Origin of the sequence: Sphingomonas ginsenosidivorax (assembly GCF_007995065.1) — a bacterium.
GTDB classification, from domain to species: Bacteria; Pseudomonadota; Alphaproteobacteria; order Sphingomonadales; family Sphingomonadaceae; genus Sphingomonas; species Sphingomonas ginsenosidivorax.
Genome location: NZ_VOQR01000001.1, coordinates 694,413 through 751,813, shown reverse-complemented (window position 1 = coordinate 751,813; position 57,401 = coordinate 694,413). Strand labels below are relative to the sequence as shown.

The window sequence follows — 57,401 nt, the reverse complement described above, 5'->3', positions numbered from 1 at the left end:
TTCGTCAGGATGACGGGCCCTCCAGACATGATCGCGTCCTCGAAAACCAGGACGGTGCGTGAACGCGCGCGGCGCCGCCTGCACCCGCCACGGATGCCGATCGCCCGGCGATAAGACCGTCGTTACCCGTCCGGTGCCGAGCGTGACCGCCACGCCCCCCGTCCGCTGCAACGTCCACCGGTCGAGCCGCAGCCACCGCGGCATGCAGCCCCGCGGCAACCCGCGCTCGCTGACGACGATATCGGCAGACCGGCACGCCGCGATTAGCGCGGCCGTCGGCACCGGATACAGGCTCCGCGTCGCCACGATCCGCCACGTGCGCGCGCCCGCGGTGATATCGGTCATGCACAGATCGCGACTGCACCGTGCATCGGGCTGGTCGGACAGCCATGACGGTTCGCCGATCAGCCCACCATTCTCGGCCAGCGTATCGCGGACATAGTCTCCCGCCCGATCCCGCAACAGCGCCAGCCCTGCCGCGGTCCGCACCGCGACATGCCGCCCGTCCCCGGTCACCAGCAGGTCCGGCGCCGGCGTCGCCAGCGCCCAGCTCGCCCCGAACAGCAGTGGCACCAGCCCCAGGCGTCGCCACCGCGTCCGCCACAGCGCGATCCATAGCCCCCCGCCGACCATCGCGGCATAGGCACCGTCAGGCATCGCCGGCAGCGATCGGACAGCGCCCGGCACCGCCGCCACGAGATGCGCAAGCCAGAGGAGAAGGTCGAGCGCCTGCTGGACCAGCCACCACAGGGGCGCACCCAGCTCGACCGCGTCGAGCAGCAACGCCGCCGCCTCCAACGGCATGACGACGAAGGTCGTCAGCGGGATCGCGACGATATTCGCGACCGCGCCGTACAGTCCGGCGCGGTGGAAATGATAGACCGCGATCGGCATCAGCGCCGCCTCGACGACGATCCCCGTCAGCAGCAGCGAACCGAGCGCGCGCGCCAGCCGCCGTGCCGCGCCCTCCTCGTGCGGTCCGAACAGCGCGGTGATCCGCGGATGTTCGTGCAAGGCGACGATGGCGGCGATCGCGGCGAACGACAGCTGGAAGCTCGGGCCCGCCAGCGCCTCCGGCAGCGCGAGCAGGACGATGACTGCGCCCATCGCCAGCGCGCGGAGCGTCACTGCCTGCCGGCCTATCGCCAGCGCCGCCAGAACCAGGAGCGCCGCTACGCAGCTCCGGATCGTCGGCACCTGGGCGCCGGTCAGCAGCGTATAGCCGATCGCCGCACCCGCCCCGGCCACCGCCGCGACCAAGGGCAATCGGACGCGCAGCGCCAGCCACGGGCTGAGCGCCAGCAACCGCATGACGATCAGCATCGTCGCGGTCACCGCGGCGGTGATATGCAGCCCGCTGACCGACAGCAGGTGTGCGAGACCCGCGCGGCGCATCGCCTCCGAATCGTCCTCCCCGATCGCGCCGATATCGCCGGTCGCCAGCGCCGCCGCGATCCCGCCGGCGCTGCCGTCCAGGCTGTGGGTGATATGCGCGGACAGCCGCCCGCGCAGTCCCGATCCACCATCGGCGGGTGTCGTCACCACGACCGGCCCGAAGCCCCTGCCCGTCGCGCCGAGCCCGGCGAACCACGCGACGCGCGCGAAGTCATAGGCACCGGGCACGGCCGGCAAGGGCGGCGGCATCAGCCGTGCACGCAGGCGGATCATGGCGCCCTCGCCCAGCCCCTTCGGCGCATCCGCTTCGGCGAGATTGACCCGGACGCGGGGCGGCAGGTCGAGCGCTTCACCGCGCGCATCGGTCACGGACCCGACCGGGAGCAGCGTGACCCGTACCAGCGCCCGGGCCGCGAGCGGCTCGACCCGCTCGACCTGCGCCGCGAACGTCGCCACGGTCGGCCGCTGGAGCACGGGTGCCGCCACCCGGTCCGCACGCGCCCAGACCAGCGCCAGTCCAGCGGCGGCCGCCAGCGCACCGATCGCGATCACGCGGGCCGCCCGTCCGCCGCGCCCGGTCGCCAGCGCCGCGCAGCCGATCGCACTCAGCAGCAGGATCGCCGTCCGCCACGCGGTCGCATCCGGCAACGCGAACCACAGCGCGATCCCCGCGCCCAGCGCGACCGGCAGCCACAATATCAGCTGATCGCGCTCCGCCTCCAGCCAGCGCTCGATCGCGCGGCCGGTCCCCGCCACGATCGGCGGCACGCCCATTTGTCGCCGCGCGGGGGCCATGCTAGGGGCGGCGACGGCTGAACTGGCCATCGTTCTTACAGTCTGGGAGCACCCGCGGTTGGGCGCAACATCTGAAACGCATGCGGCATCGCCTGCATCCGTGGTTACCCGTTTCGCTCCGTCACCGACGGGGTATCTGCATCTGGGCGGCGCGCGCACCGCGCTGTTCAACTGGCTGTACGCCAAGGCGAACGGCGGCACCTTCCTGCTGCGCATCGAGGACACCGACCGGGTGCGCTCGACGCAGCCTGCGATCGACGCGATCCTCGACGGCATGCGCTGGCTCGGGCTCGACTGGGATGGCGATGCGGTCATGCAGTTCGCGCGCGCCGACCGGCACGCGCAGGTCGCGCACGAGATGGTCGCCGGCGGGCACGCCTATCGCTGCTACATGACCAATGACGAGATCGCCGAGATGCGCGCGGCGGCACAGGCGGCGAAGAAGCCGCTCAGGATCCGCAGCCCGTGGCGCGACCGCCCGGCAAGCGAGGCGCCCGATCGCCCGCACGTCGTGCGGCTCAAGGCGCCGCTCGAGGGCGCAGTGACGATCCAGGACCAGGTCCAGGGGGCGGTCACGGTGCAGAATGCCGAGATCGACGACATGATTTTGCTCCGCTCGGACGGCACGCCGACCTATATGCTGGCCGTCGTCGTCGACGACCACGACATGGGCGTGACGCATGTCATCCGCGGTGACGATCATCTCAACAACGCGTTCCGGCAGCTGCCGATCTACCGCGCCATGCAATGGCCCGAGCCGACCTACGCGCACATCCCGCTGATCCACGGCCCGGACGGCGCGAAGCTGTCGAAGCGCCACGGCGCGGTCGGTATCGAGGCGTATCGCGACGAGATGGGCATCCTGCCCGAAGCGTTCGACAATTACCTGCTCCGGCTCGGCTGGGGACACGGCGACGACGAGATCATCAGCCGTGAGCAGGCGGTCGAATGGTTCGACCTCGCGCATGTCGGCAAGAGCCCGTCGCGGTTCGACCTCAAGAAGCTCGAGAACCTCAACGGCCATTACATCCGCGAGGCCGACGACGCCCGCCTTGCCGGCCTCGTCGCCGATCGACTCGGCCATGCGCTGCCGGATGGCGGGCTCGACCTGCTGACGCGCGCGATGCCGTCTTTGAAACCGCGTGCCGCAAACCTCAACGAACTGGCCGATGGTGCGGGCTTCCTGTTCAGCCTGCGGCCGATCGCGATGGACGACGGTGCGAAGGGGCTTTTGAGCGACGAAGCGAAAGCGTTGCTGTCCAATCTCCATGCTGCCCTTGACGCGGTGCACAACTGGGATACGGAGACGCTCGAAGACGCGGTACGGCGTGTGGCAGAGGAGCGGGGCGTCAAGCTCGGCCAGGTCGCACAGCCGCTTCGCGCCGCGCTGACGGGACGCAAGACGTCGCCGGGCATCTTCGATGTGCTCGACCTGCTCGGGCGCGAAGAGAGCCTCGCACGGATCGCCGACCAAAGCGCGTCGGCCTGAGAATTCCAAGGAAGGATAACAGCATGAGCGAGACCGCAACCCTGGCCGTGAACGGCAAGGACAACGACTATCCGGTCATGTCCGGCACGGTCGGCCCGGACGTCATCGACATCCGCAAGCTCTATGCGCAGACCGGCGCGTTCACCTACGATCCCGGCTTCACCTCGACCGCGAGCTGCAAGTCCGACATCACCTATATCGACGGCGACGAAGGCGTGCTGCTGCACCGCGGCTACACGATCGGCGAGCTGGCCGAGCAGTCCAACTTCATGGAGGTCTGCTACCTGCTGCTGAACGGCGAACTGCCGACCGCGGACGAGCTCGACACCTTCACGCACACAATCACGCGCCACACCATGGTGCACGAGCAGCTCGCGACCTTCTTCCGCGGCTTCCGTCGCGACGCGCATCCGATGGCGATCATGTGCGGCGTCGTCGGCGCGCTGTCGGCCTTCTATCACGACTCGACCGACATCCACGATCCGGCGCAGCGCGTCATCGCGTCGCACCGCCTGATCGCGAAGATGCCGACGATCGCCGCGATGGCGTACAAGTACAGCGTCGGCCAGCCCTTCCTGTATCCGGACAATTCGCTCAGCTACACGGGCAATTTCCTGCGCATGACGTTCGGCGTTCCGGCCGAGCCCTATGTCGTGAACCCGGTCGTCGAGAAGGCGATGGACCGCATCTTCATCCTCCACGCCGATCACGAGCAGAACGCGTCGACCTCGACCGTCCGCCTTGCCGGTTCGTCGGGCGCCAACCCGTTCGCGTGCATCGCGGCCGGCATCGCCTGCCTGTGGGGTCCCGCGCATGGCGGCGCGAACGAAGCCGCGCTCAACATGCTGCGCGAGATTGGCACCGTCGACCGGATCCCCGAGTTCATCGCGCGCGCGAAGGACAAGAACGATCCGTTCCGCCTGATGGGCTTCGGCCACCGCGTGTACAAGAACTACGATCCGCGCGCGACGGTCATGCAGACGACCGTCAAGGAAGTGCTCGGCGAGCTCGGCGTCACCGACCCCGTGTTCGACGTCGCGATCGAACTCGAGCGCCTGGCGCTCAGCGATCCGTACTTCATCGAGAAGAAGCTGTTCCCGAACGTCGACTTCTATTCGGGCGTCATCCTGTCGGCGATCGGCTTCCCGACCTCGATGTTCACCGTGCTGTTCGCACTCGCCCGCACCGTCGGCTGGGTCGCGCAGTGGAACGAGATGATCACCGATCCCGACCAGAAGATCGGTCGTCCGCGCCAGCTGTACAGCGGCGCCGCACAGCGCGACTACGCGCCGATCGGCACGCGCTGATGACCAGGCTCCGGCCGGTCCTGATCGTCATCGGCGTGCTTGCCGCGCTGATGGGGATGCTGTGGATCGGCCAGGGCCTGGGCTACGTCCATTGGCCGCAGTCGAGCTTCATGCTCGACCAGCGGCCATGGGCAGACCGCGGTGCGGTCCTCGCCGTGCTCGGTCTAGCGCTGATCCTCGCCGCGCGGCGTATCCGCCGGTAGCGTCAGTACGAACCGCGCGCCCTGCCCGGGTGCGCTCTCGACCGTCAGATCCCCCTGCATCGCCCGCGCCAGGCGCCGTGCGATGTACAAGCCGAGGCCATTGCCGCCGGCTTCGGTCGGATCGACCCGCTCGAACTTCTCGAAGATCCGCGCCTGGTCCTCGGTCGCGATGCCCTTGCCCTGGTCGGCGACGGTCACGCTGACCTGCTCGCCTGCCGAGTCGACGACCACCGCGACGCGCGATCCCGGCGGCGAATAGCGTACCGCGTTGCCGATCAGGTTGACGAGGATCTGCAGCACGCGGCGGAAATCCCCCAGCGCCCAGGCGAGTTCGCCCAGGGCAGGCCGCGAAATCGTGACGTCCGCATTCCCCGCACGCACGCTGAGCAGCCCCGCCGCGCGGCGGGCGACGTCGGCCATGTCGATCCGCTCGACCGCGAGCGTGAAGTCGGGCCGCTCGACCGCCTGCAGGTCGACGAGGTCGTCGACCAGTTCGAGCAGATGCCGCCCCGCACTGGCGATGTCCGCGGCATAGTCGGCATAGTCCGCCTGCACCGGCCCTTCGGCCTGCGCGTTGATGCTGTCGGCGTTGGCGACGATCCGCGCAAGCGGCGCGCGCAGCGCCCGGTCAAGCCCGCCGGTGAAGGTCGCGGACAACGGCGCCTCGGCGGGCGGCGGGGGCGCGTCCGCCACGACCATCCGCGCGGCGCCGATGAACCCCGCGAACGCGCCCGCCCGATCGTGGCGGACCTCCGCGCTGAGCATCACCGGCCGGTCCGATCCCCGCAGCCGGGCGGGTTGCGCGGTCATCGCGCGACGCCGCACCAGCGCGTCGAGGATCGGCAACGCGCCGTCGCTCGCGCTGTCGAGCGCGAACATCGCGGTCAGCGGTTGGCCGAGCAGCGCGAACGCGTCGAAGCCATGCCGCGGCCCGGCCTCGAGCGACACGAAGGTCAGGCACAGCGACGCGTCGGTTTCCCAGCGCCAGTCCGAATCGCCCTGCAGGAACGCGGCGCGCGTCTCGCTGGCACGGCCGATCGGGCGCCAAGGCTGGACCTCGCGCCAGCCGCTGACCGCGAGCCGGACGGTGTCGCCCTCGGGCTGCGCGCGGACCCACAGGTCGATATCGGCCTCGTCGTCGGCGACCACCACGCCCCGCGAGACGATGATCCCCAGGCGTCGTGCAAGTCGTGCGATCGTCGCGATCGCCGGCACCGCGAGCGGCCGGCCCAGTTCGCCCCCTGCGCGGTGGTTCAGCGTCATCAGCGCAGGATCGGCGGAGCGCAGCACGCCGTCGCCGTCGACCACGGCATGCGCAACGGGACTCTCTGCAGACGGATCGAGGACGTTCATCGCCGGTCCGAACGTCCGAGCGCGCGGATCGCCGCGCGGAAGTCGCGGTGCAGCGACAAGGGGCCGAGCGCGGCTTGCGCATCCGCGACCGGGACCGCCGCGATCGCATCGAGCGCATCGGCGAACGCCTCGACGTCCCGCCGCGGGTCGGCATCGGACAGCGCCAAGCCGATCCGCGCGATCGTCGGGCGATCCACGTCGGCGGCGCGCAGCGCCAGCCACAACCGATCGCCCTCGGGCTCCAGCGTGATCGCGCGGGCCTGGTCGAATTCGACCCCGACCGAATGCGCCAGCACCGCGACGAACAGCGACAGCCGCCGGTCGCCGATCGCCTCGACCAGCAACGCGGCCAGTTCCTCGGGCCGGGCGTCGATCGCGCCGGCGAGGCGCATCGCGACGGCCTCGGGCCGGTCACCCTCGTCATGCGCGCTGAGGCTGCGCAACGCCGCGTCGGCGATCGCCCGGTCGCTGGCGGCGCTGCCGTCGGGCACGCCTTCGCGTATCGCCGCCGCGATCCACCAGACGAGGCGGTGGTGCAGTTCGGCGGGCAGCTCGCTGCGCGCGATCGCGTCGGTCTCGTTGGCGGTGCGGCGCCGGCTTTCCGCCGCCAGCAGCGCGTTCGCCGCGGACGCGACCACGGTATCGGGAACGCTCGCCAGCCGCACCAGCAGGCTCGATTCGTCAGGGCCGGTGATCGCGACCGGCAGGGCATCGGCGATCAGGTCGTGGCGGACGCGCGCGATCAGTTCGTCCATCAGGTCGCCGTCGTGCAGCAATTCCGCGCGGGTCAGCCGGGCCACCACGCTGGCGCCGGCCTTCAGGATCGCCTCGCCGCGAGCCGGATCGCCGGCATTGGCGAGCAGTCGCGCGGCATGACGGCGGATATCGGCCTCGATCGCGCCGACGATGCCGTCGAGGACATGCGCCAGCCGCAACCGGGTCCGCTCGTCGAGCCGCGCGTCCGCATCGAGGAAGAAGTCGGCGATCGTGGCGGTCAGCCGTGCCTCGGCCCGGACACGCGCGAGTTCAGCGCGCGAAACGGCATCGATACGCAGTGGAGCGGGAGCGCTCGCGAGGTCTGGACCGACCGACATGCTGTGGTGCTTACCTCCCTGTCGTTAAGGGCAAGCTAAGGCTGGCGAAGTCCTTCCACCACTGCTGCCAGCGTCACCGTCGCATAAATCGCCGCGATCGCGAGTCCCGCGACCGGCAATCCGAGCAGGGCGAACAGTGCGACGACCGCCAGATAGGCCGACGGACTGCCCCACCAGAGCTTGCGCGCGCGCTCGACGATAGCGCGTTCGCCGAGCGATCCGGCCACCACGCCCGCGACGCCGATGGCGAGTGCGGTGTTGTCGCCGGCATAGCCGCTGACCAGGAACGCGAAGACCAACACGGCCAGGCCGGCGACGCCGCCGATCGCGAGCGTCTGTGCCCGCGCGACCGGGGCCTCGTCGCGCAATCCGCTCAGCACCGAGCCGAGCGCCAGCGCGATGCAGCCGAGCAGCGCGGTGACCAGCCCGGTCGCGAGCAGGCCGAAGCCTTCGCTGACGATACCGACCAGGCCCAGCGCGCCACCGATCGCGCCGAGCGTGCTGCCCGCGACGTTGCGATCGACCAGCGCCGGCAGTCCGGCGCGCGCGATTGGCGCGAGCACGAATCGGTCGAACCACCCGCGCCGCCCCGACACGATCGTCACCAGCACCGCACGACCCCGCTCCTCGAGCGTCCGGGCCTGCCGTTCGATACCGTGCCCGCCCCCGCGCATCGTGTCGGTCGGCAACAGGATATGCACCGCGCGCTCCTGCACCGCGAGCCGCAACAGGCTCGACTGCAGGTCGTAATCGTTCGGCAACGCCGCCACCTCGGCGATCCGCCGCGGATCGATCCGCGCGACGCCGGCCCAGGCCATCTGCCCGCCGACGCGCTCGAACCCGGGACCGGCATCGCCCTCGGGGACGACCAGCAGCGCCTCGCCTTCCTCCGCCGCCATCGCGCTGACGACCGCCTCGGTGGTGACGAGGCCGTCGCCGAGCATCAGGATGCGCGCCAGCGGATGCAGTCGCTCGATCGCTTCCGCTGCCGACCGAACGGTATCGACCGACACGCCGCGCCGCCCGATTCGCGCGATCGCGCCGAGCAGCTCGGGCGTCAGCCGCGCGACCACGACGATCACCTGGCTGACGCCGGCCGCGACGAGCAACCGCGCCTGATATTCGATGAGGGTGACACCGCTGAACGGCAGCGTGGCGGCAAGACGATCGGGACGATCGTCGGCGTCGTGAATTGCAAATAGGAGGCCGGCTAACATCGGTCGGCTGTTAGGCCGTCGCAGCGATGGATGCAAAGCCGCCGTTTTCCACGGGATACCGGCGGGACCGATGCCGCGGTGCTAGAGCCGCGAAACCGCGCGCCGCAATTTACGCAGGGCATCCTGGTCGCGCGGATCGCCCTCGGCGGTTTCGGTCGCCAAGGCCATCAGGCGCACCGCACCGAAGCTCGCGGCCAGCCCCTTGAGCCGCCAAGCCGCCGCGCGCCACTCGTCGTGATCGGTCGCAAGCGTCATCGCGGTGAGCGCCCGTTCGGCGCTTTCGCTGAACGCCAGGCGCAGTTCGGCGATCAGCGCGGGCTCGTCGCCTACGGCAGCGGCCAGCGTCGCGTCGATTGCTCCCGGGTCATAGGCCATGACCAACGGCCTACCGCAAAGAAGCTTAAGACAAGGTTATTCGCTTTGTGACACGCGGTTCTATGGTAAACCCGGGGCATGAACGGGGGTTCGTCGATCATGGGATATCGTGCGGAGGCGGAAACGGCCGCGCCGATCGGCGTGTACAGGTTGACGCAAGACATGGAACACGACGCCCTGCCGCCGTCCGATATGCGGTTCGACCCGTCCGAACCGGATGCCTATGACCGCGAAGAGGCGGAGACGTCGTCCCTTCGCCTGCCGCTTGCGATTGCGTCCATCGCGGTCGTGCTGCTGTGGCTCGGCACGATGCTGTGGCTGGCGCGAAGCACGCTCGGCACGCTCGATGCGGTTGCCTTGACGCAGTTCCTGGCCGCGCTGTGCGTCGTCCCTGCGCTGATCGGAATACTGTGGATGCTCGGCATGCGGACGAGCCGCGCCGAGGCGCAGCGGTTCGGCGCCAGCGCGCGCGCGATGCGTGCCGAAGCGGCGAGCCTGGAGCGGACCGTCGCGCTGCTCTCGACCACGCTCGACGCGAACCGCGCCCAGCTTGCCGACCAGGTCGAACAGTTGACGGTCATGGGCGACGGGGCGACCGAACAGCTGCGCACGATCAGCCGCGGCATGGCGGCCGAGATCGACCAGGCCGACGCGCATGCGCGTGACCTGGCCGACGCCGCCACCGCCGCACAGTCCAGCCTGGGCGTCCTGATCGCCAGCCTGCCGCGCGCGCAGGCCGATACCGATGCGGTTGCCGACCGGCTCGAACGCACCGGGCTTGCCGCGAGCGAACATGCCGCCGCGCTCGACGCGCAGATCGTCGCGCTCGCCGATCGCGGCCGTGAGGCCGATGCGATGGCGAGCGGCGCGGCGCAGCGGCTCGCCGCGCATATCGTCCGGATGGAGGCGACCAGCGAAACCGCCGGTGCGCGGCTCGAACAGGTCACCGATGGCATGAGCCAGGCGGTCGACCATCTGCTCGAGCGCACCGCCGGCGCCGTCGACGAAGCGCGCAAGGGCATCGCCGCGCAGGGCGACGCTATGCTCGCGATGGTCGGCGCCAACCAGGCCGCCCTCGACAGCGCGGCGCGCGACAGCGCCGATGCACTGGCGCAGCGGATCGCCACGGTCGAGGACGCGATCGAGCGGGTCGCGATCCGGCTCGACCTCCAGCGCAGCGCCGGCGAGCGGATCGTCGACGAGCTGAACGCCGGGCTGGGCGATGTCGAGGTGCGCGTGGAGGCGATGCATCGCCAGGGCGTCGACAAGGCGCAGATGCTCGCCGCGTCGATCAGCGCGCTGGGCGGGTCGGCCGATGCGATGACCGAGGCATTGCGGGCCGGCGACGCGATGGCCAACCGCACGATCGGCACCACCGAAACGCTGCTGATCGCACTCGATTCCGCCGCACGCGAGATCGACGAGACCCTGCCCGAGGCGCTCCAACGCCTCGACACGCGCGTGCTGGCCAGCAAGAGCATCGTCGTCGGTGCCAAGCCCGAACTGCTCGCGCTCGTCACCGCGGCAGAAAGCACGCACGACGCGATCGAGGCGATCGCCGGCGTCGTCGCCGAACAGCGCCGCGTGCTCGATCATCTGTCCGGCACGTTGCTCGAGACGTTGTCCACCGGACGCGCCAAGGTGGATGCGCTGGGCCAAATTGTCGACGAGACGATCGACCGCACCAACCGCTTTTCCGAAGAAGCCGCGCCGCGGCTGGTCGAGGCGCTGCTCCGCGTACGCGAGACCGCCACGGTCGCCGCCGACAGCGCGCGCGAGACCCTGTCGCAGGTCATCCCGCAGGCTGCGGACGCACTGGGCAAGGCGAGCGCGGACGCGATGCGCCGTGCGACCAACGACACGGTTGACCGCCAGGTCCGCGCGCTCGCCGAATCGAGCGACGCCGCGGTCGACGCCGCATCGCGCGCGTCCGAACGACTGGCGGAACAGGTCCAGGCGATCATCGACCAAACCGCGGTCGTCGAAGGCCGGATCGACCAGGCGCGCGGCGAGCGCGAGGATGCCGACCGGGATTCCTTCGCACGGCGCGTGTCGCTGCTGATCGAATCGCTCAACTCGGCATCGATCGACATCACCAAGGCGTTCGCGCCCGAAATCTCCGACAGCGCCTGGGCGGCTTATCTGAAGGGCGACCGCGGCGTCTTCACGCGCCGCGCGGTCCGCATCCTCGACGCCGCCGGCGCGCGCGACATCGCGGACTATTACGACGAGAACGAAGCGTTCCGCGAGATGGTCAACCGCTACATCCACGACTTCGAGTCGATGCTGCGATCGATCCTGGCCCAGCGCGACGGATCACCGCTGGGCGTGACCTTGCTGTCGTCGGACATGGGCAAGCTGTATGTGGCGATGGCGCAGGCGATCGAGCGGCTGCGCTAGGCCGGGGCAGCACCCTGCCTAACGAACGTCATCAGGCCGAAGCTTGGGCGGCTCTTGGCACCACCACCGTCATCCCAGCGAAGGCTGGCATCTCCCGTTGCAGACCACGCGCTCACCGCATGAGATCCCAGCCTTCGCTGGGATGACGGGCGGACGGCCCGCCAGCCCGCCCCTCAAGCCAGCGCCCGCTCCAGATCTGCAATCCACCGCTGCGTGAACGCCTGCGATGCGCGGGCCATCGGCGCGATGCCATCGAACGCATGGAAGGCCGCGGGGACGACCGCGAGGTCCACCGGCACGCCAGCGGCACGGAGCGCGCCCGCATAGGCGAGGTCTTCGTCCAGGAAAAGGTCGAGCGTCCCGACACCGATAAAGGCAGGCGGCAGTCCCGACAGGTCTCGGCGTCGCGCCGGAACGATGCCGGCGGGAACGCGTGCGCTACCCGCAGGCACCCCGAGCAGCGACGTCCAGCCGAATCGATTCGCGTCCGCGGTCCAGATGAACGCGCCGGTACCTGCGCGCGCCGGACGAGTGCTGCCCGTGCGATCGTCGAGCATCGGGTAGATGAGTACCTGATAGGCGAGCTTCACCTCGCCCCGGTCGCGCGCGGCGAGCGCCAGCATCGACGCGTGCCCGCCACCCGCGCTCGCACCGCCGACCGCGATCCGCGAGGGATCGACGCCCAGGCTTGCGGCATTGGCATGCACCCATCGCAGCGCCGCGTAAGTGTCGGCGAGCGATCCGGCATAGGTCGTCTCGGGCGCCAGCCGGTAGTCGACGGAGACGACCAGCCAGCCGTTGCGCTGTGCCGCGACGCGCAGGTCGGTCGGAATGCCGGCCGCGCCTGCGACATAGCCGCCGCCATGCATCCAGACGACGGCCCCCCTGCCCTTCCGGCCGGGCGCGCCGTCGAACTGCACGGTGCGCACTGCGGGCTGGCCGGGAAGCCCGGGAACCATGACCACCGGCAGCTTGGCCGTAGCGATCGGCGGCTGCGGCGCGGGGTGGGCGTGGCGCGTCGCCGGGCGGTGGCGGAAGGCGTCGAGGTTGGCCGCCGAGACGACCATGTCCTGGATCAGCCGCAGATCGTCGACCATCTCCGGATCGACGTCCGCGAACCGGTCCGCGCCGCCAAGCGCCAGCGCGGGTCGGGCACCCGCCAGCAGCAGCGCGGCCCCCGCACCCTTCAGAATATCGCGTCTGTCGATCATCATGTCCTCCGCCGCGGCCAGCGTACCGGCCGCAGCGGAGCGTAGCCAGGCCTTACCAGTTCAAACCGACGCGCGCGTACAGATAGCGGCCGTTGAACCCGAACGGCGAATAGGACGGATAGCCCAGCACGCCGGTGCTGTTGTTCGCCGCGATCGTCGCATCCGGGTAGACATCGAACAGGTTACTGACGCCAAGCCCGATCTGCGCACCCTTGGGCGCGGAGTAGCGCAGCTCGAAATCGGTGATGGCGTGGCGGCCGGTATGCACGTCCGCGGCGACGAGCGTGCCGGGCTGGTTGACGTCGCCATAATAGGTGACGCGGGCGAGCGCACCGATCCGGTCCAGCGACCAGTCGATCGAGCCCGTGACCTTCTCGCCCGGGGTCCCGTCCTCGAGCGTCAGGATGCGGCTGCGCGCGAACAGGGTCGGTGCGGGGTTCAGCGTGGAGGTCGTGAGCGGTACGCGCGTCACGTTCACGTCGTTGATGTTGCCCGCGACGGTGAAGTCGAACGTCCCTGCGCTGTCGGACGCCAGCCGGTAATGCGCGACCGCGTCGATACCCTTGGTGGTCGAGGCGAGGCCGTTGAGGAAGAACCGCGCCGCCGAGACGTTGAACGGTGCCAGCAGCGCCGCGACGGTCGGGCTGAAGCTCGCGTTGATATTCTCCGACAGCCCGATCTGGTCGCGGATGTGGATGCGGTAGGCGTCGATCGTGAAGTCGAACCCGCCCGCGCGGATCACCGTGCCGACCGACAGGTTGGTCGACTTTTCGGGCTCGAGGGGAAGGCCGCCGAGCGCGGTCGCGACCGTGCTGACCGACGGGAAGGTCCCCGTCAGGATCGGCACGCCGTTCGTCACGACCGAGGCGGTCTGCGTGAAATATTGCTGCTGCAGCGACGGCGCGCGGAACCCCGTCGAGGCGGTGGCGCGCAGCGCGAACCAGTTCGCGAAATCATAGCGCAACGATGCCTTGCCGGTCGCGGTGGTGCCGAAGTCCGAATAATCCTCGGCGCGGCCGGCGAGCCCGATGAGCAGCTTGTCGGTGACCTGCGCCTCGAGGTCGAGATAGATGCTCGCGTTGCGGCGGCTCCGCTCGGTCGCGTTGCCCGGCGCGAAGCCGCCAAACCCTTGTGCGCCGGGGGCCGCGGTCGTGCCGGCGGGGATGCCGGTCACGGTGCCGGCGGCCGGATAGCCGTAGGAGGCGAGTTCGCCTGCCACGATCTTGTAGCCCTCACGGCGGCCTTCGATACCGAACGCGACGTTCAGCGACTGAAAGAGGTCGAACTTCCGCGTGACGTCGAGCCCGGCGACATACTGGTCGTAGATCGTCGCGCCATCGTCGAAATTGCGCGGGCTGGCGGTGCCGAACGCGTAGTTGGCCGAGTTCAGCGTGCGATAGTCGATGCGGTTGCGCCCATAGCTGAGCGACAGGTCGACGTTGAACCCGCTCACGTCGCCGCGCAGGCCGACCGCCGAGTTGATGTCCTTCGACTTGGTGTTGATGATCGGCAGGAAGCCGCTCGGATAGCCGGCGCGGGTCAGCAGCGCGAGGGCCGCCGCGCTCGCACCGGTGGCGGCGATGCGCGGAAATGCCGCGCTGCGGCTGTCGCGATCCTGATAGCCGCCGAACGCATACAGGCTGATGCTGTCGGTCAGCGAGGTGCCGGCGTTGACGAACCCGGTATATTGCTCGACCGCCGGATCGCCGTAGCGGCCGGTGACGCGGTTGGGCGTCACGCGCGTGTCGATGTCGGCACGGTTCGTCGGCTGGCGCCTGGTATATTCGCCCGACACCGTCACGAAGCCGTCGGTGCCGAACCCGATGCCCTGCCACGCCGAGGCGGTGACGGCGTTCTCGCCCTTGACGTTGCGGCTGTTGTTCGCGGTGTCGACGTCGGTGTCGTAGAAGCCGTAGGTGACCTGCGCGCCACCACCCGATCGCGCTTCGCGAAGCCGCAGGTTGACCACGCCGGCGATCGCGTCGGAGCCATATTGCGCCGATGCACCATCGCGCAGCACCTCTATCCGGTCGAGCGCGACGGTCGGCACGGTATTGAGATCGACCGCGGCCGAACCGCGCCCGACGCTGCCGTTGGTGTTGAGCAGCGACGAGGTGTGGCCGCGGACGCCGTTGATCAGCACCAGCGTCTGGTCGGGCGACAGGCCGCGCAGCGTCGCGGGACGGATCGCGTCGGTGCCGTCGGTCGCCGAGGGTCGCGGGAAGTCGATCGACGGCGCGATCGCGGACAGCGCGGTGGCGAGCTCGGTGGTCCCCTGCCGCTGGAGGCTGGCGCCGCTCAGCACGTCGACCGGCGAGGCGCTGTCGAGCCGCGAGCGGCCCGGGGTGCGCGTGCCGGTGACGATGATATCGTCCTGCGGTGCATCGTCGGCAACGGCCGCGGTAGCGGGATCGGCGACGGGCGCGGCCGGCGCCTGCTGCGCCCAGGCAGCGTGCGCCTGAAGCGCGAATGTCGAAACGGCGAGCGCCAACGCGGTACGGTAAGCCATCATGATACTGGTCCCTGGTTCGTTATCGCTCTGCGGCGATCATGTGTTTGCGTTCGACCCGAGCGAGCGTCCGATCAACGAGAAAAAACTACGGCTGGGTGCGCTGTCGGCGACATCCCATTCGGGATGCCACTGCACGGCGAGCACGTCGCCGCCGCAGGGCCGCGCCGAAAACGCCTCGATCAGGCCGTCCGACGCCGACAGCGCCTCGACCGACAGACCGTCGCCGAGCCGGTCGATGCCTTGCCGGTGCACCGACGTCACTGAGACTCGAGGCTCGGCGATCGCGGCCGCCAACAGCCCACCGGGATTGAGCGTCACGTCGTGGACATGATCGAACAGCGATTCATACGCGGTCTCGTCCGCCGTCGGACGATGATGGCCGTCGGCGAGCGTCGCGGTCAGCGTACCGCCGAACAGCACGTTCAGTTCCTGCAGCCCTCGGCAGATCCCGAACACAGACTTGCCGGCGTCGATCATCCGGCCGCCCAGTTCCAAGGCGACCGCGTCGCGGTCGAGGTCGAGCGCATCGTCGGTGGCATCGACCCCGCCGTAGCGCGCGCCGGCGACGTTGGACCGCGATCCGGTCAGCAGCAGGCCGTCCAGCCGACCGGCAAGCGACCGCACGTCGATCGCGTCGGCGACCGCGGGGACGAGCAGCACGGTGGCACCGGCATAGCGGACCAGGGGGGCTACGAACCGGGTCGCGACTGCCTGGATCGGCCGGTCGGCGACCTCGTTGCAGCACAGCACGCCGATCACCGGCTTCACCGGGCCATCGGCCTCGCGGCAGCAGGCGAAGCGCCTCACGGCCGCCCTCGCAGCGTCTCGTGCAGGTCGATCGCGGCGTCGCCGGCCAGGATCGCCGCGGTCGGTTGCGCGACGACGCTGCCCGCGGGCACGTCTTCGAGCAGCCAGACATTCCCGCCGATCGTCGCGCCGCGCCCGATCGTGACCCGCCCCAGGATGGTCGCGCCGGCATAGATCACGACGTCGTCCTCCACGATCGGATGCCGCGCGAGCCGCTCGCGCGGGCTCATGCCGGTGACGCCGAGCGGACTGCGCGCGCCGAGCGTGACGTGCTGATACAGCTGGACCCGGTCGCCGATGATTGCGGTCTCGCCGATCACCACGCCGGTGCCATGGTCGATGAACACGCTGCGCCCGATCGTCGCGCCCGGATGGATGTCGATCCCGGTCCGGCTGTTGGCGAGTTCCGAGATGATCCGCGCGACGATCGGCGCGCCCAGCCCGTACAGCGCGTGCGCGATCCGGTGGTGCAGGATCGCGACGATGCCGGGATAGCAGATCAGGATCTCGTCCTCGCTGCGCGCTGCCGGATCGCCGAGGAAAGCCGCGCGGACATCGGCGTCGACGCTGTCGCGGATCGGCGCCAGTTCGGCACAGAACAGCCGCACGATCATCGCCGCCTGGCTGACGTCGAACGCGAGGATCGCATCCTCCTGCCAATAGGCGAACTCGCTCTCGATCTGGCGCTGCAGCCCGTCCAGCGCGGTGCGCAGTCGCGTCTCGACAAACGCGTCCTCGCGCTCGGCCGGACCAATGAAGGCACCGAGCCGCCCCGGGAACAATGCGGCGACGAGATCCTCGACGGCGCGGGCGACCCCGTCGCGCGACGGAAACCGCCCGACGCTGTAGCGGCTGCCGGCCTCGTCCCGCCAGGCAAGGCGCGCGGCGCGCAGTTCGTCGATCGTCGCGGCGAGATCGATCGGCTCGGTCGGTTGGGGCACGGTCGAAATCCTCACGCTAGTACAGGGTAGCCGGCGGCAGTCGCGGTTGCCTCGATCGCGGCGATCGGCGCCAGCGCCGCCGCGCTTGCTGGCTCATGGCCCGCGAGGAACAGCGCAGCGCGGGCGTCGGCCAGGCCGGGATCGGCCATGACGAGGTCGAGCGCGATGCGCAGCGCGGCCACGGTCTCGATGCTGGTCGCCGCCGCGGTGACGAAGGGCAGCGTCGGAGACTCCGGGCTTCGCGCGACGATCTTCAGCTTGGCGGTCAGCGCGGGCTCGAACCGGTCGAGCGCGGCATAGGTCACGCCGTCGATCGCGGCGAGGTCGGCCGCGCCCGCGCCGACCGCGACGACGCTTGCGCGGTGCGCGCCGGTCTGGATGACGTCCGCAAAGAACGTGCCCTCCCCTACGATCGGCGCCAGCGTGGCCCGGAACAGGTTCATGCCTGTGTTCGACAGCCTGTCGTTGATCGCCGCGCGCGTGCCCCGATAGGCCGCGAGCGAGTCCCGCCCGTCGTCGGCCCGCGCAACCAGCAGGCTGGCATGCGTCGCACGGCCACACGCCGGTGCGTCATAGACCGGCAGCGCGAGCACGCGCAGCGAAAGCGCGCGGTCGGCAAGCAGCGGATAGCCGCAGGCCTGGCCGAACAGCAACGCCGGATCGCGCCAGATCGCGTGGACGTCGCGCGTCCGATCCAGGCGGTCGGGCACGTCCGCGACACCCCGCGCCCGCAGGATCCGCGCGATCTCGCCCCACAGCCGGTCGTTCGCGGCGTGCTGCGCGGGGTGGTCGTACATGCCGAGCGTCGCGACGCGCTTCACATCGGGACCCCGCGAAAGCCGGGGTGCACGATGGCGTCGTGGGGGCGGAACGCGAAGCGACGGACGATGTCGCCATAGCCGCGGTAGATCGGCGATCCGCTGCCCGCGAACCGCGCGCGGTGTCGGCGGTGATAGGCCGGCAACGCGTACCAGGCGAGCCGCGGCCGTTCGTGATGCGCAGCGTGGAGATTGTTGTTGAGGAACAGCAGCGCGAACATCCCGCCGCGCTCGACCGACGCCGCGCGCGCGGGGCTGACCAGATCGGCACGGTGTTCGGCATAGGATCGCAGCATCGTCAGCGCCATGCCGGGATAGACGAAGCAGGCGCAGTACGTGCCGATCCCGAGCCCGACATGATGCAGCCAGCCGAACAGGATCGCCACGCCGGCCAGATGCGGCGTCCAGTCGCGCAGCACGCGCCGCGGTTCACGGACCAGCCGCGCGCCCTCGCCGATCGCGAACCGCGCGACCGCGATCGGCGGTCCGAACAGCATCTGGCCGAGCAACGTCGCCTGCAGCCGCGCGGGGATCGCGGCGAGCCGTCCGAGCGGCACCCGGTACCGCGATTCGGGGTCGTGCCGCGGGTCGGTGATGACCGCCGCACCATGATGCGCGAGATGGCTGCGGCGGTAAAGCCGGTAGGGCAGCCACAGCGCCAGCGGCACGAAGCCGATCGCGTCGTCGATGGGGCGGATACCGGTCGGGTGACCGTGGATCGTTTCATGCTGCAGCGACCCCTGCCAGGCCAGCAGCCAACCGCCGGCCAGCACGAGCAACGGGGTCGGGATCGCCGTATGCCACGCCGTGACCGCCAGCCACCCGCCATAGATCAGCGCCGCGAGCGCGATCGTCGGCCATTCCATCGTCCCGGTCGCTGTTCGACGCATCGCCTCCTCCTGACGGACCGAATGTCCACCAGCTTGATAGGGATTGCGAAGCCTTTGGTCTTTTGCCGCGTCAACTTTTGGTTGCAGCGCCGGACGGGTTACCGTTCGCGGCGCAGGATGATGTAGAGCGCGCCCTGCCCGCCGTGCCGCGGATGCGCGCCGCGGACCGCGGCGATCGCATCGGCATGACGCGACCCGGCCAGCCAGTCCGCCACCGCTGCACGGATCGCGCCGCGCGCGTGCGGGCGTTCGCTTTCGGGTCGTGGCGGCTTGCCCGTGACCAGCAGCAGCACGCGGTCTCCGCGCGCGATCGCCCTGCCTAAACCAGCGTCGAGCATGGCGTGCGCGGACGCGAGCGTATGGCCGTGGAGATCGATCGAGCTGTCCGGATAGACCGCGCCGCGGACGAGCTTCTTGTCCCAGCTGCCGTCGAGCGTGGTTTCGGTGATCGGCCGGGGCAACGCGCGCGGCATGGGCTTCGCTGCCATCCGCACCGGCGTCCGCACGATCGGCTTGACGCCGTGCAGCGGCGCGGGCGGCGGCGGGACGGCCTTCCCCACCGGGACCGGCTTCTCGGGGATATGCGCGCCGACGCTCACCGCGCGCATCGGTCGCACGGTGGCCATCACCCGAGCCCAGAGCTGGGCCTCGTCAGGGTTGAGGGGTCGGACCGCCATATCGCGCTCCATTCAGCCGCGCGACGGTGCCGACCGGCAGCAGCAAGAACGCGGTACCGCGCCCGGCCATGCCGCCCGCGGTCGCTTCCGCCGCGGCGCCCGCACCCCAGAAGGTGTCGAAGCGGTTGCTCCCCTTGATCGCGCCGCCGGTGTCCTGCGCCACCCACAGCCCGCTCGCATCCTGCCGGTCGAGCGACAGGAAAACGGGCGTGCCGAGCGGCACGAACTTCACGTCGGCGGCGGCGCTGACCTGGCCGATGACCGGCAGGCCGAGTGCGCCCAGCGGTGCGCCGTCGAGTTCGCGGAAGAACACGAAGCTCTTGTTCTCGCGCATGATCGCCTGGCCTTCGACCGGGTGGTCGTGGAGCCACGCGACGATGCCCTGCATCGACGTCTGCCCCGGCTGGAGCAGCCCGCGCGCCTTCATCAGTGCGCCGATGCCGGTATAGTCGCGACCGTTCTGCGTCGCATAGCCGATCCGCAGGATCTCGCCGTCGGGCAGCCGCAGCCGCCCGGACCCCTGGATCTGGAGGAAGAAGAGTTCGACCGGATCGCGCGCCCAGGCAAGGATCGGCGCCTTGTTCGCAAGCGCCCCCTGCTCGATCGCAGTGCGGTCGTAATAGGGCACGAAATTGCTGCCCTGCACGCGCCCACGGATTTTCTTGCCCTTGAGGCTGGTCGAGAATGCGCCGAGATCGACGTCGATCAGATCGTCCGGCCGGCCATAGACCGGCGCTTCGTAACCCGAGCGGCGCGTCAGCGAGCCGGCGATCTCGGGTTCGTAATAGCCGGTCGCGAACGCCCTGCCGTCGCCGACCTGGACCGTCTCCAGCCACTGCGCGAAGAACGCGCGCGCCCCGCCACGCGGCACCGACGCGGCAGCGGCGCAGGCCGGCTGCCAGTCGGCGCCGCGCGTCAGCCCCGACTGGTCGACACGGCGCTGCAGCGCCGGGCAACTCGTCACGAACGCGGCCAATGCCGCCTCGGCTTGGATGTCGGTAATCGGGAGACTGCCGATCGCGGGGCCCGGCAGGACACCGGCCGCTACCGCATTCGCGGGCTCGACCGCGGGCGTCACCGGTGCCGCGAGCATCGGCACGGCCCCGACGATCCGCGCCGGCGACTGGATACCGCGAATATTGGGTGAGGCCCCCGTATCGCGCGTCGGATGGACACGGACCGGATCGGGTGGCCGGCCGACCGGTGCGACGCCGGTACGCGGCGGCTCGACGCCACCGACGCACGCGCTGACCATCAGCGCGAGCGCCACTCCCCCCAGTTTGCGCATCACGCCTCGTCGGTGTCCGCGAGCTTCCAGTTCGGATCGTTGCTCTTCAACGTCCGCGCGAAGGTCCAGACGTCGTGCGTCTCGACGGCGTCGGTCATCGACCCGGCGATCACGTTGCCCTCGGCATCGCGCGTGATCGCGGCGATATCGGCATCGAAGCGGACCGTGATCCGCGCGTCGCGACCCGACAGGCTCGCGTCGGCGATGATCGCGCGCTCGATCGTGACGAGGCGGTTGTCGAGCACCTCGCCCGCGGCGTTGCGCGCGGCGATCGCCTCGACGAACGCGGCGCGGACATCGTCCTCGGCGAGTTCAGCAAGCGTCGCCTCGTCGCCGGTCCAGAACGCTTCCAGGACCATGCGGTACGCGGCCTGCGCGCCCTCGAGGAACTGGCCCACGTCGAAGCCGGGTTCGCCCGCGACGATGCTGCGCAGGCCTGGTTCGGCGCGCGGTTCGATGTTGCGGTTGGCGATCTCGCGCACTTCGGCGACCGGCGACACCGATCGCGGCACCGACAGCGTCGCGGGACGCTCCTCGGCCGCACGCGGCAGGGGTTGCTCGTGGCCGGTGCGCTTGCCGAGCACGCTGTAAAGTCGCATCGCCAGAAAGCCTGCAACCATCGCGAGAAGAACTACGTAGAACAACCGAGCCTCCGATCTTCAGGCCAACATAGGCCATGCGGGGGCCAAATCAAAGCGGCGCCCGTTGAAACGCCCGCCACGCACTGCTAGCGACCATCGTACCGGACCCGAACGCGCGACCCCTCCGCTTCGGTCCTTACGCATTTCAAAGGACAGGACGACATGGACGACCAGGACAATGGCGTGACCGCCGCCGATACCGCATTCGCGAACGGCGAGGACACCACGCCGGCCGCGGGCCTGATCTCGCAGTATATCAAGGACCTGTCGTTCGAGAACCCGAACGCGCCTGCGGTCTATCAGAACCCGACCCCGCCCGCGATCGACGTGCAGTTCAACATCGGCGCGGCGCAGGTCGGCGACGAAGTGCACGAGGTCGTGCTGAAGATCGACGTCCGCGCCGAGACCGACGGCCAAGTCGCGTTCATCGTCGACCTGTCCTATGCCGGGTTGTTCGGGCTGCGCAACATCCCCGGCGAGCATGTCCAGCCTTTCCTGCTGGGCGAGGCCCCGCGCCTGCTGTTCCCGTTCGCACGCCGCGTGCTCAGCGATGCGGTCCGCGACGGCGGCTTCCCGCCGCTGCTGCTCGAGCCGATCGATTTCGCGCAGCTGTATCTGCAGCAGTCCGAGCAGGGCGTGCAGCCGAACGTCGGGGACTTCGGGCAGGCGTAACACGCTGTCGATCCTCCCACGCCAGGGGGAGGTGGCAGGCGCAGCCTGACGAAGGGGGCGGCAAGGACAACATCCGTTCCGTGTCCGCCCCCTCCGACGCCTTCGGCGCCCCCCCTGGCGGGGGAGGATCGGCCTTTCGCTCCAACCCGGACTTCATCCATGAACCTTGCCAAAGCCCTGGGATCGGTCGGCGGGCTGACGCTCGCCAGCCGCGTCCTGGGGCTGGTCCGCGACGCGCTGTTTGCGCGGTTCGTGGGCGCGGGTTTCGCGTCGGACGCGTTCCTGATCGCGTTCCGCCTGCCCAACATGTTCCGCGCGCTGTTCGCCGAAGGCGCGTTCAGCGCCGCGTTCATCCCGATGTTCAATCGGAAGGTCGGCGCCAAGGACGGTCGAGGGCTGCCCGACGGGATCGCGTTCGCCGAGGACGCGCTGTCGGTCTTGCTGCCGACGCTGATCGTCATGACGGCGCTGCTCGAGGCCGCCGCCTGGCCCGTCACCTGGCTGTTGACGCTGGGCTTCAACGGCATCCCGCATGAACGCTTTGCGTTCGTCGTGCAGCTGTCGCGGCTGACGCTGCCCTATCTGCTGCTCATCAGCCTCGTCTCGCTACTCGGCGGCATCCTCAACTCGCTGCACAAATTTTGGGTCAACGCCGCCGCGCCGATCCTGCTCAACGCGACGCTGATCGGTGCGCTGCTGCTGTTCCATGCGGATGTGCCGCTGCTCACCGCCCGCAACCAGGCGATCGCGGTCACCGTCTCGGGTGCGCTGCAGCTGCTTTGGCTGATCTATGCGTGCCGCACGTCCGGCATCCGCCTGCGCCTGAAGCGGCCGCAGCTGAACCCGGACGTCAGGAAGCTGATGAGCCTGATCTGGCCCGCCGCGGCGGGCGCCGGCGCGGTGCAGATCAACCTCGTCGTCTCGACCGCGCTCGCCGCCGCGCTGCTGCCCGCAGGATCGGTGTCGTACATCTATTTCGCCGACCGGCTGAACCAACTGCCGCTGGGGCTGATCGGCATCGGTCTCGGCACCGTGCTGCTTCCGACGATCTCGCGCCAGCTCGGCCGCGGCGAGGACGCGCAGGCGATGACGACGCAGAACCGCGGGATGGAGCTCGCGCTGTTCCTGACGCTGCCGGCGACCGTCGCGCTGATTGTGTGCGGCGGGCCGATCGTCGGCGCGCTGTTCCAGCATGGCCATTTTTCCGCGCAGGACAGCCTGTTCACCGCGCAGGCGCTCGCCGCCTTCTCGATCGGCCTCCCTTCTTACATCCTCGTGAAGGTGCTGACGCCGGGCTATTATGCACGGTCGGACACGAAGACGCCGGTCCGCTATGCGACGCTGTCGATGGTCGTGAACCTCGGGCTCAACCTCGCCTTGATCAAGCCGCTCGGTCACATGGGTCCGCCGCTGGCCACCGCGATCGCCAGCACGGTCAACGTCGCGCTGCTCTATCGCACGCTCGTCGCCCGCGGGCATTTCACCGCCGACGCGCGGCTTGTGCGCCGCACCTGGCGGCTGCTCGTCGCCGCGTTGATCATGGGCGGGGTTATGTTCTTCCTGAACGACCTGTTTCAGCCGTTCGTGACCGGCACCAGCGTCGAGCGTTGGGGCGCGATGGTCGTGCTGGTGACGACCGGCGGGGTCGTCTATGCGGTCGCCACATTACTCACTGGCGCGTTCCGGCTCGGCGATATCGCCACGCTCGTCCGCCGTTCCAAATAGGTCCAGTCGTCATGCGCGCCACCTCCAAACGGGTCGTTTCCGGCATCCAGCCTACGGGCAATCTCCACCTCGGCAATTACCTCGGCGCGATCCGGCAATGGGTGGCGATGCAGGACGCGATGGCAGACGGCGACGACTGCCTGTTCTTCCTCGCCGACCTGCACGCGCTGACCGTCGCGATCGATCCGCGCGAGCTGGGCGCGAACACGATCGAAATGGCAGCGACGCTGATCGCGTCCGGCATCGACCCCACTCGCGCGATACTGTTCAACCAGGCGCGCGTCCCCGCGCACAGCGAGCTCGCCTGGATCCTGAACGGCACCGCACGGATGGGCTGGCTCAACCGCATGACGCAGTGGAAGGACAAGGCGGGCAAGAACCGCGAGGGGGCCAGCGTCGGTCTGTTCGCCTATCCCGTGCTACAGGCGGCCGACGTACTGCTGTACAATGCCACGCACGTCCCCGTCGGCGACGACCAGAAGCAGCACCTCGAACTCGCCCGCGACATCGCGACCAAGTTCAACACCGATTTCGGCGTCGAGCTGTTCACGCTGCCCGAGCCGTTGATCAGCAAGGCCGCGCCGCGGATCATGAGCTTGCGCGACGGCACCGCGAAGATGTCGAAGTCGGACCCGTCCGACGCCTCACGGATCAATCTGGTCGATGGCGACGACATGATCGTGCAAAAGATCCGCAAGGCGAAGTCGGACGCCGATGCGCTACCCGAGACCGCGGACGGGCTCGAGGGCCGCCCTGAAGCGCGCAACCTCGTCACGATCTACGCCGCGCTTTCGGGCGGCAGCGTGGATGCGGTGCTGGCGCAGTTCGCCGGCCAGGGGTTCGGCGCGTTCAAGCCAGCGCTCGCCGATCTGGCAGTAGCCTCGCTCGGTCCGATCCGCGATCGCCTGACGGCACTGCTCGAGGATCGAACGGCGGTGGCGGCGATCCTCGATCATGGCGCGGACCGGGCCCGCACCTTGGCGGCCCCCACCCTTCGCGCCGCGCAGGACGCAGTGGGCCTGCAGATCTGACGATCAGCCAAGGGGCACCGGCTGCCCGCAGTGCAGCCGGGCCAGCAGTGCCCGGCTCGCGACCAGATGGCGCTCGTACTTGCCGGCATCCCCACCCGGCCTGATCCCGAGTGGCCGCGCCTGCATCTGATCGAAGATCATCACCCGGCCGGCGGCGCACAACCGCGGCAGCACGCGCAGGGGCACGAAGCTGAGGTCGAGCAGGATCGGCCGCGCGATCGGCCCATCGATCCGCACCAGATCCTCGATGAACGCCCCGCCGCGCCCGTCCACGAGCACGACATCGGCTGGCGCCGCACGGAGCACGCGGTAGGCTGCGGCATAGGGGTACAGGAATGACCGCGACAGCGTCAGCGCGACCGGCGCGGTGAAGAGTAGCGCAAAGCCGCACCCGGCCCATAACAATGTCGCCGGCATCGGACGCCCGCGCCCCTTCGACAGGTGGACCCAGCCCCCCGCCGCAAGCAGGCAGAGGCATGGGAGCAGACCGTGCAGGTAGCGATAGCCGTAGCCATGGCCTTGATACACCATCGACAACAACCCGACCGTGCACGACGCCGCGAACGCCACCATGATCGTCGGCTTGCCGTCGGCGTCGCGGAGATCGCGCGCGCCCGCGAACGCCAGCGGGAGCAGCAGGACGTTCTGCCATGCCGCAAACCGCGCGAGGCTGCTGATCGGCTGCAGATCGCCGATCCGGCCGGCGAATTTCATGAGCAGCGCGCCAAGCGGCAATCTCGGTTCGGCAGTCACGGGCGGCGGACCGAGCAGCCATCGCAGGACGACGTCCGGATACACGATGCCCCAGACCACGAGATAGCCGATGCACGCGCCGACATAGAGAGTCGCCGTCCGCCGACGGCCGCTGGCGAAATCCCAGACGATAAAGCCGGACACGAACAGCATATGGAACTGGATCTGGTGAAGCCCGGTGGCGAGCAGCCCGATCGCGATCGCCGCCGCATTGCCACGGGCGTCACGCCGGAGATAAAAGGCAAGCCACACCGCGTTCAGCGCAAAATGTGCGGTCATGGCGTAGGCTGTCATTGCGTTGGCGAGCAGCTGCGTCGAGGTCAGCGCGAGGACGAGCGCGACGACCGCGGGCTCGCGACGGTCCGGCCAGATCCTCCGAGCGGACATCCAGAGCCCGCCACAGCCGATGACGAGCAGCAGCGGTCCTGCAAAAAAAGGATCGCCAAGCAGCCAGGCCGCCGCGCGCAGCAGCGACGAGACGGGCAGATAATTCGACGTCCACAGGCCATGCTCGGTACCGGCCCACGGCATCATGGCGCTCGCCAACGCGCCGAGACCGGCCGGGATCGGACGACCCGCCTGGCCGCGCCGAAAATAATCGGCCGCGAAGTCCGCCATGATCTCGTCGCGGGACAGCGCGAAGCGCTCCATAACGACGAACGATCCGGCATAGGCCAGCACGGCTGCGACGATCACGCAAGCAGCCAGAGGCCCCGCCCGCAGTGCCAGCGGTCGTTCGCCCAGATCGAAGCGGGACAGCACGCACAGCATCAGCCCACTGGCGCCCAGCAACCAGGCGTCCTGATGAAAGAAATAATAATCGATTAGCGTGTCGGGGACGGTGTGCCGGATCGTGATCGCCGCGAGCGCGCATAGCAGGAGCGCGGCGATGCCCGATCGCAGAAGCAGGGACTGTACGGGGTCGGCGCTAGCGCTGGGTTCCATGCGCGCGATCATCGCCGCGCGCGCTTAACATCGCGTTAGCCAACACGCTGCTCAGCCTTCCAATTCGCGGATGAGGACGCGGACAGCGGCGTCGATGTCGCGATCGGTGTCGCGCAGTTCCTCGATCCGGCGGACCGCGTGGATCACCGTGGAATGGTCGCGACCGCCGAATTTGCGCCCGATTTCAGGCAGCGAGCGAGTCGTCAGCCGCTTGGCGAGATACATCGCGATCTGCCGCGGCCGCGCGACCGCACGGGCGCGGCGTGCCGAAATCAGGTCGAGCGGCTTCAGTTCGAAGTGCGCGGAGACGAGTTTCTGGATCTCGTCGATCGTCACGCGCTTCTGCACGCCGCGCAACACCTCGCCCAGCGTCGCCACCGCGAAGTCGAGGTCGATGCTGTCGCCGGTCAGCTGCGCATAGGCGACGACCCGGTTCAGCGCGCCCTCCAGCTCGCGGATGTTCGCGTGGATCCGGCTCGCGATCAGGTCAAGCACGTCGAGCGGCACGCGGGTGTCGGGCAGGTCGGCGAGCTTGCGGTCGAGGATCGCACGGCGCAGCGACAAATCGGGTGCCTTGATGTCCGCGACCAGCCCGACCGCCATCCGGCTCACGATCCGCGCCTCGACGCCTTCGAGCGCCTGCGGGCAGCGATCGGCCGAGATCACCAGCCGCTTGCCCGCCGCCATGATCTCGTTGACGGTGTGGAAGAACTCCTCCTGCGTCGCGTCCTTGCCGGCGATGAACTGCAGGTCGTCGATCAGCAGGAGATCGGCGCCGCGCAACCGCTGCTTGAACGCATGCGTGTCGCGCGCGCGCATCGCCGCGACGAAATCATACATGAAGCGCTCGGCGGACATGCACAGCACGATCGCGTGCGGATTATGATCGAGAAACGCGTGCCCGATCGCGTGCATCAGGTGGCTCTTGCCCTGCCCCGTGCCGCTGTGGAGGAACAAGGGCGAGAAGCGCACGGGTCCCGGCTCGGCCAGCACCTTGGCGGCATTGAACGCGACCTTGTTCGACGCGTCGACGACGAAGCGATCGAAGGTGTAGCGCGGATCGAGCGGCGGGCGCTCGGCCAGCGGCAACGGCAACCCAGGCGCCGCGGCGGAGACCGGCACGGGTGCGACCATAGCCGGCGCAGGCCGAAGCGACGGGTCGACACCGAAGGTCCGTGGCGCGCCCGGTGCTGCCGGTGCGGGTGCCGGTGCATGAACTGGGGCAGGTGCGGGAACGACCGGATCCGGCACCAGAGCCAGCGCGACCGGTGCGGGCCCCGCCACACGAGTCTCGATCTGGACGCTGCGGACGCCCGGCATGATCTGGCGGAATTCGAGTACCAGTCGGTCCGCATAATGGTTGCGGACCCAGTTGGTCATGAACGCCGAGGGCAGCGCGAGACGGATCGTGTCGGCGTCGCTGCCCGGGACCAGCTCGATCGGCTTCAGCCATTGGTCGAACAGCCGCGCGCCTGCGGATTCGCGGAGCGACGTACGCACGCGTGCCCAGGCCTGCTCGGCCTCGGTCGCTCGCATCGTCTGTCCCGGCCAATTCGTCAACGCGCACCTTTCCGAGCCCGCGCGAGGTCCGCGCAGGCGACTGAATTCCAACAGGCAATGTCCCCCCGTGACCGCAACGAGGCAGTCCGGCATCTTCGCCCAGTACCAATGACGCGACCGTGATTCACCGTCGCTGCTGGATGCAGTTATGAAGCGAACGGCCAGTCTAGCAAGGCCTGCGACTGTCACATTTTCTAAATAATGCGGCTTGACTTGAACAAGCCGCGGAAATGCGTCGGATTTTTTATAAGTTCCTCTATTAACGCATTTTTCTCAAATTGGCCGCTGACGCGCCGTGAATCGCGATCGCTCGAATCGTGGGGAATCCTGCGATTCTTCGGACGGTTTTGATCTGCATCTCGCAGACGCAAAAAACCCGCCGGAGAGGACTCCGGCGGGCGATCCGCACCAATAGGGACGAGGCTCAGGCGAGCCCGGTCACGGCCTTGGTCAGGCGAGCGAACTTGCGGCTCGCGGTGTTCTTGTGCAGCACGCCCTTGGCGACGCCGCGCTGCAGCTCAGGCTGCGCCGCGGCGAGTGCCGTGGTCGCTGCGCCCTTGTCGCCCGATGCCAGTGCGGCCTCGACCTTCTTGATGAAGGTGCGGATACGGCCAACGCGGTTGCCGTTCACTTCCGCGCGACGGTCGTTGCGACGGATACGCTTTTTCGCCTGCGGCGTGTTCGCCATGAAGCCCTCGTGAATGCTGGAATGATAAAAGAGAGCGCCGGATTGTTCCTACGCCCTCTGGAAGCCGCGGTCCTTAGCCAGTCCGCCCCAAATCGTCAACCGCCTTATCGTCAGCCGCGTTGGCAGCGCGGGCACCAGAAGGTCGATCGGCCATTCTCGGTGCGGCGCTTCACCACGCCCCCGCAGTCGCACGGGTCGCCTTCGCGGCCATAGACGCGCCACTGTTTCGAGAAATAGCCGAGCTCGCCGTCGGGGCGCGCATAATCCTTGAGCGTCGAGCCGCCGGCAAGGATCGCCGCGGTCAGCACGGTGCGGATCGCCTCGACCAGCCGTTCGAGTCGGACCAGCGAAAGCCGCCCCGCGGCGCGCGACGGCGCGATTCGCGCCATGTGCAGCGCTTCGCAGACATAGATGTTGCCGAGCCCCGCGACGACCCGCTGGTCGAGCAGCATCGCCTTGATCGACGCCCCCCGCCCCGCCAGCGCCTCCAGCAGATACGCCGCGGTCAGATCGGGCCCGAGCGGCTCGGGGCCCGTCGCCAGGAACGGCGGGTAGTTGGCGATGTCGTCGGTCGCCCAGAGATCGAGGAAGCCGAATCGCCGTGGGTCGTTGAGCGCGACGATCCGCCCGGCCTCGGTCTCCAGCAGCAGATGGTCGTGCGGCAGGATCTCGCGCGGATCGACTCGCCACCGCCCCGACATGCCCAAGTGGAACACCAGCGTGTCGCCGCGATCGGTATCGATCAGCCCGTATTTCGCGCGCCGCGACAAGGCGGTGACGACCGCCCCCGTCATCCGCTGACGCAGGTCGACCGGGATCGCTTTCCGGAGATCGGCGCGACGCGGCTCGACGCGGGTCAGGCGCTGGCCGAGCAGCACGGGTTCGAGCCCGCGGACGGTGGTTTCGACTTCGGGGAGTTCTGGCACGAGGATCAGCTAGGTTGCGTTTGCTCCGCCCACAAGGCGCGGCTAGAGCGCGAGGCATGAGCCAGCCCACCGCGCCTACCCCCGCCGCCGCCCCCGCTATCGTCTCCTTCGGGTACGAAGATATCCCCGCGTCCGAAAAGACCGCGCGCGTCGGCGGCGTCTTCTCGAACGTCGCGGCGAAATACGACCTGATGAACGATGCGATGTCGGGCGGCATGCACCGGTTGTGGAAGGATCGGTTCGTCCGCCGGGTCAAACCGCGCGAAGGCGAGCAGATCCTCGACATGGCGGGCGGCACCGGCGACATCGCGTTCCGGATGGAGCCGTCGGGCGCGTCGATCACCGTCGCCGACATCAACCCGCAGATGCTCGAAGTCGGCATGGAACGCGCGCAGAAGCGCGGCATCGACGGGCTGGTCTGGACCGAGGCCAACGCCGAGACGCTGACCTTCCCCGACAAGTTCTTCGACGCCTATACGATCGCGTTCGGGATCCGGAACGTGACGGACATTCCCAAGGCGCTCCGCGAGGCGCACCGCGTGCTGCGGCGTGGCGGGCGTTTCTATTGCCTCGAATTCTCGACGACGCAGTGGCCGGGGTTCGCCGAGGTCTATGACGCCTATTCACACAAGATGGTGCCGAAGCTGGGCCAGCTGCTCGCACAGGATGCCGACAGCTACCGCTACCTGATCGAATCGATCCGCCGCTTCCCGCGGATGCCGCAGTTCAAGGCGATGATCGCCGAGGCTGGGTTCGTGCAGACCAAGGTGGAGCCGCTGCTCGGCGGGCTGGTCGCGATCCACAGCGGCTGGAAGATCTGATGATCACGCAAAGCCGCGACGACGCGAAGAGAAGGTTGGGTTCGCGCGGAGGCGCGGAGACGCGGAGATTTGCGCAAGGCCATGCCAAGCGTCGTCGCGCGCGTCAGCGCGCTGTCATTCTGTCGTCGGTAATGAAGGGCCGCGTTCGCGGCCGGACGCTTCACCTCCGCGTCTCCGCGCCTCCGCGTGAAAATCCTTCTATCCTTTGCGTCTTCGCGTCTTCGCGTGAACCAGCCTTCTCTGCCGCCAAGTGACAGCCTCGACCACCCACATATGGCGCCTGCTCAAATGGGGCCGGATCCTCGCGCGGCACGGCGCGCTGACGGGGATCGAGCGCGATCCGAATACGCCTGCGCCGGTGCGTCGCCTCGCGCGGATCGCGCGGATCGGTGCGCGCGTGCCGAAGGTGCCGCGCTACGCCGATGCGTTCCAAGCGATCGGTCCCGCCGCGATCAAGCTCGGCCAGACGCTTGCGACGCGTCCCGACCTGGTCGGCGAAGCCGCCGCGCACGACCTGTTGCGGCTGCAGGACCAGCTATCGCCCGTCCCCTACGAGACGATCGAGGCGGCGATGCTCGCCAGCTTCGGCCGGCCGCTGGAAGAGCTGTACAGCCGGATCGAACAGACCCCGGTCGGCGCTGCGTCGATCGCACAGGTCCACCGCGCGACCACCACCGACGGCCGCCAGGTCGCGGTCAAGGTGCTGCGCCCCGGCGTCGAGGACGAGTTCGCGCGCGCGATCGACACCTATAGCTGGGCGGCCGCGCAGCTCGAGGCGCTGTCGCCCGAGGCGGCGCGGCTACGCCCGCGCCTAACGATCGAGACGTTCAAGCGCTGGACCCTGCGCGAACTGAATTTCCGGCGCGAGGCGGCCTCGGCGTCCGAGCTGTCCGAGAACATGACCGCCGAATCGGACTTCCTCGTCCCCGAGATCGACTGGGCGCGCTCGACCGCTAAGGTCATGACGATCGAGTGGATCGACGGGATCAAGCTGTCCGATCGCCCCGCGCTGGTCGCGGCGGGCTACGACCTGCCTGCGCTCGCGCAGACCCTGGTCCGCGCGTTCCTGCGTCAGGCGATCGCGGACGGATTCTTCCATGCCGACATGCACCAGGGCAACCTGTTCGCGCTGCCCGGCAACCGCATCGCCGCGATCGATTTCGGGATCATGGGCCGGATCGACCGGCGCGCGCGCGTGTGGCTCGCCGAAATCCTCTACGGGCTGATCACCGGCAACTACAAACGCGTCGCCGAGATCCATTTCGAGGCGGGCTATGTCCCCGCGCATCATGACGTCGGCGAATTCGCCACCGCCCTGCGCGCGGTCGGCGAGCCGATGCGCGGGCTGCCGGTCAAGGACATGTCGATCGGGATGATGCTCGAGAGCCTGTTCTCGATCACGCGTGACTTCGACATGGTCACGCAGCCGCACCTGCTGCTGCTGCAGAAGACGATGGTGATGGTCGAGGGCGTCGCGACCAGCCTCAACCCCGACATCAATCTGTGGAACACCGCCGAACCCTTCGTGCGCGACTGGATCCGCGGCGAGCTGGGGCCCGAAGCGGCACTGGCCGACCGGCTGGTCGACGATTTCCGGCTACTGACCCGCCTCCCCGACCTCGTTCGCCGGATCGAGGCGCAGTTCCCGCCGCCCGGCGGCGAGCCGCTCGCGCCGCCGCTGCGCGCGATCGAGATCGTCCGGATCGGAGGCGGCTGGCGTTATGCCATGGTCGCGCTGGTCACCGCGATCGTCTGCGTGACCGCGACCTGGTTCGCGCTCGGGTGAGACGATGCGCCGCCCGCTGACACCGCTCTGGCTGGCGACGCCGTCCCGGTTCGCCGGCCGGTCGCAGACTGCGGCGCGCGGTGCGCTGGTGGTGCTCGTGGCGGCGCTGCTGGCGACCCTCGCCGCGCTCGCGGTGCCCGCGAGCCAGATCGACACCGCCTTCTATGCCGGAATCGTCGACAGCGTCCGGCACGGCGGCAATTATTATGCGGTGACCGCGGATGCGTTGCGCGCAGGCGATTATCCGCTGCGGCCCGTCCTCGCCTTCGGACTGCCGACGCTGGCGATGGTGGAGGCGTACCTGCCCTCCTTCGCCGTCACCATATTGCTCTATGCGCTGGCGGTTGCGGTCGCGACGGCGTGGCATGCGCGGCTGAAGGCGGCGGTGCGGACGGTCCGCGCGCAGTGGCTGGCCACGCTCCTGCTACTGTTCGCCCTGCTTCCGATGCTCAAGCCTGCGCTGATCGTCGTGCCGGAGGTCTGGGCCGGGCTGTTCGTCGCGCTTTCGCTCGCGGTGCGGCGCCCGGGACGGTGGTTCGACGCGGTCGGCTTCGCGCTGGCGGCCGCGCTGATCCGCGAGACGGCGGTCGTCTATATGCTCATGATGCTGGCGTTCGCTTGGTCGGAGGGCGCGCGGCGCGAAACGATCGGCTGGATGGTGGCGATCGCGCTCGTGCTGGCGGTGTTCGCGGCGCATGTCCATGCGGTCGCCGAGGTCGTGAAGCCGCTCGACGCGACCGCGGATCCCCTCGCGCTGCTCGGCGTCGGCCTGGCGGTCGAGGCCGCAGCGAGCGGTACGATGCTGGCCTTCCTGCCGCTCTGGATCGCCGCGCTGCTGGTCGGCCTCGCGCTGTTCGGCTGGGCGGCGTGGGACGATGCGACCGGGCTTCGCGTGCTCGCCCTGGCGATTGCGGTCGGCGCGCTGCTCGCGCTGTTCGGACGTGCGGACACGCCGCACTGGGCGCTGCTCGTCGCACCGCTGGTGCTGCCGGGGCTGGTCTTCGCCATCGATGGCCTGCGCGACCTGTGGGGCGCCGCACTCGATTCGCGACGGATTACGGTACGGCGGATCCTGCGCTAAAGGAGGCTGCATGAAGCGTATCCTCCTGATCGTCGGCGGCGGCATCGCGGCCTACAAGGCCGCCGAACTCATCCGCCTGCTCAAGAAGCGCGGGCACGCGGTGCGCTGCGTCCTGACCGAGGCGGGGCATCATTTCGTGACGCCGATGACGCTCGCCGCGCTCAGCGAGGACAAGGTCTACACGACGCTGTGGGACCTGAAGGACGAGGCCGAGATGGGGCATATCCAGCTCAGCCGCGAAGCCGACCTGATCGTCGTCGCGCCCGCCACCGCCGATCTGCTCGCGCGGATGGCGGGCGGGCTGGCGAACGACCTGGCGACAACGATCTTGCTCGCGACCGATACGCCGGTGCTGGCCGCGCCGGCGATGAACGTGCGGATGTGGGAGCATGTCGCGACACAGCGCAACGTGGCGCAACTGCGCGCCGACGGCATCACCGTCATGGCGCCCGACGAGGGTCCGATGGCGTGCGGCGAGTTCGGCCCGGGCCGGCTGCCGGAACCCGACGCGATCGCCTCGGCGGTCGAGGCGATGCTGGCCCCCGCCGCCCCGCGCCTCGCCGGCCGCCACATCCTGGTCACCGCGGGGCCGACGCACGAGCCGATCGACCCGGTCCGCTATCTCGCCAACCGCTCGTCGGGCCGCCAGGGGTTCGCGATCGCGGAATCACTGGCGCGGCTGGGGGCGCGCGTGACGCTGGTCGCGGGTCCCGTGGCGCTTCCGACTCCGCCGGGCGTCGACCGCATCGACGTCGAGACCGCGCGCGAGATGGCCGCCGCGGTCGTCGCCGCGCTGCCCGCCGACGCCGCGGTAATGGTCGCCGCGGTCGCCGACTGGCACGTCGCCGCCGCACCGCAGAAGATGAAGAAGGGCGACGCCCTCCCCGTGCTGACGCTGGCCGAGAACCCCGACATCCTGGCGGGCGTCGCGCGAGGCGCGGACCGCCCTCGCCTCGTCGTTGGCTTCGCGGCCGAGACTGAGCGCGTCGTCGAGCACGCCGTCGCCAAGCGCCTGCGCAAACAGGCCGACTGGATCGTCGCCAACGACGTGTCGGGCGACGTGATGGGCGGCGCGGCCAACGCGGTCCACCTGATCACCGCGGACGGCGTCGAGACCTGGGACCGCCTGCCCAAGGCGGTCGTTGCGGACAGGCTGGCGGAGCGTATCGCGGATGCGCTATCAGGCGCGGCATGATCCGCATCGAACTCAAGCGCCTGCCGCATGGCGACGGCTTGCCGCTGCCCGCCTATGCGAGCGACGGCGCCGCCGGGATGGACGTGGTCGCCGCCGAAGCGCTGACGCTCGCGCCCGGCGCGCGGGCCGCGGTCGCCACCGGCTTCGCCATCGCGATCCCGCACGGCCATGAGGTCCAGGTCCGCCCCCGCTCCGGCCTGGCGCTCAAGCACGGCGTCACCTGCCTCAACACCCCCGGGACGATCGACAGCGACTATCGCGGCGAGGTGAAGGTCATCCTCGCCAATCTCGGCGACGAACCGTTCGAAATCGCGCGGGGCGACCGCATCGCGCAGCTCGTGCCTGCCGCCGTGCTGCGCGCCTCGCTCGCCGAGGTCGAGACGCTCGACGACACCGTACGCGGTGCCGGCGGCTTCGGGTCAACCGGCCGATGATCGCGCTGCTGCTGCTGCTCGCGCAGGTCACCGCTCCTCCTGTCGTGCCCACCCAGCCGGCCGTCGTCGCACCCTTGCCGCCGCAGGACTGGAGCACGTTGCCGATCCTCCGCGTCCGCCGGCCCGCGTCCGACATGCCCGACCTGTCCGCCTTCGTGCGGAGCGAGGTCGCGGCGGGCCGCTGCGCCGCGGCGGCGGCCTCGGCGCAGGGATGGGTGCTGAAGATCGACCTCGCCGTGCTCGCGACGCCGGGCGGCCAGGTCCGTCGCATCACGCCGCGCGCGATCGATTGCCCGACGGTCGAGCAATATGCCGCCGGGCTGGTGCTCGGCACCGCGCGCGACAATGTCGATGTCCGCGGCGCGCAGTCCGATACCTGGTACCGCACCACCATGACCTTCGCGTGGAGCGAATGAGCTTCTCCGACGACGAACTCGCCCGCTACGCGCGGCATATCGTTCTGAAGGAATTCGGCGGCGCCGGCCAGGCGCGGCTGAAGGCGGCGTCGGTCGCGATCGTCGGCGCCGGCGGCATCGGATCCCCCGCGATCCAGTATCTCGCCGCCGCCGGAGTCGGCCGGCTGGTGCTGATCGACGACGATATCGTCGAGCCGTCCAACCTGCAGCGCCAGACGATCTTCGTCACCGCCGACACCGGCGTCGCCAAGGTCGATGCCGCCGCCGCCGCCGCGATCCGCATCAATCCGCACGTGACGGTCGAGCCGCACCGCGTCCGGCTGGACCGCGGCACCGTCGCCGCGCTGCTGCAGGGGTGCGACGTCGTCCTCGACGGCTGCGACAATTTCGCGACCCGCTTCATTGTCGCCGACGCCGCCCATGCACAGCGGATCCCGCTGGTGTCCGCCGCGGTCGGGCAGTTCGAGGGCCAACTCGCGGTCTATCGCGGCTGGGAAGCGGACAGGCCCTGCTACCGCTGCTTCGTCGGCGAGGATCCCGAGCGCGCCGAGACGAGCTGCTCGGAAAACGGCGTGCTGGGCCCCGTCACCGGCGTACTCGGCAGCCTCGCCGCACTCGAAGTCCTGCGCGCGATCGCGCCGTTCGGCGACGACCCCGCGGGCAAGCTGCTGATCGTCGACCTCCTCGCGCTGCGGTTCCGGACGATCAGGCTGCCCAAGGACGCCGGATGCCCCGCCTGTGGATCGCGGCCATGATGCCTATGGACACCCTGACCCGCATGCCCCCCCTCGACGGCCCCGCGGACCCGAGCCACATCGCTTGGCAGCCGCGTTCCTCGTTGCTCCGGATCCGGGTGTTCTCGGCGCTGCTGATCGTTGACGTGCTGACGATCGCGACCTGCTTCACGCTAGCCGCCGCGATCCGCGGAATCTTCGCTACCGAGACCGGCTGGCTGCTGTTCCTCGTCACGTTGCTGCCCATCTACTTCGCAGTGGCGATCACGCTTCAGGCCTATGCGCCATCGTCCTTCGCCGACCCGGTCGGCATGGCCTCGAAAGGCGTCAAGGCACTCGGAGTATCGATCGGGACCATCATCTTCATCGCCTTCTATCTGAAGTCGAGCGAGGAACTGCCGCGCGCCACGGTTGCTATCGCCTCCGCGACGTCGATCACGGCTTTGTTCGCAGGCCGGTTCTTTGCAATCCGCAACATGCCGAGCATTGTCGGCGGCAACCCGTTCAGCGTCGTTCTGATCCGTGAATTCGACCAGCCGGTTCCGAGCGGCACCTATTCGGTAATGATCGCGGCCGAGACGTTCTTCGACCCTGAACTCCACGACCCGGTGATGTACGACCGGCTTGCTCGCTCGCTCGGTAGCGCAGACCGGGTCGTCATCGCATGCCATCCCGACCGTCGCATCGCCTGGGCGCGCGCCTTGAAAGGCGCAAATATCCAGAGCGAGATCATCGTACCCGAGCTGACCGGGCTAGCGCCACTGGGGATAGGCCTGCACGGCAGCGAACCGACCGTGGTCGTCGGCACCGGGCCACTGGATCTGTTCGACCGGCTGGTGAAGCGTGCGTTCGACCTTTCGATCGCCGGAGTTGCGGCAATCATTCTGTTGCCGCTTATGCTGATCGTGGCTGTGCTGATCAAGCTCGACAGTCCTGGCCCTGTGTTCTTCCGGCAGCAGCGGATCGGCCGCGGGAACGAGATGTTCCAGATGCTTAAATTTCGCAGCATGCGAACCGAGGCATCGGACAGCGTCGGCGCTCGACTGACCGCCCGCGACGACGACCGCGTCACACGGATGGGCCGACTGATACGCAAGACCAGCATCGACGAGCTGCCGCAGCTTTTCCATGTCCTCACCGGTGAGATGAGCATCGTCGGGCCCCGCCCGCATGCGTTGGGCGCCAAGGCAGCGGACAAACTATATTGGGAGGTCGACGAACGCTATTGGACGCGCCATGCCGCCAAGCCAGGTCTGACCGGGCTTGCTCAGGTCCGCGGCTATCGCGGCAACACCGTCGAGGAAAGCGACCTAAGCAACCGGTTGCAGGCCGACCTGGAGTATCTCGAGACTTGGTCGATCTGGCGCGACCTGACGATCGTCGCGCTGACCTTCCGCGTCCTCCTCCACCGCAACGCGTTCTGACCCTTTACCGTGCGAGCAGATCCTCCATGAACGCGCGCACCACCGGTCCGATGTCGTCGCGTGCCAGTGCGATCGCCAGGTTCGCCTCGATATACCCTGCCTTGTCGCCGCAATCGTAGCGCTGGCCGTTGAAGGTGAAGCCGTGGAACGGCTGCCGCCCAATCAGCTGCGCCATCGCGTCGGTCAGTTGGATCTCGTCGCCGGCACCCTTCTCCTGGTTCTCCAGGATGCGCATCACCTCGGGCTGCAGGATGTAGCGGCCGGGGATCATCAGGTTGGACGGCGCGGTGCCGCGCTTGGGCTTCTCGACCAGGGCGGTGACCTCGGTCAGGCGGCCGTCGATCTTGCCAGGCGAGATGATGCCGTATTTGTCGGTCTCCGAATCGGCGACCTCGAGCGCGCCGACGATGTTGCCGCCGACCTGGTTATACGCCTCGACCATCTGCTTCATGAAGCCGGGCTCGCCGACCATTAGCTCGTCGGGGAGCAGCACCGCGAACGGCTCGTCACCGACGATCTCGCGCGCGCACCACACCGCGTGGCCGAGGCCGAGCGGCTCCTGCTGGCGGATATAGACGGGCGAGCCCGGCTTCATGCGGATGCCGTCGATCGGGTCGAGCGACTTGCCGCGCGACCGCATCGTGTCCTCGAGCTCGTAGGAGATATCGAAATGATCCTCGAGCGAGCCCTTGTTGCGCCCGGTCACGAAGATGATCTGTTCGATCCCGGCTTCGAGCGCCTCCTCGACCGCGTACTGGATCAGCGGCTTGTCGACGACCGTCAGCATCTCCTTCGGCATGGCCTTGGTCGCGGGCAGGAAGCGCGTGCCGAGGCCCGCAACGGGGAACACGGCTTTGCGCAGCGGCTTGATCGGCATGGACTACTCCTGAAAATCCTGGCCGCGCCTCTACGCGCACGGCGGGGCCTCGGCAAATCGCGGTTCCCGACCGCACACGGTTAGGGCCTAATTAAACGGCATGCGCTACGGGCGGTTCCCATGAAGATCCTTGTCATATTCGGGACCCGCCCCGAAGCCATCAAGCTGTTCCCGGTCGTCCGCGCGCTCGCCGCCACGCCGGGCCTCGCCGTCCGCACCTGCGTCACCGCGCAGCATCGCGGGTTGCTCGACCAGGTGCTGGCGATTGCGGACCTCGTCCCCGACATCGACCTCGACATCATGGAACCGGGCCAGACGCTCGATCGCCTCACCGCGCGGCTGCTGACGGGCCTGGGAGACGTGATGGACGCCGAGCGGCCGGACATGGTACTGGTGCAGGGCGACACCGCGACCGCGATGGCCGGGGCGCTGGCGGCCTATTACCGAAAAGTGCCGGTCGCGCATGTCGAGGCGGGCCTGCGCTCGGGCGACATCTACCATCCCTGGCCCGAGGAGGTGAACCGCCGGATCGTCGCGCCGATCGCCGCGCTGCACTTCGCGCCCACCGAGACTGCCGCCGAGGCACTGCGCGCGGAGACGATTCGCGCCGACACGATCCACGTCACCGGCAACACCGTGATCGACGCGCTGCACTGGACGCGCGACCGCGTGGCGGCGGAGCCGGGGCTTGCCGGCGGGCTCGACAAGATCGCCGCGCGGTTCGCGGGCAAGCGGCTGATCCTCGTCACCACGCACCGCCGTGAGAATTTCGGCGATAGCATGGGGCAGATCGCGCGCGCGATCGGCCGGATCGCGGCGCGCGACGACGTCGCGGTCCTGTTCCCGGTCCATCCCAACCCCAACGTCGTAACCGTGATGGACGCGATCCTCGGCGACCGGCCCAACGTCGCGCGGATCGAACCGCTCGACTACCCGCATTTCGTCCGCGCGCTGGGGATGGCCGATATCGTGCTCACGGATTCGGGCGGGGTGCAGGAGGAAGCGCCCGCGCTGGGCAAGCCGGTGCTCGTGATGCGCGAGACCACCGAGCGGCCCGAAGGCGTCGCGGCGGGCACTGCGAAGCTGATCGGCGCGGACGAGGACCGGATCGTTTCCGAAATCTTCACGCTGCTCGACGACAAGGCCGCCTATGCCGCGATGGCCCACGCGCATAATCCGTATGGCGACGGCCACGCCGCAGAGACAATAGCAGGGATCGTCGCGCATGCTGTCGGACGTTGAGTTGAAGGTCGCCGTCCTCGGGCTCGGCTATATCGGCCTGCCTACCGCCGCGATCATCGCGCGTACCGGCGCGCAGGTGCTGGGCGTCGACGTCACCGCCAGCGTCGTCGACACGATCAATTCGGGCAAGGTGCATATCGAGGAAGTCGATCTCGACGGACTGGTCTCCGGCGTCGTCGCGCGCGGCACGCTGCGCGCCTCGATGGCGATCGCTCCCGCCGACGTCTTCGTCATCGCGGTCCCGACGCCGTTCGACGCCGATCATGCGCCGGACATCGCCTACGTGCTACAGGCCGCGACGACGATCGCGAGCGTGCTGAAGCCGGGCGACACGATCATCCTCGAATCGACCTCGCCGGTGGGCACGACCGAGAAGGTCCGCGACCTGCTGGCGACGCTGCGCCCGGATCTGAAGGTCCCGGGACGGACCGGAGACCAGGCCGACATCGCGATCGCCTATTGCCCCGAGCGCGTTCTGCCCGGCCGCATCCTGGTCGAACTGATCGACAACGACCGCGTCATCGGCGGGATCACGCCGCGGTGCGCGCGCAAGGCCCTCACCTTCTATCGCCGCTTCGTGCGCGGGGCCTGCGTCACCACCACCGCGCGCGCGGCGGAGATGACCAAGCTGACCGAGAACGCGTTTCGCGACGTCAACATCGCGTTCGCCAACGAATTGTCGCTGATCGCCGACACGATGGGCGTCGACGTGTGGGAAGTGATCCATCTCGCCAATCGCCATCCCCGCGTCAACATCCTGTCGCCCGGCCCCGGCGTCGGCGGGCACTGCATCGCGGTCGATCCGTGGTTCCTGGTCCATGCCGCACCCGAACAGACCCCGCTGATCCGCACCGCGCGCGAAGTGAACGACGGCAAGACCGATCACGTCATCGCGCAGGTCGCGGCGTTGCTCGAGGCGACACCCGACACCCCGGTCGCGTGTCTGGGGCTCGCGTTCAAGGCGAACATCGACGATTTCCGCGAGAGCCCGGCGGTGAAGGTCGCCGCGGCGATCGCGCGGCGATTCGGCGACCGCGTCCGCATCGTCGAGCCCCATGCCGCCGCCCTGCCCGCCGCATTCGACGGCACCGGGGCGGCTCTGGTCGACGTCGACACCGCGATCGAGACGTGCGGGATCATGGTCGTGCTGGTCGACCACGACGTGTTCCGATCGATCCCGCTCGAGGAGCGCATCGACAAGGCTGTGCTTGACACCCGCGGGATCTGGCCGGACCAGCCGCGACCGGCGCGCTGATCGTCTAGCGCAGCGGCGCGTCACGCATCGCGAGGATCGGCGGTACGATCGGGCGAGTCTTGGTCGCCGCGATCTCGTGCGCGAGAGCTTCCAGCATGTCCGCGCGCGCCTTCGACGAGGCGTGCGTCCGGCTGCGGAACACGCCTCCGTCGATATCGCCGCCCTTGGTGCGCCAGAAGGTCGGCGCCGCCATCGGATCATAGCCCGCATTGGCGAGCAGATAGATCCCCAGCCGGTCCGCCTCGTCCTCGGTCTGGCGGATCAGCCGCCCGTTGCGGCCAAGCTCGGCGAGCAGGCCGGTCTTGACCTTCGCCGCGTCGAGCCGCGCGCGGTGGCGCAGGATGTTGTGCGCCAGCTCGTGCGACACGATCACCGCGATCTCCGCATCGTCATAGCCTTCGAAGAATGTCTCGCCGATCTGCACGATCGCGCCGTCGGCACTCGCGCCCAGCCCGCTGCCGAGCAGGATCTCGAACCGCGAGCGGCAGCCGGGCACGGGCGCCACGGACAGCGTAAGCCGGCGGCCGCGGCGCATCAGGTCCAGCACGACCGGCGCGGTGGGCGCGCCGCCCGCCAGCTGCGCCTCGGCGGCGTCGCGGTCCGCGGGGCCGGCCACCGACCGGCCGAACTCGGCATGCCCGTTGATCGCCACGATCGAGTCGTTGCCGCGCACCCCGGCACGGTCTGCAGGACCGCCGGCGACCACCGCCTCGACGCCCACCGCCGATTCGAACCCGAACACCGCCTTCGCCGTCGGGCGTGCATCGGCACCATATTGCGTCAGCGCGTGGATCGGCATGCCGAGCTGCGGCTGCAGCCGGTCGCACAGCGCCGCATTCGCGGTCGTCAGCCGATAGGCGATCGTCGCCAGCCGCAGATCGGCGGCCCGCAACGCCTCATAGAAGGCAGGCGGCGGGGCGGCGTCCCGCGGCAGCGGCGCAGCGCCCAGCAGTATCAGGGGCAGCAGCACGGGGAGCAGGCGGATCCGGTTCATGCCCGCGGCATAGACCGTCGCGGACGCGGCGTCAGCCCGACGCCGCGCGCGTTGCGGCAGGCCGCGTTTCGCAGTATCGAGCCGCCTCCCCCGGACATCGACACGCATGATTTCAAGGCTTTTCCCGTCCCGTCGCCGCGCCCCCGAAGCCGATCCCGCGATCCCGCCGGGCGAGCGGGTCTATGCGATCGGCGACATCCATGGCTGCGTCGACCTGCTCGACGACCTGCTGGCGCAGATCGACGCCGACGATGCCGCGCGCGGCGCCGCCGAGACCAGCCTCGTCTTCCTCGGCGACCTGGTCGATCGTGGCCCCGATTCGGCGGCCGTGATCGACCGGCTGATCGCACTCGCGCAGTCCCGCCCGCGCGTCCGCTTCCTGCTCGGCAATCACGAGGAGATCTTCCTGGGAGCGCTCGACGGCGAACCCAAGGCGCTGCGGCTGTTCTGCCGGATCGGGGGACGCGAGACGGTACTGAGCTACGGCATGGCACCGGACGACTATGAGCGGCTGGACTATGAGGCGCTCGTCAACCGCCTCGAACAGATCGTGCCGGCGGCGCACCGCGCGTTCCTCGGCGACTTCGAACAGATCATCGTGATCGGCGACTATGCGTTCGTCCATGCCGGCGTCCGCCCCGGTACGCCGCTCGACCAGCAGCGTGGCGGCGACCTGCGCTGGATCCGCGACCCGTTCCTCGGCCACCGCACGCGTCTCGACAAGATGATCGTGCATGGCCACACCATCACCCCATCGGTCGAAACCCAACCACACCGGATCGGGATCGACACCGGCGCCTACACCACCGGCCGGCTGACCGCGCTGGGCCTGGAAGGCGATCAGCGCTGGGAGCTCCAGACCGGCCTGCCGCAAGCGTAAAGGCGCTCACGCAAGAAACCCGCTCTTTCGAGATCGGCCATAAGGCTCTATGCATGCGCTTGCAGCGCGCCTTGTTGCGTCTCTGCAACAGCATGGAACACTTCCATGTCTGTAGAGTTACCTCGGTTGCCTTGTGTCCGGTTTCGTGCCAGTGCATCGGGTGACGAGCACAAAGGGAGTTTTTACATGCGTCTTGGGAAGTATCTCCTGACCGCAGCGGCAGCCACGATGGCAGTTGCTCCGGCCGTGGCTGCACCGGCAGCCAACATGTCGGCTTCGAAGTCGGTCCGCGCTGGCGCGGTTTCGGGCAAGAAGAGCGAAGTCGCTGGCAGCGGCATCATCGTTGCGGTTCTCGCAGCGGCTGCTGTTGTCGCCGGCATCGTTATCGTTGCAGACAGCGACGACGACGCAGATAGCAACTGAGCTCTGGCTCATTGCTAAGAGATAGCGGTCTTCGGGCCGCTATTTTTTTGCCCGCAGCAGATCGGTTGCCGGGCGAATGAGGGATGGCACGCCAGCCGCCGACGAAGCACGTCGAACCGACGGTCGATCAGGCAGACCTGCAGGCAATGCGGGCGCGACGTCGCCGCCGCGCCCGGTCGTGATCAGAAGCTGATGTTGATGCGGCCGTAATAATAGCCGCCGTTGATGCCGTAGGGGCTGAACGTCAGCGGCGCGTCGAGCACGTTGCCGCCGTTGACCAGCGTGTTGTTGGTAGTCCCCGGCACCAGAGCGACGATCGGCGGTCGCTTGTCGAACAGGTTGTTCGCGCCGATCGAGAATTCCAGATCCTTGGTCAGCTTGTAGTTGAGCTCGACGTCCTGGATGTACGCGGTGCCGACCCGCTGCTTGTAGAAGGTGCCGCCGTCGGGGCTCTGCAGGTTCGAGCTGCGACCGTACATCGTGCCGCGCAACGTCGCCGACAGCTTGCCGATCGTGTAGAAGGCCGATCCGATCAGCTTCACCTTGGGCGACGCGGTCTCGATGTTGGATTGCGCACCGACGTCGAACAGCGGGATGCCGCCGAGCGTTGCGGGGGCGGTCCCTAGCCTGGTGATCTTGGTCTCGTTGTAGTTGCCCGACAGCGTCCAGTTGACCGTCCCCAGGCTGTCGAAGTCGCTGACGTAGCTGGCGACCAGATCGACCCCGCGGGTGCGCGTGTTGGCGCCGTTGGTGAAGATGTTGATCCCGGTCTGGCTGACGGTCGGGTCGAGGACGTTGCCGTTCGCCAGGATCGCGGTGGTCACGATCGGGAAGTTGCGCGCGCCGCCGCTGCCGTACAGCGACCCCGTGCCCAGGATCCGGTCGCGGATCCGGACCTGATAGGCGTCGAGCGTGATCGTCAGCCTGGGCGCCGGGCGGAACACCGTACCCAGGCTGATATTGGTCGATTTCTCCGGTTTCAGGTTCTGGAAGCCGAGCAGCTTGGCCGCGGCCGAGTTGGCGGGCAGCTGCACGAACGCCGCGGTCGGCGAGACGTTGGTCGCCGAGTAGAAGGATTCGGCCAGCGTCGGCGCGCGGAAGCCCGTCGAATAGGTCCCGCGGAGCGCGAACATCTCGGAGAAATCGTAGCGGGTCGTGCCCTTGTAGATGAACTTGCTGCCGAAATCGGAATAATGCTCGTAGCGCCCGGCGACGTCGATCTTGAGCCCCTCGACCGGCATCATCGCGACGTCGACATAGGCGGCCTGCGCGTTGCGGCCGTTGACGCCCGCGTCCGACGGACGGAAGCCCGGATAGGACTGGCCGCCCTCCTTGTAGATCGACGCGGCGTCGCCCGACCCGATCTCGTAGACATTCTTGCGATATTCGCCGCCGAAGGCGAGGTTGAGCGGTGCCGCCATGCCGGCCTCGAACTCGCGGCTGAAATCGGCGTTGGCGGTGAACTCGGTCGACTTGAAGAAGCCGTCGTAGAAGCTGGTCGGGGTGAAGCCGGTGTCGGCGTAGAGCGAGGCGTTGGCCGAATCGATCGTGTAGATCTCGTTCTTGTCCTGCCCGAACGTCGTCGACAGGTCGTAATGGAAGCCGCTGGCGTCGCCGCGGACGCCGCCGGTGAACGCCATGTCCTGTTCGCGGATCTTCTCGCGCGGGGAGAAGCCGTTGACCGGGGTGTCGCCGTCGGGATCGAAATAGGTCGTCACCCCCGCGACGGTGCGCGACACGCGAGTCGGTACGCGGACATTCTCGTACGCGCTGGCGATGCGGCGCGAATAAGTGCCGAAGCTGTACACCTCGACCCCGCCGAAGTCGTAGGCGCTGTTGTACTGAAGGTTGACCAGCCGCGACTGCGCGTCGCCATTGATCCTGTTGACATAGGGGAAGCCGCTCATCCCCGGATAGAGCTGGCGCTGGATCGCGGTCAGCGACGGGTTCGAGGTGGCGGTCAGCAGATTGCCGTTGTTGTCGGTCACGCGCCGGTCGAGCCCGCCGACCTGCGTGAAGTCGTGATAGCGATAGAAGCCGGTGACGTTGATGAACCCGCTGTCGCCGAGCTTGGTCGCGAGGTGCAGCGTGCCGCCATAGGTCCCGCCGCCCGTCTTGTAGCTCTCGCCCGCGGTCGCGTAGCCGTCGCCGCCCTCGGCATCGTCCTTGAGGATGATGTTGATCACGCCGGCGATCGCATCCGAGCCATATTGTGCCGCCGCGCCGTCCTCGAGCACCTCGATCCGCTTGATCGACGAGGGCGAGATCAGGTCGAGATCCGCGGTCGCCGCGCCCTGATAGGGTCCGCCGAGGACCGCGAGGTTCGAGGTGCCGTGCCGGCGCTTGCCGTTGATCAGGACCAGCGTGTGGTTGGGGCTGAGCCCGCGCAGTCGCGCCGACAGCGTCAGGTTCGACGTGTCGCCGCCGAACGCCTGCGCAGTGAAGGAGGGCACGAGCTGCGTCAGGACCTGGTTGAGGTTGGGCTGGCCGACATGGCTCAGCATCTCTTCGTCGAGCACCTTGATCGGCGCGGCGCTCTCGGCGGCGGTAATCCCGGTGGCGCGGGTCCCGGTGACGATGATGTCGTCGCCCGGGTCGACCGCGGTTCGGGCGGCGGCAGCCAGTTCCTGCGCAGAGGCGAAGGCAGGGCAGCCGGCGATCATGGCAACGGCCAGCGCACCGCGTGAAACAGAGGTGACGATCTTCATTGGTTTCCCCCAATAGATGAGCGCCTCCAGGATCATCCCCCACTTTCCGAGGCGATCTTCGTCGCCTGAAACCGTTATCGATCACCATTTTACGATGCATCTATTCGATCGTTTACTCCGTTGTATTGAATGACTTCTGCAGGTTCGTTTCAAAATAGCCGCGACGCAACCGATTCGTCACAACGACGTCATAATTCCGTAAATAGTATATTGCCGTTACTATTGTGCAACAACGTCGCCGAGCCGCACGTCAGGCAGCGCGGCGCCGTTCCGACGGCCTGACCGCGGCCTGCGCCGCGACGCGCCGCGCCAGCGCCATCACCTGCATCTGGGCGGACTGGATGCCGCCCTCCTGCCAGCCGGGCGTCTGGCTCAGCGCGGCAGAGGCGAAATAGACGCGGCCATCGGGCTGTTGCAGCGCGCGATAGGCGGCGGTGTCGATATGCCCCTCCTGCCGGCCATTGGCGCTGCCCGCGTTCCAGTCGGGCCACGGACCCAGGCTGTAGGGGACCTTGCTCCAGTTGATCGCGAGCGCGTTGGTCAGGTCGGCGCCGTGGCCGGGGTGCAGCCGGTCGATGACGCCGCGCGAGACCGCGATCTGCTCGGCGATCGGGCGCTTGCAGAACTCCGCCGCCGTCGGTCCCGAATTATAGCAACCGAGGATCATGCCGCGCTCGCTGTGCAGCCCCGCGGACGGGTACCAGACCAAAGCGGTCGGCGCGCCGACGAACGAGATGCCGCCATAGATCTGCTCCTTCTCCCAGAAGCGCGGGGACTCGAACGCAACCTTGTTCGAACAGTCGTAGACGACGCTGGCGATCGTCTTCTTCATCGGCCCGGAGAAGTCGGTGTCGATCTTCGCCAGCACCGGGAACGGGATCGTGCAGATGACGTAGTCCGCCTTGACCGTATCGACGACGTCGCTGGCCTTGTCGCGGTACACCACCTCGACCCCCGCGCCGGTGTGGCGGATCCGCGTGACCTCGGCGCCGCGGATCGCGGGACGGCGCAGGGCGCGGTCGAACCCGGCATGGATGCGGTCCATGCCGCCGACCGGTTCGAACATGGTCGCCTGCATGTAGAGATTGTCTTCGAACAGCGTCATCGGCAGCTGCTGGTTGGCGAGCAGCTGGTCGATCGGCATCGCACTGCCGGGCGCCGAGAACTGCACCCCTGCCCCCGGCGCCGCGCCGAAGCCCGACCGTTCCGTGCCCTTGAAGTCGTAATCGGCCCCCAGGTCGCCATAGGCCTTCAGGAACGGCATCAGCTTCTGCTTGTCGGCTGCCGTCATCGCCTGGTCGAGCGAGCCCTGATTGACCGCCTTGGCGAGCAGTTCGGCGATATGGCCGCGCATGTCGTTGATCGCGGTGCGCATCCGGATCTTGCTGCCGTCCGCGCCCATCACATAGGCGGAGCGGCTGGAATTGATCTCGACCTCGAGCGGCACGTCGAACTTCTTGGCATAGCCGATCAGCCCCTGGTGGAAGCTCGGGATGCGTGCCGGCCCTGCGTTGAAATAGATTCCGTCGGAAAAGTGCGCAGTCTGCGTGTCCTCGCCGATCATCTCGATCTTGTCGCCGTCGCGCACCGTCCAGGCGCGGCCGCCGACCCGGTCCCGCGCCTCCAGCAAGGTGACCTGGAACCCGGCCTGTTCGAGTTCGTACGCCGAGACCAGCCCGGCGATCCCGGCGCCCAGCACGACCACATGCGTGCCCTTGCCGAGCGTCGGGGTCAGCCTCTCCATGCCCTGCGCGCTCGCGTTGCCCATCAGTCCCAGGGCCTGCATCGCACCCAAAGTCGCGCCCAGCCCACCGGCCAGACCCAGTCGTCCCAATATCGTCCTGCGCGTGATCACCGATGGCCCCCTCGATACGCCCCGGACCTGCTGACCGGGGCAAAAGCAGCGCCGGGGTCACCATCCCCGGACGGCCTTTGCGAAGCATCGTCTCCGACCCGCCATGATGCGGACGGCCGTTCTCACCTGGCGAAGAAGCGCATCCGCTCCCCGCCACGAGGCACCCGGCCCGTCGCACCTTCTGGTTGGTTGACCCGAGTGAACATGTCTTTTTACTGCAACGCAACAGAAAAACTTTAGCGGCCCTCGCCGTGCTCGATCATTTCCCCGAGCGCCGGAGCTCCGAACTATTCATCGTGTTCGGGAACGGCTGGCTGCATTGCCAGGGGCGCCGGAACGTCGCCCGGGATCAGTCCCGGCGCCGAATGTTTCGGTGTCGAACTGCCCGCCGATGCGCCTTTGCGGTTGACAGAAGCGCCCCCCTTGCCTAGCTGCCCGGCTTCTCCCGACGAGCTTCGGCGCGTGGGGTACATGTATTTGGAAAGTGACAAGGGCCATGTTCGCAGTCGTGCGCACGGGCGGCAAGCAGTATCGCGTCGCCGCTGGAGATAAGATCGTCGTCGAAAAGATCGAGGGCGATGCAGGTGCGTCGGTGACGCTGGGTGATGTGCTGCTGGCGGGCGAAGGCTCGGAGCTGCGCTCGGTCGAGGGTTTCACCGTCGCCGCAGAGATCATCGTGCAGGCGAAGGCGGACAAGGTCATCGTCTTCAAGAAGCGTCGTCGTCACAACTATCGTCGCAAGAACGGCCATCGCCAGCAGCACACGATCCTGAAGATCGTGTCGGTCGGCGGCCAGACCGCCAAGCAGACCGAGGCTGACGCCCCGGCCGCTCAGGCATAAGGAGTAGCTTCAGATGGCACATAAGAAAGCAGGCGGCTCTTCGCGCAACGGTCGCGATTCGGCCGGTCGTCGCCTCGGCGTCAAGAAGTTCGGTGGGCAGGAATGCGTCGCCGGCAACATCCTCGTCCGCCAGCGCGGCACGAAGTTCTACCCGGGCACCAATGTCGGCATCGGCACGGACCACACGCTGTTTGCGCTGGTCGACGGCCGCGTGCTGTTCAGCAAGGGCAAGCTCGGTCGCAAATTCTGCTCGGTAGAGCTGGCCGCGAACGACGCCGACATGGCGATTGCAGCCGAATAACATCGGGTAACCAGCCGGGTTGCCCACCAGGGTGGTCCGGAGTCCGCGTAAGCGGACAAGCCAAACAAGGGAGCCGGTCACCCCGGCTCCCTTTTTTATTGCTCCCTCCCCCTCGGCTGTCGCCGTCCCGTCATCCCGACGTGGCATGCGCGCAGCCGACGACGCGAGAGGAAGAGAGCAATGTTCGCGCGCACCAAGAGACTGACGCTCAGGCCCGGCTGGCCCGAGGACGCGCCCGCGCTGGCACAGGCGATCGCGCACGAATCCGTCGCCGCGATGCTCGTCCGCGTGCCCTGGCCGTACCGGGTTGCGGATGCCGAGGCGTTCCTGGCGCTGCCGCGCGGCCCCCATGATCCGAACTTCCTGATCGAGACGATGGAAGACGGCGCGCCGCGACTCGTCGGCGGGATCGAACTGATGCGCAGCGGGGACGGGCACGAGCTCGGCTATTGGCTGACGCCCGACGCCTGGGGCCGCGGCTATGCGACCGAGGCGGGGGGCGCGGTGCTGCATATCGCGCGGCACGGCCTCGGGCTTCGGAAAATCGTTTCGAGCCATGCGCTGGACAACCCCGCCTCGGGCAACGTGCTACGCAAGCTCGGCTTCCGCGAGGTCGGCCGCGCCGCTCGGCACAGCGTCGCGCGTGGGCGCGAGATGCCGTGCGCGCTGCTCGAATGCGCGCTCGATGCGGACGACGATCGACCGGCGATGCGGATCGCGGCCTAGCCTCCAGGCTGGATGTGCGCTTCCCCGGCGAAGGCCGGGGCCCAGTTGGGGGACGGAGGTAACGCAGGGTTGCGCTTCGTTACGCCTGTCTTCCAACTGGGCCCCGGCCTCCGCCGGGGAGGCGTTGTAATCCGTGACTGCCGCCGCTCCCAACCCCCGTTGCCTTCGCCCCGCAAACCGCCGAAACGCGGGCATGTCTTCAGCCCCCCGCCGCCTCTCCCCCGAAGCCGCACGCGACGCCGCGCTCGAGGCCGCAGCCGCGCTGCTCGTCGAGAGCGGCCCGGGCGCGGTCACGCTAAAGGCGGTGTCCGCGCGAATCGGTCGCACGCACGCCAACCTCCTCCACCATTTCGGCTCGGCGCAGGGGCTGCAAAAGGCGCTGATCGCGCGGATGGCGAGCGGGATCGTCAAGACGTTCGGGGCGGCGGTGCTCCGCGTCCGCGCCGGCGAGCAGGACCCGCGCGAGGTGGTGGCGATGACCTTCGACGCGTTCGGCAAGGGCGGCGCCGGGGCGCTCGCCAGCTGGATGATCCTGTCGGGCGATACCGATGCGCTCGACCCGATCCTGACCGCCATCCACGACCTGGTCGAGCAACTGGCCGAGAATGATCCCCCCGGCGACCGCCCGATCAAGGAGCAGACCCTGACGCTGGTGCTGATGGCGCTGGGCGATGCGCTGATGGGGGCACCGATGGCGCGCGCGCTCGACCTGCCGCGCGACAGGGCGCGCGAACTGGCGCTTGACGCGCTGCTCGGGGCCCCGCCCACAGCGTCCTGATTCGCGACTCGCCGCGAGGCTGGCGATTTTCCGCGATTTCGCTATGGGACGGCGATGCATTTTCTAGACCAGGCCAAGATCTACGTACGTTCGGGCGAGGGCGGCCCCGGCGCCGTCAGCTTCCGGCGCGAGAAGTTCATCGAATATGGCGGCCCCGACGGCGGCAATGGCGGCAAGGGCGGCGACATCATCTTCGAAGCCATCGCCGGCCTCAACACGCTGATCGACTTTCGCTACACCCAGCATTTCCGCGCGCAGCGCGGGCATGGCGGGTCGGGCTCGAACCGCACCGGCGGCGGCGGCGACGACCTGATCATCCGCGTCCCCGTCGGCACGCAGGTGCTGTCCGAGGACAAGGAAGAGGTGCTGCTCGACTTCACCAAGGCGGGGCAGCGCGAAGTGTTCTTCCGCGGCGGCGACGGCGGCCGCGGCAATGCGAGCTACAAGACCTCGACCAACCGCACGCCGCGCCAGCACGGCACCGGCTGGCCGTTCGAAGAGGCCTGGGTCTGGCTGCGGCTGAAGCTGCTCGCCGATGCGGGTCTGGTGGGCCTCCCCAATGCGGGCAAGTCGACTTTCATCAACCAGGTGTCGAACGCGCAGGCCAAGGTCGGCGAATATGCCTTCACCACCACGCGCCCGCAGCTGGGCGTGGTGCGCCACAAGCAGCGCGAATTCGTAATCGCGGACATTCCCGGGCTGATCGCGGGCGCGGCCGAGGGCGCCGGGATCGGCGACCGGTTCCTCGGGCATATCGAACGCTGCCGCGTGCTGCTGCACCTGGTCGACGCGAACGACAAGGACGTCGCCGAATCGTACCGCATCGTCCGCGACGAGCTCGAGAACTACGGCGCCGGGCTGACCGACAAGAAGGTCGTGATCGCGCTCAACAAGATCGACATGCTCGATGCCGAACTGATCGCCGCGCTGTCCGCCGAACTGGCGGAAGCGAGCGGCGCGCCGGTCATGGCGCTGTCGGGTGCGAGCGGTGCGGGGGTCGAGGCTGTGCTCGACACGCTGATCGAGGCGATCGGGCCGGCCGCGGACGCGTCGCCCGATACCGATGCGGGCGAAGAAGAACTCCAGTGGTCGCCGGTGTGAACTCCGCTCGCGGGAGGGGCGGCGCAAGCTCCCCTCCCGCCTGCGGGAGGGGCTGGGGGAGGGCCTGTCCGACGGGCAGCCTCCGCGACACGCCCTCCCCTGCTCCCTCCCGTCAACGGGAGGGGAATTGGTGATCTTCGCCCCAGCCAATTGCGCCCGCCTGATCGTCAAGGTCGGGTCCGCGCTGCTGGTCGATCCCGATGGCGCGGTGCGGCGGGCGTGGCTCGCTAGCCTGGTTGCCGATATCGCCGCGCGGATTACCGCGGGACAGCAGGTCGCGATCGTGTCGTCCGGCGCGATCGCGCTCGGCGCGCGCCGGCTGGGGCTCGCCAAGGGCGGGCGGGCGAGCCTCGAGGATGCGCAGGCTGCCGCGGCGACCGGGCAGATCGCGCTGTCGCAGGTCTGGGCCGAACTGCTCGGTGCCGAGCAGCTCAACGCCGCGCAGATCCTCGTCACGCTCGACGATCTGGAGGATCGGCGCCGCTATCTGAACGCCGCCGCGACGCTCAACCGGTTGCTGGGGCTCGGTGTGGTGCCGGTGATCAACGAGAATGACAGCGTCGCGACCGAGGAAATCCGGTTCGGCGACAATGACCGCCTCGCCGCGCGCGTCGCACAGGCGGCGGGCGCACAGGGCGTCCTGCTGCTGTCCGACGTCGACGGGCTCTACGACGCGAACCCGAGCCGCAATCCCGACGCCCGGCACATCCCGCAAGTCGCGCGAATCGACGACGGCATCGCGGCGATGGCGGACGGCGGATCGGGATCGGGGATGGGATCGGGCGGGATGGCGTCGAAGATCGCCGCGGCGCGGATCGCGACCGGCGCCGGCATCCCGCTCGCGATCGCATCGGGACGGATCGACCATCCGCTGTCGACCCCTGCCCGCCACACGCTGTTCGCCGCCGAGCGCACCGCGACCGCGCGGAAAGCCTGGCTCGCGGGTGGGCTGACCGCCAAGGGCGCGATCCATGTCGATGCGGGCGCGGCGACCGCGCTCGCGAAGGGCGGCAGCCTGCTCGCCGCGGGCGCGACGCGGATCGACGGCGGGTTCGCGCGTGGCGACCTGGTGACGATCGAGGGGCCTGCGGGCACGATCGCACGCGGGCTCGCCGAATATGATGCCGCCGATGTCGGCCGGCTGCTCGGGCGACGCAGCGACGAGCATGCCGACCTGCTCGGCTATGCGCCGCGCAGCGCGCTCGTGCATCGCAACCATCTGGCATTGCTGTGACGTCGCGCGTCGCCTCCTTGTTTTCCCGCGAAGGCGGGAATCCAGACTGGACCCCCGCCTTCGCGGGGGAACATAGTCGCTGGAGGAATCCTTCGTGATCCTCGCCATCACCGGCGGGACCGGATTCGTCGGCAGCCATTTGATCGACCATGCGCTGGAGAGCGGCCACACCGTCCGCGCGCTCGCGCGCAAGCCGCAGGCACCGCGGATCGGCGTGACCTGGGTCGAAGGCGCGCTGGACCGCCCGATCAGTCTCGGCAAGCTCGTCGCCGGCGCCGACGCGGTGATCCATGTCGCGGGCGTGGTCAATGCGGACCGGCGCGGCTTCGTCGAAGGCAATGTCGCCGGGACCGAGGGCATTCTCGCCGCGACCAGGGCGGCGGGGATCCGGCGGTTCGTCGCGGTGTCGTCGCTCGCCGCGCGCGAGCCCGAGCTGTCGGTCTATGGCTGGTCGAAGGCACAGGCCGACGAGCGCACGCGGATTTCGGGTCTCGACTGGACGATCGTCCGGCCGCCCGCGATCTTCGGGCCACGCGACCACGAGATCCTCGAGCTGTTCCAGATGGCGAAGCGCCGCTTCGTGCCGCTACCCCCCGCGGGCGGGCGGCTGTCGGCGCTGTATGTCGAGGACCTGACCGCACTGCTGCTTGCGCTGGTCGAGGACACGACGACGGTCGGGCGCATCCTCGAACCCGACGACGGCACCCCGAACGGCTGGGATCACCGCGACTTCATCCGCGCGATCGGTGCGGCGATGGGGGTGCCGGTGACGCCGATGCCGTTGCCGCCCGCGCTGCTCAAGGCAGTGTCGGTCGTCGACCGCGGTCTTCGCGGCAGAAAGGCGCGGCTGACCGCCGACCGGGTCCGCTATTTCTGCCACCCCGACTGGGTGTCGCACGCCCGGCCCCCCGCCACGCTGTGGCGGCCGTCGGTATCGACGCCCGACGCGCTGGCGATCACCGCCGCATGGTATCGGGCGGCGGGGCTGCTATAGCGGCCGAAAAGCCGCCGCATTTGCCTGTCAGGACGTGCGCGTTACCCGGAAGGACCAGCATGAGCGACCGCCAAGCCATTTACGACACCGTCGTCGCGCAGATCGAACCGTTCAACAAGAAGGGTGTTGCGCTCAGCGATGCGACGACCTTTCAGGGCGATCTCGAATGGGACAGCCTGACCGTGATGGATTTCGTCGCCGCGATCGAGGACGAATTCGACATCATCATCACGATGAACATGCAGGCCGAAATCGAGACCGTCGGGCAGTTGGTCGACGCGGTCGCCAAGCTGAAGGCCGCCTGAGCAAGCCCATACCCCCCACCCGTTCGTGCTGAGCGAAGTCGAAGCACATGGTAAAGGCCCTTCGACTTCGCTCAGGGCGAACGGCAGGGGCGATACCGTCCTGATCTGGAACCGAACATGACCGAAGCCGCCACCACCGCCCACGCGCTCCCGATCGATCCGCCGACGATCGCGCCCGAACGCGACCTGATGTCGAAGTTCGATCCCCTGATCGCCGAGCGCGACGCGCTGCTCGCCACCGGCGTGCGCGATCCGTTCGCGATCGTGATGGACCGCGTGACGGGCCCGACCCAGGCGGTGATCCGCGGCAAGGAGACCATCCTGCTCGGCACCTACAACTATATGGGCATGACGTTCGACCCCGACGTCATCCAGGCGGGCAAGGACGCGCTCGAGGCGTTCGGGTCGGGCACCAACGGCAGCCGGATGCTCAACGGCACGTTCCACGACCATATCGACGTCGAGCAGGCGCTCCGCGAATTCTACGACGCCAGCGGCGCGATCGTGTTCTCGACCGGCTACATGGCCAATCTGGGCATCATCTCGACGCTCGCCGGCAAGGGCGAATACGTCATCCTCGACGCCGACAGCCATGCGTCGATCTATGACGGCTGCAAGCAGGGCAATGCCGAGATCGTCCGGTTCCGCCACAACGACGTCAACGATCTCGACAAGCGCCTCGGCCGCCTGCCCGCAGCGGCCGGCAAGCTCGTGGTACTCGAGGGCGTCTATTCGATGCTCGGCGACATCGCGCCGCTGAAGGAGATGGTCGCGGTCGCCAAGAAGCATGGCTGCATGGTGCTGGTCGACGAAGCGCATTCGATGGGCTTCTTCGGCCCCAACGGCCGCGGCGTGTACGAGGAGATGGGGCTGACCGACGATGTCGACTTCGTCGTCGGCACCTTCTCGAAGTCGGTCGGCACGGTCGGCGGGTTCGTGGTGTCGAACCACCCGAAGTTCGAGATGGTCCGCTTCGCCTGCCGCCCGTACATCTTCACCGCGTCGCTGCCGCCGTCGGTGGTCGCGACCGCCGCGACCTCGATCCGCAAGCTGATGACCGCGCACGACAAGCGCGCGCAGCTCTGGAAGAACGCGCGCGCGGTGCATGCCGGGCTCAAGGCGATGGGCTTCAAGCTCGGCACCGAGACGTCGGACTCCGCGATCATCGCGATCATCCTGACCGACCAGACCCAGGCGGTGGCGATCTGGCAGTCGCTGCTCGAAGGCGGTCTGTACGTGAACATGGCGCGCCCGCCCGCGACCCCCGCCGGCACGTTCCTGCTGCGCTGTTCGCTATGCGCCGAGCATACCGACGAACAGGTCGCGACGATCCTCGGCATGTTTGAGGCGGCGGGTCGTGCGGTCGGCGTCATCGCCTGAGCGGCGACCGTCCAAGGCTCCGGCGCGCAGTCTGGCCACTCGTCCGGCGATGCGATAGGCTGACCGCGTGACGCAGGACGAAGCCGGAACCGGGGCCCCCGGGGGCGGAGCGACGTGGCGGATCATCATGCTCGTCGTGATGGGACTGCTCGGCGCGGCGGTGCTCGTCGCCCTGATCCTGACGCTCGGCAGTGCCAATCGCCAGCGCGACCGCGCGCTGACGCTGCAGGCGCACAGTTACGACGTGATGATCCTGGCGCGCAGCCTGGCGGGGACGATCGCCCGGTCGGAAGCGTCGCTCGGCCGCTACGTCATCAGCGGCGACAAGCAGCTGGGGCGGCTGTATTTCGACGAATGGGTGCTGGCGGGCACGCAGATCGACCGGCTGGAGCGGCTGACCTACGACAATCCGGTCCAGCGGCCCGAGATCGCTCGGTTGCGCGACGCCTATGCGTCGCGCGGGCGCGAATTGTCGATGACCGCGCTCAGCACCAATTACGGCAAGAACAAGCAGGCCTATGCCCGCTTCTACCACGCCGGCACCGCGCCGACGCTCGCCGTGATCAGTACCACGCTGGACCGCCTGATCGCGCGCGAGCGGACCATCCTCGACGAGCGATCGACCGCGGCGATCGGATCGGTCGAGCGGTCGAGCCGGATCGCGGGTACGCTCGCCGTGTTCGGCGTGCTGATCGTGGTCGGCGCGATCGTGCTCGGCTGGTTCACGATCCGCGCGGTCGGCGAACGCGCCGATGCGCAGGCCGATGCCGACCTGGAACGCGAGCGCGCCGCCGAACTGACCTCTGCGGTCGAACGCGCCACCACCGAGCTGCGCGTCCAGGAAGCCAAGGTCCGACAGATCCAGAAGATGGATGCGGTCGGGCAGCTGACCGGTGGCATCGCGCATGATTTCAACAACATGCTGGCGGTCGTTCTCGGCGGCCTCGAACTCGCGAAACGCTGCGTCACGGTCGATGTCGCAGCGGCCCAGCGCCATATCGACAGCGCGAGCGAAGGCGCCAACCGCGCCGCCGCACTGACCCGCCGACTGCTCGCGTTCAGCCGCGAGGATTCGCTCAAGTCCGAATCGATTCCCGTCGCGGCGCTGGTGGCCGGCATGTCCGACCTGCTCGACCGCACGCTGGGCGACTCGGTGACCGTCGTGACGCAGGACACCTCCGCTGCCGCCTGCGTCCGCGGCGACCGGCTGCAGCTCGAGAATGCGGTGCTCAACCTGGCGGTCAACGCGCGCGACGCGATGGACGGCCGCGGCGAACTGACCATCGCGACCGGGGCGGTGACGCTGGGCGAAGGCGAGGTCGGGCACTGCGCCGCGGGCGACTATGTCTCGATCGCGGTCGGCGATACCGGATCGGGCATGGCGCCCGAGATCGCCGAGCGCGTGTTCGAACCGTTCTTCACGACCAAGGAGGTCGGCAAGGGCACTGGCCTGGGGCTCAGCCAGATCTTCGCGCTGGTGCGCCAGGCCGATGGCGAGATCAGGATCGACACCGCCCCCGGGCAGGGCACGACGGTCACGCTGTACATCCCGCGCGAGGCCTGTGCCGTCGACGCGCCTGCCGCGACCGTCGAACGCGTGGCCGATACGGTCGTCGCGCCCGCCACGCTGACCATCCTGGTGGTCGAGGACGATCCGCGCGTGCTCGCCGCGACGACCGGCGCGCTGGAGGAACTCGGCCACGTCACGATCCACTGCAACGATCCGCTGGCGGCGCCGGCGCTGCTCGATGCGCATGACGGCATCGACCTGATCCTTTCCGACGTGCTGATGCCGCGCCAGACCGGCCCCGAGATGATCGCGGCGCTCGCCCCCCGCTACCGCGACATCGCGGTGCTGTTCGTCACCGGATTTGCCGGCGATGCGAACGCGCGCGAATTCGGC

At 68.7% G+C, this 57,401-nt stretch carries 51 protein-coding genes (2 of these 51 cut by a window edge); 29 read left to right on the top strand and 22 right to left on the bottom strand.

Features of this window, described 5'->3' with window-relative positions:
* Positions 1-2,169: the 5' portion of a ComEC/Rec2 family competence protein gene (locus FSB78_RS03305; protein WP_199743235.1), read on the bottom strand. Its footprint begins 36 nt before the window's first position; 2,169 of the gene's 2,205 nt are visible here — the first part of the coding sequence; it begins with the start codon at positions 2,167-2,169; its stop codon lies off the left edge, out of view.
* Between the two features lie 79 nt (positions 2,170-2,248).
* Here FSB78_RS03305 and gltX point away from each other — a divergent pair, with 79 nt between their 5' ends.
* Genes gltX through FSB78_RS03290 form a run of 3 tightly spaced genes read left to right on the top strand, consistent with a single transcriptional unit; the run spans position 2,249 to position 5,189 of the window.
* On the top strand, positions 2,249-3,679 hold the full coding sequence (gltX, locus tag FSB78_RS03300) for a glutamate--tRNA ligase (protein WP_422396667.1): 1,431 nt from the start codon (positions 2,249-2,251) through the stop codon (positions 3,677-3,679).
* A 23-nt stretch (positions 3,680-3,702) separates the two neighbouring features.
* The gene (gene gltA, locus FSB78_RS03295) at positions 3,703-4,986 is read left to right on the top strand and encodes a citrate synthase (protein WP_147079933.1); all 1,284 of its coding nucleotides are present in this window, start codon (positions 3,703-3,705) and stop codon (positions 4,984-4,986) included.
* Positions 4,986-5,189, top strand: coding sequence for a hypothetical protein (locus FSB78_RS03290; protein ID WP_147079931.1), 204 nt, complete (start codon positions 4,986-4,988; stop codon positions 5,187-5,189). Before gltA ends, FSB78_RS03290 begins: the two co-directional genes overlap by 1 nt.
* Here the strand turns inward: FSB78_RS03290 and FSB78_RS03285 are convergent.
* From FSB78_RS03285 to FSB78_RS03270, 4 genes are all read right to left on the bottom strand, one after another.
* Positions 5,151-6,542 carry a sensor histidine kinase gene (locus FSB78_RS03285; RefSeq protein ID WP_147079929.1) on the bottom strand — a complete coding sequence of 464 codons (1,392 nt, stop codon included), beginning with the start codon at positions 6,540-6,542 and terminating at the stop codon, positions 5,151-5,153. The genes FSB78_RS03290 and FSB78_RS03285 overlap by 39 nt on opposite strands.
* A complete protein-coding gene (locus FSB78_RS03280) occupies positions 6,539-7,636 on the bottom strand; it encodes a DUF2336 domain-containing protein (protein ID WP_147079927.1) in 1,098 nt (365 codons plus the stop codon). The genes FSB78_RS03285 and FSB78_RS03280 overlap by 4 nt, the downstream gene beginning before the upstream one ends.
* Positions 7,637-7,671: 35 nt before the next feature.
* Complete coding sequence (locus FSB78_RS03275; RefSeq protein WP_147079925.1) at positions 7,672-8,853, bottom strand: hypothetical protein; 1,182 nt, start codon at positions 8,851-8,853, stop codon at positions 7,672-7,674.
* 81 nt (positions 8,854-8,934) lie between these two features.
* Positions 8,935-9,228, bottom strand: a complete 294-nt coding sequence (locus FSB78_RS03270) for an Hpt domain-containing protein (protein WP_147079923.1) — start codon at positions 9,226-9,228, stop codon at positions 8,935-8,937.
* 78 nt (positions 9,229-9,306) lie between these two features.
* Between FSB78_RS03270 and FSB78_RS03265 the strand changes: the two genes are divergently transcribed.
* Positions 9,307-11,628: a coiled-coil domain-containing protein gene (locus FSB78_RS03265; RefSeq protein WP_199743107.1), complete on the top strand. Its 2,322-nt coding sequence runs from the start codon at positions 9,307-9,309 to the stop codon at positions 11,626-11,628.
* 173 nt (positions 11,629-11,801) lie between these two features.
* Here FSB78_RS03265 and FSB78_RS03260 read toward each other — a convergent pair whose 3' ends face one another.
* The 9 genes from FSB78_RS03260 to FSB78_RS03220 form a co-directional block, all read right to left on the bottom strand.
* Positions 11,802-12,839, bottom strand: a complete 1,038-nt coding sequence (locus FSB78_RS03260; protein ID WP_242007968.1) for an alpha/beta hydrolase fold domain-containing protein — start codon at positions 12,837-12,839, stop codon at positions 11,802-11,804.
* 52 nt (positions 12,840-12,891) lie between these two features.
* On the bottom strand, positions 12,892-15,351 hold the full coding sequence (locus FSB78_RS03255; RefSeq protein WP_147079919.1) for a TonB-dependent receptor plug domain-containing protein: 2,460 nt from the start codon (positions 15,349-15,351) through the stop codon (positions 12,892-12,894).
* A gap of 36 nt (positions 15,352-15,387) precedes the next feature.
* A complete protein-coding gene (locus FSB78_RS03250) occupies positions 15,388-16,158 on the bottom strand; it encodes a gamma-glutamyl-gamma-aminobutyrate hydrolase family protein (RefSeq protein WP_242007966.1) in 771 nt (256 codons plus the stop codon).
* Complete coding sequence (gene epsC / locus FSB78_RS03245) at positions 16,155-17,108, bottom strand: serine O-acetyltransferase EpsC (RefSeq protein WP_147083982.1); 954 nt, start codon at positions 17,106-17,108, stop codon at positions 16,155-16,157. Before epsC ends, FSB78_RS03250 begins: the two co-directional genes overlap by 4 nt.
* 2 nt (positions 17,109-17,110) lie before the next feature.
* Positions 17,111-17,920, bottom strand: a complete 810-nt coding sequence (locus tag FSB78_RS03240) for a phosphate/phosphite/phosphonate ABC transporter substrate-binding protein (RefSeq protein WP_242007964.1) — start codon at positions 17,918-17,920, stop codon at positions 17,111-17,113.
* Positions 17,917-18,807 carry a fatty acid desaturase gene (locus FSB78_RS03235; RefSeq protein ID WP_147079917.1) on the bottom strand — a complete coding sequence of 297 codons (891 nt, stop codon included), beginning with the start codon at positions 18,805-18,807 and terminating at the stop codon, positions 17,917-17,919. Before FSB78_RS03235 ends, FSB78_RS03240 begins: the two co-directional genes overlap by 4 nt.
* A gap of 98 nt (positions 18,808-18,905) precedes the next feature.
* Positions 18,906-19,484, bottom strand: a complete 579-nt coding sequence (locus tag FSB78_RS03230; protein ID WP_242007962.1) for a Smr/MutS family protein — start codon at positions 19,482-19,484, stop codon at positions 18,906-18,908.
* A complete protein-coding gene (mltA, locus tag FSB78_RS03225; RefSeq protein WP_147083979.1) occupies positions 19,459-20,772 on the bottom strand; it encodes a murein transglycosylase A in 1,314 nt (437 codons plus the stop codon). Before mltA ends, FSB78_RS03230 begins: the two co-directional genes overlap by 26 nt.
* Positions 20,772-21,416, bottom strand: coding sequence for a Tim44/TimA family putative adaptor protein (locus tag FSB78_RS03220; protein WP_147079915.1), 645 nt, complete (start codon positions 21,414-21,416; stop codon positions 20,772-20,774). Before FSB78_RS03220 ends, mltA begins: the two co-directional genes overlap by 1 nt.
* Positions 21,417-21,575: 159 nt before the next feature.
* On the opposite strand from FSB78_RS03220, the gene secB reads away from it, so the two are divergent.
* From secB to trpS, 3 genes are all read left to right on the top strand, one after another.
* Positions 21,576-22,085 carry a protein-export chaperone SecB gene (secB, locus tag FSB78_RS03215; RefSeq protein ID WP_147079913.1) on the top strand — a complete coding sequence of 170 codons (510 nt, stop codon included), beginning with the start codon at positions 21,576-21,578 and terminating at the stop codon, positions 22,083-22,085.
* Between the two features lie 159 nt (positions 22,086-22,244).
* Entirely contained in the window at positions 22,245-23,810 is a 1,566-nt protein-coding gene (murJ, locus tag FSB78_RS03210) for a murein biosynthesis integral membrane protein MurJ (RefSeq protein WP_147079911.1), read from the top strand.
* Between the two features lie 11 nt (positions 23,811-23,821).
* Positions 23,822-24,841: a tryptophan--tRNA ligase gene (trpS, locus tag FSB78_RS03205; RefSeq protein ID WP_147079909.1), complete on the top strand. Its 1,020-nt coding sequence runs from the start codon at positions 23,822-23,824 to the stop codon at positions 24,839-24,841.
* A 3-nt stretch (positions 24,842-24,844) separates the two neighbouring features.
* Here the strand turns inward: trpS and FSB78_RS03200 are convergent, their stop codons facing one another.
* The 4 genes from FSB78_RS03200 to mutM form a co-directional block, all read right to left on the bottom strand.
* Positions 24,845-26,539: a hypothetical protein gene (locus FSB78_RS03200; protein ID WP_147079906.1), complete on the bottom strand. Its 1,695-nt coding sequence runs from the start codon at positions 26,537-26,539 to the stop codon at positions 24,845-24,847.
* A 51-nt stretch (positions 26,540-26,590) separates the two neighbouring features.
* Positions 26,591-28,075 (bottom strand): chromosomal replication initiator protein DnaA, encoded by a 1,485-nt coding sequence (gene dnaA / locus FSB78_RS03195; RefSeq protein WP_147079903.1) that lies wholly within the window; start codon positions 28,073-28,075, stop codon positions 26,591-26,593.
* Positions 28,076-28,523: 448 nt separating this feature from the next.
* Positions 28,524-28,787: a 30S ribosomal protein S20 gene (gene rpsT, locus FSB78_RS03190; protein WP_031394736.1), complete on the bottom strand. Its 264-nt coding sequence runs from the start codon at positions 28,785-28,787 to the stop codon at positions 28,524-28,526.
* A 110-nt stretch (positions 28,788-28,897) separates the two neighbouring features.
* On the bottom strand, positions 28,898-29,713 hold the full coding sequence (gene mutM / locus FSB78_RS03185; protein WP_147079901.1) for a bifunctional DNA-formamidopyrimidine glycosylase/DNA-(apurinic or apyrimidinic site) lyase: 816 nt from the start codon (positions 29,711-29,713) through the stop codon (positions 28,898-28,900).
* A 56-nt stretch (positions 29,714-29,769) separates the two neighbouring features.
* Here mutM and FSB78_RS03180 point away from each other — a divergent pair, with 56 nt between their 5' ends.
* The 8 genes from FSB78_RS03180 (at position 29,770) to FSB78_RS19425 (ending at position 37,604) form a co-directional block, all read left to right on the top strand.
* Positions 29,770-30,534 (top strand): class I SAM-dependent methyltransferase, encoded by a 765-nt coding sequence (locus FSB78_RS03180; RefSeq protein WP_147079899.1) that lies wholly within the window; start codon positions 29,770-29,772, stop codon positions 30,532-30,534.
* A 250-nt stretch (positions 30,535-30,784) separates the two neighbouring features.
* Positions 30,785-32,320: a 2-polyprenylphenol 6-hydroxylase gene (gene ubiB / locus FSB78_RS03175; protein ID WP_147079897.1), complete on the top strand. Its 1,536-nt coding sequence runs from the start codon at positions 30,785-30,787 to the stop codon at positions 32,318-32,320.
* A 4-nt stretch (positions 32,321-32,324) separates the two neighbouring features.
* Positions 32,325-33,401: a hypothetical protein gene (locus FSB78_RS03170; RefSeq protein WP_147079895.1), complete on the top strand. Its 1,077-nt coding sequence runs from the start codon at positions 32,325-32,327 to the stop codon at positions 33,399-33,401.
* Positions 33,402-33,411: 10 nt separating this feature from the next.
* The gene (gene coaBC, locus FSB78_RS03165; protein ID WP_147079893.1) at positions 33,412-34,596 is read left to right on the top strand and encodes a bifunctional phosphopantothenoylcysteine decarboxylase/phosphopantothenate--cysteine ligase CoaBC; all 1,185 of its coding nucleotides are present in this window, start codon (positions 33,412-33,414) and stop codon (positions 34,594-34,596) included.
* Positions 34,593-35,030, top strand: coding sequence for a dUTP diphosphatase (dut, locus tag FSB78_RS03160; RefSeq protein WP_147079891.1), 438 nt, complete (start codon positions 34,593-34,595; stop codon positions 35,028-35,030). Before coaBC ends, dut begins: the two co-directional genes overlap by 4 nt.
* On the top strand, positions 35,027-35,446 hold the full coding sequence (locus FSB78_RS03155) for a hypothetical protein (protein WP_147079890.1): 420 nt from the start codon (positions 35,027-35,029) through the stop codon (positions 35,444-35,446). The genes dut and FSB78_RS03155 overlap by 4 nt, the downstream gene beginning before the upstream one ends.
* A complete protein-coding gene (locus FSB78_RS03150) occupies positions 35,443-36,201 on the top strand; it encodes a HesA/MoeB/ThiF family protein (protein ID WP_147079888.1) in 759 nt (252 codons plus the stop codon). The genes FSB78_RS03155 and FSB78_RS03150 overlap by 4 nt, the downstream gene beginning before the upstream one ends.
* Positions 36,201-37,604 (top strand): sugar transferase, encoded by a 1,404-nt coding sequence (locus FSB78_RS19425; RefSeq protein WP_242007960.1) that lies wholly within the window; start codon positions 36,201-36,203, stop codon positions 37,602-37,604. Before FSB78_RS03150 ends, FSB78_RS19425 begins: the two co-directional genes overlap by 1 nt.
* A 4-nt stretch (positions 37,605-37,608) precedes the next feature.
* Here FSB78_RS19425 and galU read toward each other — a convergent pair whose 3' ends face one another.
* Positions 37,609-38,481, bottom strand: a complete 873-nt coding sequence (gene galU, locus FSB78_RS03140; protein WP_147079886.1) for a UTP--glucose-1-phosphate uridylyltransferase GalU — start codon at positions 38,479-38,481, stop codon at positions 37,609-37,611.
* A gap of 120 nt (positions 38,482-38,601) precedes the next feature.
* On the opposite strand from galU, the gene wecB reads away from it, so the two are divergent.
* Positions 38,602-39,723 carry a non-hydrolyzing UDP-N-acetylglucosamine 2-epimerase gene (wecB, locus tag FSB78_RS03135; protein ID WP_147079883.1) on the top strand — a complete coding sequence of 374 codons (1,122 nt, stop codon included), beginning with the start codon at positions 38,602-38,604 and terminating at the stop codon, positions 39,721-39,723.
* Positions 39,707-40,978 carry a UDP-N-acetyl-D-mannosamine dehydrogenase gene (wecC, locus tag FSB78_RS03130; RefSeq protein ID WP_147079881.1) on the top strand — a complete coding sequence of 424 codons (1,272 nt, stop codon included), beginning with the start codon at positions 39,707-39,709 and terminating at the stop codon, positions 40,976-40,978. Before wecB ends, wecC begins: the two co-directional genes overlap by 17 nt.
* 4 nt (positions 40,979-40,982) lie before the next feature.
* Here wecC and FSB78_RS19055 read toward each other — a convergent pair whose 3' ends face one another.
* The gene (locus tag FSB78_RS19055) at positions 40,983-41,972 is read right to left on the bottom strand and encodes a M48 family metallopeptidase (protein WP_158637958.1); all 990 of its coding nucleotides are present in this window, start codon (positions 41,970-41,972) and stop codon (positions 40,983-40,985) included.
* A gap of 106 nt (positions 41,973-42,078) precedes the next feature.
* On the opposite strand from FSB78_RS19055, the gene FSB78_RS03120 reads away from it, so the two are divergent.
* Together FSB78_RS03120 and FSB78_RS03115 are read left to right on the top strand one after the other, a co-directional pair.
* Positions 42,079-42,852: a metallophosphoesterase family protein gene (locus FSB78_RS03120; protein WP_147079879.1), complete on the top strand. Its 774-nt coding sequence runs from the start codon at positions 42,079-42,081 to the stop codon at positions 42,850-42,852.
* 105 nt (positions 42,853-42,957) lie between these two features.
* Positions 42,958-43,275: a hypothetical protein gene (locus FSB78_RS03115; RefSeq protein WP_338419951.1), complete on the top strand. Its 318-nt coding sequence runs from the start codon at positions 42,958-42,960 to the stop codon at positions 43,273-43,275.
* A 182-nt stretch (positions 43,276-43,457) separates the two neighbouring features.
* On the opposite strand, the gene FSB78_RS03110 is transcribed toward FSB78_RS03115, so the two are convergent.
* Together FSB78_RS03110 and FSB78_RS03105 are read right to left on the bottom strand one after the other, a co-directional pair.
* Complete coding sequence (locus FSB78_RS03110; RefSeq protein ID WP_147079877.1) at positions 43,458-45,983, bottom strand: TonB-dependent receptor plug domain-containing protein; 2,526 nt, start codon at positions 45,981-45,983, stop codon at positions 43,458-43,460.
* A gap of 250 nt (positions 45,984-46,233) precedes the next feature.
* Positions 46,234-47,838, bottom strand: a complete 1,605-nt coding sequence (locus FSB78_RS03105) for a flavin monoamine oxidase family protein (protein ID WP_277872691.1) — start codon at positions 47,836-47,838, stop codon at positions 46,234-46,236.
* Between the two features lie 496 nt (positions 47,839-48,334).
* Between FSB78_RS03105 and rplU the strand changes: the two genes are divergently transcribed.
* The 10 genes from rplU to FSB78_RS03055 all read left to right on the top strand — a co-directional run.
* Positions 48,335-48,679: a 50S ribosomal protein L21 gene (gene rplU / locus FSB78_RS03100; RefSeq protein WP_147079875.1), complete on the top strand. Its 345-nt coding sequence runs from the start codon at positions 48,335-48,337 to the stop codon at positions 48,677-48,679.
* 13 nt (positions 48,680-48,692) lie between these two features.
* A complete protein-coding gene (gene rpmA / locus FSB78_RS03095) occupies positions 48,693-48,980 on the top strand; it encodes a 50S ribosomal protein L27 (protein WP_147079873.1) in 288 nt (95 codons plus the stop codon).
* A gap of 180 nt (positions 48,981-49,160) precedes the next feature.
* The gene (locus FSB78_RS03090; protein WP_199743106.1) at positions 49,161-49,706 is read left to right on the top strand and encodes a GNAT family N-acetyltransferase; all 546 of its coding nucleotides are present in this window, start codon (positions 49,161-49,163) and stop codon (positions 49,704-49,706) included.
* Positions 49,707-49,899: 193 nt separating this feature from the next.
* Positions 49,900-50,484 carry a TetR family transcriptional regulator gene (locus FSB78_RS03085; RefSeq protein ID WP_147079870.1) on the top strand — a complete coding sequence of 195 codons (585 nt, stop codon included), beginning with the start codon at positions 49,900-49,902 and terminating at the stop codon, positions 50,482-50,484.
* 54 nt (positions 50,485-50,538) lie between these two features.
* Positions 50,539-51,585 carry a GTPase ObgE gene (gene obgE, locus FSB78_RS03080; RefSeq protein ID WP_147079868.1) on the top strand — a complete coding sequence of 349 codons (1,047 nt, stop codon included), beginning with the start codon at positions 50,539-50,541 and terminating at the stop codon, positions 51,583-51,585.
* A 127-nt stretch (positions 51,586-51,712) separates the two neighbouring features.
* The gene (gene proB, locus FSB78_RS03075; protein WP_147079866.1) at positions 51,713-52,819 is read left to right on the top strand and encodes a glutamate 5-kinase; all 1,107 of its coding nucleotides are present in this window, start codon (positions 51,713-51,715) and stop codon (positions 52,817-52,819) included.
* A 94-nt stretch (positions 52,820-52,913) separates the two neighbouring features.
* A complete protein-coding gene (locus FSB78_RS03070; protein ID WP_147079863.1) occupies positions 52,914-53,813 on the top strand; it encodes an NAD-dependent epimerase/dehydratase family protein in 900 nt (299 codons plus the stop codon).
* A 59-nt stretch (positions 53,814-53,872) separates the two neighbouring features.
* The gene (locus FSB78_RS03065; RefSeq protein WP_147079860.1) at positions 53,873-54,118 is read left to right on the top strand and encodes an acyl carrier protein; all 246 of its coding nucleotides are present in this window, start codon (positions 53,873-53,875) and stop codon (positions 54,116-54,118) included.
* Positions 54,119-54,235: 117 nt separating this feature from the next.
* Positions 54,236-55,498: a serine palmitoyltransferase gene (spt, locus tag FSB78_RS03060; protein WP_147079858.1), complete on the top strand. Its 1,263-nt coding sequence runs from the start codon at positions 54,236-54,238 to the stop codon at positions 55,496-55,498.
* Between the two features lie 127 nt (positions 55,499-55,625).
* On the top strand, positions 55,626-57,401 hold the 5' portion of the coding sequence (locus tag FSB78_RS03055) for an ATP-binding protein (protein ID WP_147083974.1). It continues 111 nt past the right edge of the window; the window shows 1,776 of its 1,887 coding nt (coding positions 1-1,776); its start codon is at positions 55,626-55,628; its stop codon lies beyond the right edge, outside the window.

What these genes read in the sequence shown, in the direction of transcription:
- FSB78_RS03180 (WP_147079899.1), top strand. Translation starts at nt 29,770, where the DNA reads ATGAGCCAGCCCACCGCGCCTACCCCCGCCGCCGCCCCCGCTATCGTC.
- rpsT (WP_031394736.1), bottom strand. Translation starts at nt 28,787, where the DNA reads ATGGCGAACACGCCGCAGGCGAAAAAGCGTATCCGTCGCAACGACCGT.
- dnaA (WP_147079903.1), bottom strand. Translation starts at nt 28,075, where the DNA reads ATGCGAGCGACCGAGGCCGAGCAGGCCTGGGCACGCGTGCGTACGTCG.
- FSB78_RS03235 (WP_147079917.1), bottom strand. Translation starts at nt 18,807, where the DNA reads ATGCGTCGAACAGCGACCGGGACGATGGAATGGCCGACGATCGCGCTC.
- FSB78_RS03270 (WP_147079923.1), bottom strand. Translation starts at nt 9,228, where the DNA reads ATGGCCTATGACCCGGGAGCAATCGACGCGACGCTGGCCGCTGCCGTA.
- FSB78_RS03230 (WP_242007962.1), bottom strand. Translation starts at nt 19,484, where the DNA reads ATGGCGGTCCGACCCCTCAACCCTGACGAGGCCCAGCTCTGGGCTCGG.
- FSB78_RS03170 (WP_147079895.1), top strand. Translation starts at nt 32,325, where the DNA reads ATGCGCCGCCCGCTGACACCGCTCTGGCTGGCGACGCCGTCCCGGTTC.
- coaBC (WP_147079893.1), top strand. Translation starts at nt 33,412, where the DNA reads ATGAAGCGTATCCTCCTGATCGTCGGCGGCGGCATCGCGGCCTACAAG.
- wecB (WP_147079883.1), top strand. Translation starts at nt 38,602, where the DNA reads ATGAAGATCCTTGTCATATTCGGGACCCGCCCCGAAGCCATCAAGCTG.
- FSB78_RS19425 (WP_242007960.1), top strand. Translation starts at nt 36,201, where the DNA reads ATGCCTATGGACACCCTGACCCGCATGCCCCCCCTCGACGGCCCCGCG.
- spt (WP_147079858.1), top strand. Translation starts at nt 54,236, where the DNA reads ATGACCGAAGCCGCCACCACCGCCCACGCGCTCCCGATCGATCCGCCG.
- rplU (WP_147079875.1), top strand. Translation starts at nt 48,335, where the DNA reads ATGTTCGCAGTCGTGCGCACGGGCGGCAAGCAGTATCGCGTCGCCGCT.
- FSB78_RS03200 (WP_147079906.1), bottom strand. Translation starts at nt 26,539, where the DNA reads ATGGAACCCAGCGCTAGCGCCGACCCCGTACAGTCCCTGCTTCTGCGA.
- galU (WP_147079886.1), bottom strand. Translation starts at nt 38,481, where the DNA reads ATGCCGATCAAGCCGCTGCGCAAAGCCGTGTTCCCCGTTGCGGGCCTC.
- gltA (WP_147079933.1), top strand. Translation starts at nt 3,703, where the DNA reads ATGAGCGAGACCGCAACCCTGGCCGTGAACGGCAAGGACAACGACTAT.
- FSB78_RS03290 (WP_147079931.1), top strand. Translation starts at nt 4,986, where the DNA reads ATGACCAGGCTCCGGCCGGTCCTGATCGTCATCGGCGTGCTTGCCGCG.
- FSB78_RS03260 (WP_242007968.1), bottom strand. Translation starts at nt 12,839, where the DNA reads ATGATCGACAGACGCGATATTCTGAAGGGTGCGGGGGCCGCGCTGCTG.
- FSB78_RS03065 (WP_147079860.1), top strand. Translation starts at nt 53,873, where the DNA reads ATGAGCGACCGCCAAGCCATTTACGACACCGTCGTCGCGCAGATCGAA.
- wecC (WP_147079881.1), top strand. Translation starts at nt 39,707, where the DNA reads ATGCTGTCGGACGTTGAGTTGAAGGTCGCCGTCCTCGGGCTCGGCTAT.
- secB (WP_147079913.1), top strand. Translation starts at nt 21,576, where the DNA reads ATGGACGACCAGGACAATGGCGTGACCGCCGCCGATACCGCATTCGCG.
- FSB78_RS03090 (WP_199743106.1), top strand. Translation starts at nt 49,161, where the DNA reads ATGTTCGCGCGCACCAAGAGACTGACGCTCAGGCCCGGCTGGCCCGAG.
- FSB78_RS19055 (WP_158637958.1), bottom strand. Translation starts at nt 41,972, where the DNA reads ATGAACCGGATCCGCCTGCTCCCCGTGCTGCTGCCCCTGATACTGCTG.
- FSB78_RS03265 (WP_199743107.1), top strand. Translation starts at nt 9,307, where the DNA reads ATGAACGGGGGTTCGTCGATCATGGGATATCGTGCGGAGGCGGAAACG.
- FSB78_RS03085 (WP_147079870.1), top strand. Translation starts at nt 49,900, where the DNA reads ATGTCTTCAGCCCCCCGCCGCCTCTCCCCCGAAGCCGCACGCGACGCC.
- obgE (WP_147079868.1), top strand. Translation starts at nt 50,539, where the DNA reads ATGCATTTTCTAGACCAGGCCAAGATCTACGTACGTTCGGGCGAGGGC.
- FSB78_RS03280 (WP_147079927.1), bottom strand. Translation starts at nt 7,636, where the DNA reads ATGTCGGTCGGTCCAGACCTCGCGAGCGCTCCCGCTCCACTGCGTATC.
- trpS (WP_147079909.1), top strand. Translation starts at nt 23,822, where the DNA reads ATGCGCGCCACCTCCAAACGGGTCGTTTCCGGCATCCAGCCTACGGGC.
- FSB78_RS03150 (WP_147079888.1), top strand. Translation starts at nt 35,443, where the DNA reads ATGAGCTTCTCCGACGACGAACTCGCCCGCTACGCGCGGCATATCGTT.
- mltA (WP_147083979.1), bottom strand. Translation starts at nt 20,772, where the DNA reads ATGCGCAAACTGGGGGGAGTGGCGCTCGCGCTGATGGTCAGCGCGTGC.
- FSB78_RS03285 (WP_147079929.1), bottom strand. Translation starts at nt 6,542, where the DNA reads ATGAACGTCCTCGATCCGTCTGCAGAGAGTCCCGTTGCGCATGCCGTG.
- FSB78_RS03155 (WP_147079890.1), top strand. Translation starts at nt 35,027, where the DNA reads ATGATCGCGCTGCTGCTGCTGCTCGCGCAGGTCACCGCTCCTCCTGTC.
- FSB78_RS03115 (WP_338419951.1), top strand. Translation starts at nt 42,958, where the DNA reads ATGTCTGTAGAGTTACCTCGGTTGCCTTGTGTCCGGTTTCGTGCCAGT.
- dut (WP_147079891.1), top strand. Translation starts at nt 34,593, where the DNA reads ATGATCCGCATCGAACTCAAGCGCCTGCCGCATGGCGACGGCTTGCCG.
- FSB78_RS03255 (WP_147079919.1), bottom strand. Translation starts at nt 15,351, where the DNA reads ATGATGGCTTACCGTACCGCGTTGGCGCTCGCCGTTTCGACATTCGCG.
- FSB78_RS03275 (WP_147079925.1), bottom strand. Translation starts at nt 8,853, where the DNA reads ATGTTAGCCGGCCTCCTATTTGCAATTCACGACGCCGACGATCGTCCC.
- FSB78_RS03120 (WP_147079879.1), top strand. Translation starts at nt 42,079, where the DNA reads ATGATTTCAAGGCTTTTCCCGTCCCGTCGCCGCGCCCCCGAAGCCGAT.
- murJ (WP_147079911.1), top strand. Translation starts at nt 22,245, where the DNA reads ATGAACCTTGCCAAAGCCCTGGGATCGGTCGGCGGGCTGACGCTCGCC.
- FSB78_RS03110 (WP_147079877.1), bottom strand. Translation starts at nt 45,983, where the DNA reads ATGAAGATCGTCACCTCTGTTTCACGCGGTGCGCTGGCCGTTGCCATG.
- rpmA (WP_147079873.1), top strand. Translation starts at nt 48,693, where the DNA reads ATGGCACATAAGAAAGCAGGCGGCTCTTCGCGCAACGGTCGCGATTCG.